This window comes from Aliiglaciecola sp. CAU 1673 (genome assembly GCF_029223185.1).
GTDB lineage: Bacteria > Pseudomonadota > Gammaproteobacteria > Enterobacterales > Alteromonadaceae > Bowmanella.
This window is the reverse complement of the sequence record NZ_JARHUG010000016.1, coordinates 1-55918: the sequence shown is the minus strand read 5'-3', so window position 1 is coordinate 55918 and position 55918 is coordinate 1. Positions and strand designations below refer to the sequence as shown.

Annotated in this window: 59 protein-coding genes, 1 other RNA gene and 1 other annotated feature (1 of these 61 cut by a window edge); of the genes, 37 read left to right on the top strand and 23 right to left on the bottom strand. The window is 49.7% G+C overall.

Annotation, left to right across the window (positions count from 1 at the left end):
- Positions 1-914 carry the final stretch of a SurA N-terminal domain-containing protein gene (locus P2G88_RS15165; protein WP_275797410.1) on the top strand. 985 nt of this gene lie to the left of the window's left edge, so 914 of the gene's 1899 nt are visible here — the last part of the coding sequence; the start codon falls outside the window, past its left edge; it ends in the stop codon at positions 912-914.
- Between the two features lie 73 nt (positions 915-987).
- Here the strand turns inward: P2G88_RS15165 and P2G88_RS15160 are convergent, their stop codons facing one another.
- From P2G88_RS15160 to pspF, 6 genes are read right to left on the bottom strand one after another with little or no spacing between them, the layout of a single operon-like run.
- Positions 988-1764 (bottom strand): ATP-binding cassette domain-containing protein, encoded by a 777-nt coding sequence (locus tag P2G88_RS15160; RefSeq protein WP_275797408.1) that lies wholly within the window; start codon positions 1762-1764, stop codon positions 988-990.
- Complete coding sequence (locus P2G88_RS15155; protein ID WP_275797407.1) at positions 1761-2756, bottom strand: oligopeptide/dipeptide ABC transporter ATP-binding protein; 996 nt, start codon at positions 2754-2756, stop codon at positions 1761-1763. The genes P2G88_RS15160 and P2G88_RS15155 overlap by 4 nt, the downstream gene beginning before the upstream one ends.
- Positions 2756-3649, bottom strand: coding sequence for an ABC transporter permease subunit (locus tag P2G88_RS15150; protein WP_275797404.1), 894 nt, complete (start codon positions 3647-3649; stop codon positions 2756-2758). Before P2G88_RS15150 ends, P2G88_RS15155 begins: the two co-directional genes overlap by 1 nt.
- On the bottom strand, positions 3636-4667 hold the full coding sequence (locus tag P2G88_RS15145; protein ID WP_275797401.1) for an ABC transporter permease: 1032 nt from the start codon (positions 4665-4667) through the stop codon (positions 3636-3638). The genes P2G88_RS15150 and P2G88_RS15145 overlap by 14 nt, the downstream gene beginning before the upstream one ends.
- A gap of 1 nt (position 4668) precedes the next feature.
- On the bottom strand, positions 4669-6252 hold the full coding sequence (gene sapA, locus P2G88_RS15140; protein WP_275797527.1) for an ABC transporter substrate-binding protein SapA: 1584 nt from the start codon (positions 6250-6252) through the stop codon (positions 4669-4671).
- A gap of 43 nt (positions 6253-6295) precedes the next feature.
- Positions 6296-7387, bottom strand: coding sequence for a phage shock protein operon transcriptional activator (gene pspF / locus P2G88_RS15135; RefSeq protein ID WP_275797399.1), 1092 nt, complete (start codon positions 7385-7387; stop codon positions 6296-6298).
- A gap of 204 nt (positions 7388-7591) precedes the next feature.
- On the opposite strand from pspF, the gene pspA reads away from it, so the two are divergent.
- From pspA to maiA, 10 genes are all read left to right on the top strand, one after another.
- Complete coding sequence (gene pspA / locus P2G88_RS15130) at positions 7592-8281, top strand: phage shock protein PspA (RefSeq protein WP_275797397.1); 690 nt, start codon at positions 7592-7594, stop codon at positions 8279-8281.
- A gap of 18 nt (positions 8282-8299) precedes the next feature.
- Positions 8300-8536 carry an envelope stress response membrane protein PspB gene (pspB, locus tag P2G88_RS15125; RefSeq protein ID WP_275797395.1) on the top strand — a complete coding sequence of 79 codons (237 nt, stop codon included), beginning with the start codon at positions 8300-8302 and terminating at the stop codon, positions 8534-8536.
- Positions 8533-8970 carry an envelope stress response membrane protein PspC gene (gene pspC, locus P2G88_RS15120; protein WP_275797393.1) on the top strand — a complete coding sequence of 146 codons (438 nt, stop codon included), beginning with the start codon at positions 8533-8535 and terminating at the stop codon, positions 8968-8970. Before pspB ends, pspC begins: the two co-directional genes overlap by 4 nt.
- A gap of 97 nt (positions 8971-9067) precedes the next feature.
- Complete coding sequence (locus P2G88_RS15115) at positions 9068-10486, top strand: YcjX family protein (RefSeq protein WP_275797391.1); 1419 nt, start codon at positions 9068-9070, stop codon at positions 10484-10486.
- On the top strand, positions 10483-11508 hold the full coding sequence (locus P2G88_RS15110; protein WP_275797389.1) for a TIGR01620 family protein: 1026 nt from the start codon (positions 10483-10485) through the stop codon (positions 11506-11508). Before P2G88_RS15115 ends, P2G88_RS15110 begins: the two co-directional genes overlap by 4 nt.
- A gap of 178 nt (positions 11509-11686) precedes the next feature.
- The gene (gene phhA, locus P2G88_RS15105) at positions 11687-12490 is read left to right on the top strand and encodes a phenylalanine 4-monooxygenase (RefSeq protein ID WP_275797387.1); all 804 of its coding nucleotides are present in this window, start codon (positions 11687-11689) and stop codon (positions 12488-12490) included.
- Between the two features lie 47 nt (positions 12491-12537).
- Positions 12538-12879 (top strand): 4a-hydroxytetrahydrobiopterin dehydratase, encoded by a 342-nt coding sequence (locus tag P2G88_RS15100; protein WP_275797385.1) that lies wholly within the window; start codon positions 12538-12540, stop codon positions 12877-12879.
- Positions 12880-12984: 105 nt separating this feature from the next.
- Positions 12985-14541, top strand: coding sequence for a transcriptional regulator TyrR (gene tyrR / locus P2G88_RS15095; RefSeq protein WP_275797383.1), 1557 nt, complete (start codon positions 12985-12987; stop codon positions 14539-14541).
- A gap of 145 nt (positions 14542-14686) precedes the next feature.
- A complete protein-coding gene (locus tag P2G88_RS15090; RefSeq protein ID WP_275797381.1) occupies positions 14687-15703 on the top strand; it encodes a fumarylacetoacetate hydrolase family protein in 1017 nt (338 codons plus the stop codon).
- On the top strand, positions 15700-16353 hold the full coding sequence (gene maiA, locus P2G88_RS15085; RefSeq protein WP_275797379.1) for a maleylacetoacetate isomerase: 654 nt from the start codon (positions 15700-15702) through the stop codon (positions 16351-16353). Before P2G88_RS15090 ends, maiA begins: the two co-directional genes overlap by 4 nt.
- Before the next feature lie 311 nt (positions 16354-16664).
- Here the strand turns inward: maiA and P2G88_RS15080 are convergent, their stop codons facing one another.
- Positions 16665-17132, bottom strand: a complete 468-nt coding sequence (locus P2G88_RS15080; protein ID WP_275797378.1) for an Lrp/AsnC family transcriptional regulator — start codon at positions 17130-17132, stop codon at positions 16665-16667.
- 211 nt (positions 17133-17343) lie between these two features.
- Between P2G88_RS15080 and P2G88_RS15075 the strand changes: the two genes are divergently transcribed.
- Both P2G88_RS15075 and ffs read left to right on the top strand, forming a co-directional pair.
- Positions 17344-18396 carry a Glu/Leu/Phe/Val dehydrogenase gene (locus P2G88_RS15075; RefSeq protein WP_275797377.1) on the top strand — a complete coding sequence of 351 codons (1053 nt, stop codon included), beginning with the start codon at positions 17344-17346 and terminating at the stop codon, positions 18394-18396.
- A 104-nt stretch (positions 18397-18500) separates the two neighbouring features.
- Positions 18501-18597: signal recognition particle sRNA small type (ffs, locus tag P2G88_RS15070), an RNA gene on the top strand.
- A 10-nt stretch (positions 18598-18607) separates the two neighbouring features.
- Here the strand turns inward: ffs and P2G88_RS15065 are convergent.
- A complete protein-coding gene (locus P2G88_RS15065) occupies positions 18608-18883 on the bottom strand; it encodes a late competence development ComFB family protein (RefSeq protein ID WP_275797376.1) in 276 nt (91 codons plus the stop codon).
- A gap of 130 nt (positions 18884-19013) precedes the next feature.
- Between P2G88_RS15065 and P2G88_RS15060 the strand changes: the two genes are divergently transcribed.
- The 20 genes from P2G88_RS15060 (at position 19014) to P2G88_RS14965 (ending at position 39578) form a co-directional block, all read left to right on the top strand.
- Positions 19014-20105, top strand: a complete 1092-nt coding sequence (locus P2G88_RS15060; protein WP_275797375.1) for a tryptophan 2,3-dioxygenase family protein — start codon at positions 19014-19016, stop codon at positions 20103-20105.
- 493 nt (positions 20106-20598) lie between these two features.
- Complete coding sequence (locus P2G88_RS15055) at positions 20599-23412, top strand: TonB-dependent receptor (RefSeq protein WP_275797374.1); 2814 nt, start codon at positions 20599-20601, stop codon at positions 23410-23412.
- A gap of 769 nt (positions 23413-24181) precedes the next feature.
- On the top strand, positions 24182-24946 hold the full coding sequence (locus P2G88_RS15050) for a DUF3450 domain-containing protein (RefSeq protein WP_275797372.1): 765 nt from the start codon (positions 24182-24184) through the stop codon (positions 24944-24946).
- Between the two features lie 5 nt (positions 24947-24951).
- Positions 24952-26304, top strand: coding sequence for a MotA/TolQ/ExbB proton channel family protein (locus P2G88_RS15045; RefSeq protein WP_275797370.1), 1353 nt, complete (start codon positions 24952-24954; stop codon positions 26302-26304).
- Between the two features lies 1 nt (position 26305).
- Positions 26306-26830, top strand: coding sequence for a MotA/TolQ/ExbB proton channel family protein (locus P2G88_RS15040; protein WP_275797369.1), 525 nt, complete (start codon positions 26306-26308; stop codon positions 26828-26830).
- A 12-nt stretch (positions 26831-26842) separates the two neighbouring features.
- Positions 26843-27244: a biopolymer transporter ExbD gene (locus P2G88_RS15035; protein ID WP_206573023.1), complete on the top strand. Its 402-nt coding sequence runs from the start codon at positions 26843-26845 to the stop codon at positions 27242-27244.
- Between the two features lies 1 nt (position 27245).
- Positions 27246-27863 carry an energy transducer TonB gene (locus P2G88_RS15030; RefSeq protein ID WP_275797367.1) on the top strand — a complete coding sequence of 206 codons (618 nt, stop codon included), beginning with the start codon at positions 27246-27248 and terminating at the stop codon, positions 27861-27863.
- Positions 27860-29128 carry a hypothetical protein gene (locus tag P2G88_RS15025; protein ID WP_275797365.1) on the top strand — a complete coding sequence of 423 codons (1269 nt, stop codon included), beginning with the start codon at positions 27860-27862 and terminating at the stop codon, positions 29126-29128. The genes P2G88_RS15030 and P2G88_RS15025 overlap by 4 nt, the downstream gene beginning before the upstream one ends.
- Before the next feature lie 179 nt (positions 29129-29307).
- Entirely contained in the window at positions 29308-29706 is a 399-nt protein-coding gene (locus P2G88_RS15020) for a hypothetical protein (RefSeq protein WP_275797363.1), read from the top strand.
- A gap of 57 nt (positions 29707-29763) precedes the next feature.
- Entirely contained in the window at positions 29764-30606 is an 843-nt protein-coding gene (locus P2G88_RS15015) for a DUF692 domain-containing protein (RefSeq protein WP_275797361.1), read from the top strand.
- On the top strand, positions 30606-31343 hold the full coding sequence (locus P2G88_RS15010) for a putative DNA-binding domain-containing protein (RefSeq protein WP_275797359.1): 738 nt from the start codon (positions 30606-30608) through the stop codon (positions 31341-31343). The genes P2G88_RS15015 and P2G88_RS15010 overlap by 1 nt, the downstream gene beginning before the upstream one ends.
- A gap of 93 nt (positions 31344-31436) precedes the next feature.
- The gene (locus tag P2G88_RS15005; protein ID WP_275797357.1) at positions 31437-31562 is read left to right on the top strand and encodes a hypothetical protein; all 126 of its coding nucleotides are present in this window, start codon (positions 31437-31439) and stop codon (positions 31560-31562) included.
- 27 nt (positions 31563-31589) lie between these two features.
- Positions 31590-32126, top strand: coding sequence for an adenine phosphoribosyltransferase (gene apt / locus P2G88_RS15000; RefSeq protein ID WP_275797355.1), 537 nt, complete (start codon positions 31590-31592; stop codon positions 32124-32126).
- A gap of 8 nt (positions 32127-32134) precedes the next feature.
- A complete protein-coding gene (dnaX, locus tag P2G88_RS14995; protein WP_275797353.1) occupies positions 32135-34441 on the top strand; it encodes a DNA polymerase III subunit gamma/tau in 2307 nt (768 codons plus the stop codon).
- Between the two features lie 37 nt (positions 34442-34478).
- Positions 34479-34805 (top strand): YbaB/EbfC family nucleoid-associated protein, encoded by a 327-nt coding sequence (locus P2G88_RS14990; protein WP_275797351.1) that lies wholly within the window; start codon positions 34479-34481, stop codon positions 34803-34805.
- A 53-nt stretch (positions 34806-34858) separates the two neighbouring features.
- On the top strand, positions 34859-35458 hold the full coding sequence (gene recR / locus P2G88_RS14985; RefSeq protein ID WP_275797349.1) for a recombination mediator RecR: 600 nt from the start codon (positions 34859-34861) through the stop codon (positions 35456-35458).
- A gap of 111 nt (positions 35459-35569) precedes the next feature.
- Positions 35570-37492: a molecular chaperone HtpG gene (gene htpG, locus P2G88_RS14980; RefSeq protein ID WP_275797348.1), complete on the top strand. Its 1923-nt coding sequence runs from the start codon at positions 35570-35572 to the stop codon at positions 37490-37492.
- Between the two features lie 187 nt (positions 37493-37679).
- Positions 37680-38327 carry an adenylate kinase gene (adk, locus tag P2G88_RS14975; RefSeq protein WP_275797346.1) on the top strand — a complete coding sequence of 216 codons (648 nt, stop codon included), beginning with the start codon at positions 37680-37682 and terminating at the stop codon, positions 38325-38327.
- Between the two features lie 63 nt (positions 38328-38390).
- Positions 38391-38780 carry an MAPEG family protein gene (locus P2G88_RS14970; protein ID WP_275797344.1) on the top strand — a complete coding sequence of 130 codons (390 nt, stop codon included), beginning with the start codon at positions 38391-38393 and terminating at the stop codon, positions 38778-38780.
- A 6-nt stretch (positions 38781-38786) separates the two neighbouring features.
- Positions 38787-39578 (top strand): alpha/beta hydrolase, encoded by a 792-nt coding sequence (locus P2G88_RS14965; protein WP_275797341.1) that lies wholly within the window; start codon positions 38787-38789, stop codon positions 39576-39578.
- A 50-nt stretch (positions 39579-39628) separates the two neighbouring features.
- Here P2G88_RS14965 and P2G88_RS14960 read toward each other — a convergent pair whose 3' ends face one another.
- On the bottom strand, positions 39629-40063 hold the full coding sequence (locus tag P2G88_RS14960; RefSeq protein ID WP_275797339.1) for an Hsp20 family protein: 435 nt from the start codon (positions 40061-40063) through the stop codon (positions 39629-39631).
- 178 nt (positions 40064-40241) lie between these two features.
- On the opposite strand from P2G88_RS14960, the gene P2G88_RS14955 reads away from it, so the two are divergent.
- Together P2G88_RS14955 and P2G88_RS14950 are read left to right on the top strand one after the other, a co-directional pair.
- Positions 40242-40862 carry a DUF924 family protein gene (locus tag P2G88_RS14955; protein WP_275797337.1) on the top strand — a complete coding sequence of 207 codons (621 nt, stop codon included), beginning with the start codon at positions 40242-40244 and terminating at the stop codon, positions 40860-40862.
- 63 nt (positions 40863-40925) lie between these two features.
- On the top strand, positions 40926-41141 hold the full coding sequence (locus P2G88_RS14950) for a hypothetical protein (RefSeq protein WP_275797335.1): 216 nt from the start codon (positions 40926-40928) through the stop codon (positions 41139-41141).
- 3 nt (positions 41142-41144) lie between these two features.
- On the opposite strand, the gene gdhA is transcribed toward P2G88_RS14950, so the two are convergent.
- The 12 genes from gdhA to hisG form a co-directional block, all read right to left on the bottom strand.
- Positions 41145-42485: an NADP-specific glutamate dehydrogenase gene (gdhA, locus tag P2G88_RS14945; protein WP_275797333.1), complete on the bottom strand. Its 1341-nt coding sequence runs from the start codon at positions 42483-42485 to the stop codon at positions 41145-41147.
- A gap of 110 nt (positions 42486-42595) precedes the next feature.
- On the bottom strand, positions 42596-43231 hold the full coding sequence (locus P2G88_RS14940) for a 2OG-Fe(II) oxygenase (protein WP_275797331.1): 636 nt from the start codon (positions 43229-43231) through the stop codon (positions 42596-42598).
- Between the two features lie 129 nt (positions 43232-43360).
- Positions 43361-43930, bottom strand: coding sequence for a YceI family protein (locus P2G88_RS14935; protein ID WP_275797329.1), 570 nt, complete (start codon positions 43928-43930; stop codon positions 43361-43363).
- The gene (locus P2G88_RS14930; protein WP_275797327.1) at positions 43927-44484 is read right to left on the bottom strand and encodes a cytochrome b; all 558 of its coding nucleotides are present in this window, start codon (positions 44482-44484) and stop codon (positions 43927-43929) included. Before P2G88_RS14930 ends, P2G88_RS14935 begins: the two co-directional genes overlap by 4 nt.
- A 113-nt stretch (positions 44485-44597) precedes the next feature.
- Positions 44598-45227, bottom strand: a complete 630-nt coding sequence (gene hisIE / locus P2G88_RS14925) for a bifunctional phosphoribosyl-AMP cyclohydrolase/phosphoribosyl-ATP diphosphatase HisIE (protein WP_275797325.1) — start codon at positions 45225-45227, stop codon at positions 44598-44600.
- A 249-nt stretch (positions 45228-45476) separates the two neighbouring features.
- The gene (gene hisF / locus P2G88_RS14920) at positions 45477-46250 is read right to left on the bottom strand and encodes an imidazole glycerol phosphate synthase subunit HisF (protein WP_275797323.1); all 774 of its coding nucleotides are present in this window, start codon (positions 46248-46250) and stop codon (positions 45477-45479) included.
- On the bottom strand, positions 46250-46999 hold the full coding sequence (gene hisA / locus P2G88_RS14915) for a 1-(5-phosphoribosyl)-5-[(5-phosphoribosylamino)methylideneamino]imidazole-4-carboxamide isomerase (RefSeq protein ID WP_275797321.1): 750 nt from the start codon (positions 46997-46999) through the stop codon (positions 46250-46252). The genes hisF and hisA overlap by 1 nt, the downstream gene beginning before the upstream one ends.
- Positions 47000-47008: 9 nt before the next feature.
- A complete protein-coding gene (hisH, locus tag P2G88_RS14910; RefSeq protein ID WP_275797319.1) occupies positions 47009-47599 on the bottom strand; it encodes an imidazole glycerol phosphate synthase subunit HisH in 591 nt (196 codons plus the stop codon).
- On the bottom strand, positions 47599-48669 hold the full coding sequence (gene hisB / locus P2G88_RS14905; RefSeq protein ID WP_275797317.1) for a bifunctional histidinol-phosphatase/imidazoleglycerol-phosphate dehydratase HisB: 1071 nt from the start codon (positions 48667-48669) through the stop codon (positions 47599-47601). Before hisB ends, hisH begins: the two co-directional genes overlap by 1 nt.
- Positions 48666-49748: a histidinol-phosphate transaminase gene (gene hisC, locus P2G88_RS14900; RefSeq protein ID WP_275797315.1), complete on the bottom strand. Its 1083-nt coding sequence runs from the start codon at positions 49746-49748 to the stop codon at positions 48666-48668. The genes hisB and hisC overlap by 4 nt, the downstream gene beginning before the upstream one ends.
- Positions 49738-51036, bottom strand: coding sequence for a histidinol dehydrogenase (gene hisD, locus P2G88_RS14895; RefSeq protein WP_275797314.1), 1299 nt, complete (start codon positions 51034-51036; stop codon positions 49738-49740). Before hisD ends, hisC begins: the two co-directional genes overlap by 11 nt.
- A gap of 2 nt (positions 51037-51038) precedes the next feature.
- Positions 51039-51938, bottom strand: a complete 900-nt coding sequence (gene hisG, locus P2G88_RS14890) for an ATP phosphoribosyltransferase (protein WP_275797313.1) — start codon at positions 51936-51938, stop codon at positions 51039-51041.
- 28 nt (positions 51939-51966) lie between these two features.
- Positions 51967-52087 (bottom strand) — a sequence feature (His leader region).
- A 236-nt stretch (positions 52088-52323) separates the two neighbouring features.
- Between hisG and P2G88_RS14885 the strand changes: the two genes are divergently transcribed.
- On the top strand, positions 52324-52608 hold the full coding sequence (locus P2G88_RS14885; protein WP_275797312.1) for a hypothetical protein: 285 nt from the start codon (positions 52324-52326) through the stop codon (positions 52606-52608).
- A 32-nt stretch (positions 52609-52640) separates the two neighbouring features.
- Here the strand turns inward: P2G88_RS14885 and dsbB are convergent, their stop codons facing one another.
- Together dsbB and nhaB are read right to left on the bottom strand one after the other, a co-directional pair.
- Positions 52641-53168: a disulfide bond formation protein DsbB gene (gene dsbB, locus P2G88_RS14880; RefSeq protein ID WP_275797311.1), complete on the bottom strand. Its 528-nt coding sequence runs from the start codon at positions 53166-53168 to the stop codon at positions 52641-52643.
- Positions 53169-53231: 63 nt separating this feature from the next.
- Entirely contained in the window at positions 53232-54809 is a 1578-nt protein-coding gene (gene nhaB, locus P2G88_RS14875) for a sodium/proton antiporter NhaB (RefSeq protein WP_275797310.1), read from the bottom strand.
- A gap of 241 nt (positions 54810-55050) precedes the next feature.
- On the opposite strand from nhaB, the gene fadR reads away from it, so the two are divergent.
- Positions 55051-55761 carry a fatty acid metabolism transcriptional regulator FadR gene (gene fadR / locus P2G88_RS14870; RefSeq protein ID WP_275797309.1) on the top strand — a complete coding sequence of 237 codons (711 nt, stop codon included), beginning with the start codon at positions 55051-55053 and terminating at the stop codon, positions 55759-55761.
- The last annotated feature ends 157 nt before the right edge of the window (positions 55762-55918 follow it).

The window sequence follows — 55918 nt, the reverse complement described above, 5'->3', positions numbered from 1 at the left end:
GTGATGTGATGGATCCTGCCTTTGAGGAGGCATCATTTGCGTTGCAAAATATCGGTGATCTTAGTGACGTAGTGGAAAGTGAGTTTGGCTTGCACATCATCAAACTGACCGATGTGCGTCCAGAACAAGTCCAATCTCTGGCCGATGTGCGTGATCAGATCCTCGAAGAAGTTAAAGGTGAGAAGGCCCAAGCGGCATTCTACGAACTGCAACAGCAAATTGCTGAGGTGGCCTTTGAGATGCCAGACAACCTCGAGGAAGTGGCTGCTCGCGCCAGCAAGTCTATCGAACATACTGAATTGTTCAGCCGTAGCGATGCACCTGAGCTGTTCTCCAGCACCCGTATCCTGAATACTGCATTCTCCCCTGAACTTGTTGAGCAGGGCGTTAACAGTGAAGTGCTGGAAGTGTCACCTGACCATATCGTGGTGATCCGTGTGGCCGAGCATGAGCCTCAGCGCACCAAGTCACTGGATGAGGTTAAGCAAGGAATCGAAGACCTGTTGGTTGCTGAGAAAGCCCAGCAAGCCGCGAAAGCCTGGGCGTCAGACCTGGTTGCCAAGCAACAAGCCGGAGAAGATATTGAAGCCTTGTTGGCAGAAAAGTCACTAAGCTGGACAACGTCAGAGGGAGTGAAGCGTTTTGGTGGTGCATTAATGCCTTCCGTTACCGAGAAAGCCTTCCAGCTTTCCGCTGAGGATAACAATCTGGCTGTGGTAGAGACCGCAGACGGTAATGTCTCTCTGGTACAGGTAACGGCCATTCATGACGCCCCTGCAGCAGAGCCTGCCATGCTGGATGGTATGCAGCAGCGCCTCGCATCAGGTCGCGGACAGCAGCTATATATGGACTTTATTGAAAGCCTGAAAGCACAGGCTGATGTGAAGATCCTGGCGATGAAAGCGCCTGAATAAGGATTCCGTTCTGAAGAAAAGCACTGCAATCGCAGTGCTTTTTTTATGCCATTTATTCAAAGAGGCCTTGGCTTTAACGGGATACCAGAGCCTGATGGGCATAGACTAAACGCTGTGTGTATTCAGATTTTGGCCAGTTGAAAATAACATCGGTTTTTCCCGATTCCACCACATTGCCGTCGGCCAATACCAGAATGCGATCGCTGATATGACGCACTATCCCCAGATTATGGGAAATAAAGATAAAGCCTAATCCCAAATCCCGTTGTAGTCCCATCAGCAGATTAACAGTTTGCGATCGTACTGAAGGATCCAGGGCTGCAAAAGGCTCATCAGCAACCAACACCTGGGGATTGAGGATCAGGGCGCGGGCAACGGTGGCACGCTGACGTTGTCCTTCTGAGAGCATATGGCGATAGAAGTACTGATGCTCTGGCAACATACCTACCTGAACCAGGGTTTGGGCAATTTTCTGCTTGCGCTCGCTCTCGCTGAGTGTGGTGTTCAGTTGCAGGGTTTCATCCAAAATACTGCCCAGTGGACGGGCAGGATTGAGAGATTCTTTACTGTGCTGAAAAATCATTCTTATGGCGCGATAACGTTGTTTGCGCTGGCGGCTCTCCAACGGCTCACCATTCAGCTGCATGCTGCCAGAGGTAGGTCTTTCTACACCAACCAGCAATTTCGCCAGTAGTGATTTACCTGAGCCGTTTTCGCCAATAATGGCCATGGTCTCTCCCGAGCGCAGCTCAAAACTGACCGGGGCCAGGCGGAAAATCTCTTTCTTACCAAACCAGGGTTTGTGTTTTTTACAGTAGGTCAGATTATTGACAGACAAAAGTGGTGTCATGCTTTGTCCCTGTGCAGCGGGAAGTGGCAGGCATAGTGATGGTCATGAATCCGCCTGACATCTGGCATCTTCACGCATTCCTTTTGCGCCCTGGGACAGCGCGGCCCCAGCCGGCAGCCAATAGGTAAATGCTGTAACGTAGGGATGGTGCCTTCCAGACAATGTAAAGCGGCCTTGGGCGGAAGATCTCGGCGAAAGCTTGGTGCACTGTCGAGCAGGGCTTTGGTGTAGGGGTGCAACGGGCGCTTACGGATCTGCGTCATTTTGCCACTTTCCACCGACTGGCCGCAGTACAAGACGGTCATGCTGTCAGCCATGGCTGAAATAGCGAGCAGGTCATGGCTAACAAAAAGAATACTCAGTTCGCGGGTTTTGTTCAGCTTCGACAACAGTCTCAGGATTTGGATTTTCGTGGTGATCTCCATGCCCATGGTAGGATTATCGGCGATAAGTAACCTCGGGTTTGAAGCCAATGCCATGGCGATAGTAAATTTCTGGCACACGTCCTCTGGTAGCTGATGGGGATAGCTTTTTAAGCACAATTCGTGGTCCCGGATCCCTACCTTATGCAGCTGAGCCACGGCAATGCTGTGACGCTGTGCCCGTCGTTGCCAGAACCAGCCTTTGTCCAACAGGTTGTCAGGAATGGTCTCAGCAATCTGCTCTTCCAGTGTCGCAGAAGGGTCTAGGGCAGATAGCGGATTCTGGAATACCACCGACATCTCGCTGCGAGTAATGGCGCGGCGCTGATTGTCTGACATGGACAGCAGATCTTTGCCTTTCCAGTTCATCCTGTCGGCGGTAACTTTCCAGCGTTCTGGCAAGGCGCCGATGATGGATTTCACAATCAGGCTTTTACCCGAGCCAGACTCACCCACCAGTGCCCTGACTTCCTTTGTATCGACGCTGAGATTGACCTTATCCAGGGCTTTTACCCAGCCAAACGAAGTATCGATTTCCAGGGTCAGGTTTTTGATATCCAAAAGTGGCATTATTGCGTCAACCTGTTGCGAAGGGCGGTACGAAGTCCATCACCGACCAGGTTGATAGACAACACCATCAGAAAAATCGCGGCCCCGGGTAGTGCAATACTCCATGGAGCAATGTAGGCGGTTTCTAATGCGTCCGACAGCATGGCGCCTAGCTCCGGAGAGGGCGATTGGGCGCCTAAGTTCAAAAAGCCCAAGGCGGTGATATCCAATATGGCGATAGACAATGCCATGGTAGCTTGCACGACCAGCATTTCAATCATGTTAGGCAAAATGCTGAAGAAGAAAATCCGCGTATTGCCGGCACCGTCGAGGCGCACCGCCGTCACATATTCTTTTTGAAATTCCCGGCGTGTGACATCCCGGGTCTGATGCACAAATTGCGGCACTAAGGCCAGTGCAATAGCCCACATACTGTTAACCAGACCGGTTCCTAAAATGGCGACCACGATAATAGCCAGCAGCAGGGTAGGGATTGCCATGATGGCATCTAACAGGTGATTGATCACACTGGCGCGAATGCCGCGGCTCATGCCAGCAAAGGCGCCAATGGCACAGCCAATCAACATGGCAACCAATACCAATATCAGGCTGGCGCCAAAGGTGATCCGGCAGCCGTTGACCACCCGTGTCAACAAATCGCGTCCCAAGCTGTCTGTACCAAAAAGGAATGGCGTACTGCCATTAGGCTCCCAGGCGGGGGGCAGCAATATGGCATCGGTGTTCTGTTCAAGAGCACTGTAAGGCGAGAGTATGGGCCCGAAAATCGACAGTAATACAAAAAACGCCAAACACCACAAACCCAGCAGCGCAATATGGTTGCGCCTGAATTCGTTCCAAGTCTGTCTTACCGGGGAGGGGAACGGCTCTTCTTCGTAAAAACTAGACTTGGGCATGTAATTGCCTCTTACTTAAGGGATAGAGCAACTTGAGCAGCACATCCATGGAGATGGTAAAGCTGACCACCACCACCGACACTGCCAGCATCCCTCCTCGAATCGAAGGGAAATCACGTTGATAAATAGCCTGGATCATCCATTCACCAATGCCCGGCCAGGAGAAGATGACCTCTACTATCATGGCGTTTGTCATCAGCAGCGTAAACTGCATCACCAACTGTGGCATGATGGGGATAAGTGCATTTTTAAGGCCGTGTTGCCAGACTACTTCAGAACGGCTCATACCCTTGGCGTACGCTGCTTTGATATAGTCACTGTCCATCACGTTGATCACCGAGCGACGGGTCAGACGGACGATCAAGGAGCAGGTGAACACGGTCAAAGACAGAGTGGGTAAAATAAGGTGTGCAAAGGCATTTTGTAACGCTGCCTCCCTATGCTCCATATCCGATTGCAGAATATCCAATAGCACAAATCCGGTGTTAAGCGGCACATCATAAAGCAGGCTGACCCGATCAGACATGGGCAATACACCCAACTTCAGCGCAAATACCAAGATCATCAGAAGTGCCAGCCAAAATACCGGTACCGAGTAGCCAATCAGGCTAAATGACAGAATTCCCCGATCTAAGGCTTTACGGTGCGAAAGCCCCGAAAAGATACCCAGTGGCAGACCGATAAAGAGTGAAAGCACCATGGCATAGACACTGAGCTCAATACTGGCTGGCAGAGTGCGTGTTACTTCCTCAAACACTGAAGAGCCGGAGCGCATACTGATGCCCCAGTCGCCAGCAAAGATCAGTTGGAAGTATTGCCACAAACTGGCGAAAAAGCCTTGGTCCAAGGCGTATTTATGCATTAGCTGCTGGCGTAACTGCTCATCTGGATTAGCCAGACCAGAAAGATTAGTCAGCGGATCCCCAGGGAACAAAAATGCCAGCGCAAATGAGCCTGCACACAGGATAAACAAGGTAATCACTAACAGGTTAAGGCGCCGACCCAGATACACCAGCATATTAGCGGCTCTCCTTAACAACACCGGCAAATTGAATGCCGCCAAAAGGATTAATAGTCAGGCCTTTAATCTCCTTTCGATAAGCCTGAAAGCGATATGCATGGGCGATGGGGAACAATGGCATTTGCTCTTCCAAGATATCATTAGCTTGGCGATAAATAGTCAAGCGCATGTTTTCGTCGGTGTGGGCAAGCGCCTGGTCAATCAGATCGTCATATTCTTCAGAGCACCAGTTGGCCCTGTTGGTGCCAGAAGCAATGGCCGAGCAACTCAGTAAAGGGCGGTAAAAGTTATCTGGATCACCACTGTCTGCGGTCCAGCCGATGAGCACGGAGTCATGTTGTCCTTGCGCCAGAAGCCGTCGGAAAGTGCCCCATTCATAGCTGACGATGCGCGCCTTCACGCCAACCTGTTGCAGATAGTTTTGCATGATTTCTGCCATTTTGGTGGCATTGGGGTTGTATGCACGTTCCACCGGCATGGCCCAGATGTCCATGGTAAAACCGGTTCCGATACCCGCTTCGTCCAATAGCTGTCTGGCCATCACCGGGTTGTAGTGGGTTTCCTTGCGGGTATCGTCGAAGGCCCAGGAAGTGGGGGGCAGTAACCCCTTTGCGGCAATAGCACTGTCAAAATACACGGCATCGATCAAGGTCCGTTTATCCACTGCCATGGTCAGCGCCTTTCTCACTCTGGCATCATTGAAAGGAGGTTTTGCAGTGTTAAAGGCCCAAAATCCGATATTCAGTCCCGGCTTTTCATCGAGGATCAGATCGCCACGCTCTTCCACAATACGCAGTTCCGTTTGCGCCGGAAAGGCAATCACATCACATTCACCGGTGATCAATTTAGCCAAGCGCATGGAGCTTGAGGGGGTTATATCGTAAATCAGCTGCTGCTGAGTCTGCTGCTCACCCCAATAATCAGGGTTTCGGTGATAGCGAACATGGTTATCTTCGCGGAAACTGACAAACTGAAAAGGACCTGTGCCAACAGGTTGTGTATCTAATAACTCAGGTGTGCCCGCTGCCAGCAATTGTTCCGCATACTCCTGAGACAGAATAACGGAGAAATCTGTGGCGAGTGTGGCCAGAAAAGAGCTGTCGGGACGGCTGAGCTTTATTTCGACACGGTAACCATTGATTTTATTCACCTCCACAACCACTTTGTTCAGACCCAGGCTGTCAAAGTAAGGGTAGCTTCCACCTGAAACATGATGGAAAGGGTGATCCTTGAGTCGCCAGCGGTTGATGCTAAATAGCACGTCATCGGCATTAAATGGCCTGCTTGGTTTAAAAAAAGCAGTGCTGTGAAAGGCCACATCTTTTCGAAGTTGAAAGGTATAGGTCAGGCCATCTTCGCTGACCAACCAACTGGTAGCGAGGTTTGGCACCACTTTGCCGGTTTCAGAGTCGAAATCCAGCAACCGGTTATAGACTTGGTGTGAGGTGGCATCCACCGTCGTGCCCGAGATGTCTAGCTGCGGGTTAAAAGACAGAGGATTGCCTTCAGAGCAATAGATCAATCCCTGCTCTGCCAGCTCCCGCGTCCTGTTGTCCTGACATGCTCCCAACGCGAAGACCATTGGCAGGACGCCCAGCAGGAGAGCAATATTTTTTTTCACCTTGTTAGTCCTGTGCCTCTGATTCAAGCAGATTATACTTTTTCAGATAGCCGCGCAGTTGGTGGTATGTGAGGCCCAGCTTTTCTGCTGTTTTTTTCTGATTAAACTGACTGTCAGCCAAGGCCCGCTTGATAAGGTCAATCTCAAAGTCCTGGGACAGTTCTTTCAGATCCACTGGAAAGGTGATGGATTGAGCTCGTATCGGTTCAGGCTGTGTTGTTACGGAACTGTTTTCTTCTTTGGTTGCTGGCGCTAAGGTCGTGTGGGCAGGAGCTACAATACGATCCCGGGTTTTACTGCGTCTTGTGGGGCGGTAGGGGGACTCAAAAGGATCCATTACAATATGGTGTACCGGCAGATGTGGGTTGTTGCAGCGATAGACCGCTCGTTCCACTACGTTTTTCAGCTCACGCACATTGCCCGGCCAGTCATATTCCAACAAGATGCGCTTGGCTTTCTCGGTAAAGCCACTAAACAGCTCCATCTCCAGTTCGCGGGCCATATTAATGGCGAAATGCTCTGCCAACAGCAGAATATCTTCACGACGCTCACGCAGTGGCGGCAGGGTGATAACATCAAAGGCCAAACGGTCTAATAAATCGGCTCGAAACTCGCCAGAGTCGGCCAGGGCGGGTAAGTCTTCGTTGGTGGCCGCAACTAAGCGCACATCTACTTTGATGCTCTTGGAGCCACCGACCCGTTCGAATTCACCATATTCAATCACCCGCAGCAGTTTTTCCTGGATAAGGCCCGAGGTATTTGCCAATTCATCCAAAAACAGAGTGCCGTTGTTAGCCGCTTCAAAACGGCCTTCATGGCGCTTTGAAGCGCCGGTGAAGGAGCCTGCTTCATGACCGAACAACTCACTTTCCAGCAGGCTTTCACTTAGCGCAGCACAATTAAGCTTGTGGTAGGCTTGATCCCAGCGACTGGACAGGTAGTGCAATCTCGCCGCGACCAACTCCTTGCCCGTGCCGCGTTCACCGATTATCAGTACCGGCTTGTTAAGCGGGGCGATTTGGGATATCTGTTCCAAAACCTCCAGGAAACTATTGGATTGACCCAGGAGATTGTCTTGTTGGCGAAAGCGACTCACAGTGATCCTTAAAAAGTGGTCTAATAGGCTAATAAATGGTGTAGAACAATAATATTCTAGTCAGCCCTAAAAAGGTAGTAAATAAATACCCTTTTTAAAACAAAGAGATAGGGATGATACTGAGTTGGCCTGGTATTTGAATATACACAGTAGTCCGCCATCACAACGGGTGATGACGCAAGTGTGTTAACAAGAGGTGAGATTATGGGTATCTTCTCCCGTTTTTCAGACATAGTGAATTCCAATATCAATGCTTTGCTCGACAAGGCGGAAGATCCAGAAAAGATGGTCAGACTGATCATCCAGGAAATGGAAGACACTTTGGTGGAAGTGCGCTCCACATCGGCCAAGACTTTGGCTAATAAGAAAGAAATTGCTTCGCAAATCAATAAGTTGGAATTGCAATCCAGTGATTGGGAAGCCAAAGCCGAGTTGGCGCTCAGTAAGGATCGTGAAGATCTGGCCCGCGCAGCCTTGGTAGAAAAGAAAAAGGCGCAAGATCACGCTGAGATCCTCAAGCGTGAACTGGGCTTGGTGGAAGATCAAATCGCCAAGTTGCAAAGTGAAGTGGCTCAATTGCAGGAAAAGCTGGCCGATGCCAAAGCCAGACAGAAAACCATTTTGTTGCGCCAGAAAACAGCAAGTTCTCGTTTGGAAGTGAAGCGTAGCCTCGACAGCAGTAAAGTTGACGATGCAATGAATCGCTTCGAGCAATATGAGCGCAAGATTGACGATTTGGAAAGTCAGATCGAAGCTTATGATTTAGGTAAACACAGTCTTGCCGACGAATTTGCCGCCCTGGAAGCCGGTGATAAAGTTGATGACGAGTTGGCTGCATTGAAATCTAAGCTCAAGGGTAAAGAGAGCAAAAGCAGCAAGGCCGGCAAGCAGTAATAGCACGAGGAGAAGACCGTGGAAGACGTCATAGGCATTTTGGTTGCGCCCATTATTCTGTTCATGATTTTTGTGGCGCCCATCTGGCTGATACTGCATTACCGCAGTAAGAAACAGGTTAGCCAAGGCTTGTCTCAGGAAGAGTTTGCGTCGCTGACCGAGTTAGCCAATAAGGCTGAAGTCATGGCCGAGCGTATCCAGACATTGGAAGCCATTCTGGACGCGGAGGCCCCTCAATGGAGGAACCGGGCATGAAAACCAAGCGTGAACTCTATCGTGACACCCAAAAAGGCAAGATTGCCGGGGTCTGCGCCGGAATTGCGGACTACTTTGGCTGGGAAGTCTGGTTAGTCAGGATCCTGTTTGTGTCAGCGGTGCTGCTGGCGGGAGGCCCCTTCTTTGTGGTCGCCTATATCGCCGCCTGGTTTATCCTGGACAAGAAACCCAATGCCGTGGACCATCGTCATCAGTACTTCAACTTTAAAAGTAAGAACTGGCAAGAAGGCGCCGATGAGGACGACAAAACCGTGGAAGTAAAAGCCAAGGTATGGCAGGCCGGAGAGCCACCAAAGCAGGCTTTCCACGATATTAAAAGACGGTTTGAACATTTAGAAGGCAGGTTACGCCGCATGGAAACTTATGTAACCTCTCCGGAATATCAACTGAATCGCGAAATCAGTCGCCTGTAGGCAAACTAATTCCATTAGCGTGGAGGCAGCGGGTCCCATAACGAAGGGGCTCGCTGTTCACATTCAATGTCCGGTTCACTGACGGAAAAGGGGCAAGATGTCTTCCTCTTCATTGCAAAAGCACCTCTTAAATATCCAGAGCAAAGCCCAGCTGGCCGCGGCCAGGGTTACCGACCAGCATATTCGCCTGGCCGTCACCGGTTTAAGTGGCGCAGGTAAAACCGCTTTTATCACCTCATTGGTCAATCAATTACTGGAGGCCAATAACAGCGCCCATTTACCCTTTTTTAGCCTGTGTCGTGATAATCGTTTTGTTGGTGCCAAGCGCGAAGTGCAACCGGACTTACGTCTTGCCCGTTTTGAATATGAGCAAGGCATGACAAGACTGGATGCTGATCCACCCACTTGGCCCAAACCCACCAATGGGATCAGCCAGATCCGCCTGAAAATTAAATATGAACATCGCCATCCTATTCGACGGCTGATCACCGAGCAAGGCGTCCTGGTACTGGACATTGTGGATTATCCGGGGGAATGGCTGCTGGACCTTCCCATGCTCAATATGGACTTTGGTCAATGGAGCCAATTTGTAGCCAGCCAGTGGCTATCGGGCGAGCGCCAAGAGTTGGCTGCGCCTTTTTTATCAGAGCTCGGCAAGCTCGACTGGTTGGCCCAGGGCGATGAAATGGCGCTCAAAGCCCTGGCCGAGCAATTCAGTGAGTATCTGCATGCCTGCAAGGCCAAGGGATTGGAGTTGGTTCAGCCCGGACGTTTTTTATTGCCTGGAGAACTGCAAGGCGCGCCGATTTTACAGTTTATTCCCATGCCTGAGATGCCAGAGGACATGGACTGGGACACAGTGCCCGAGGGCTCGAACCTGGCGATAGTGAAACACCGCTATCAGCAATACCTGGAACAGGTGGTCAAGCCATTCTACAAAGCCTACTTCAAAGATGTAGATCGTCAGGTGGTGCTGGTGGATTGCTTGTCTGCCCTTAACAGCGGTCAGCAAAGCCTGGAGGAGTTACAACAAGCCATCAACTGGCTGCTGAAAAGCTTTGATTATGGTAGTAACAGCATATTGCACCGGTTGTTTTCACCGAAAATCGACAAATTGGTATTTGCCGCCAGTAAGGCCGACCATATTACTCCCGATCAGCATCATAATCTGGTGCGATTACTGGAATCGATGGTGCACCAGGCACGTCAGGAAATCAGTTATCAGGGGATCCAGATTCAGACTACTGCTATGGCGGCCATTCGTGCCTCTGTGCCGGGGAGCGTCCAGCATGATGGTGAAGCATTGAATGTCCTTAAAGGCAGGGGAGAGGACGGCCAACCATTGACCCTTTATCCTGGCGATGTCCCCGCCAGTAAACCGCCAAGCCGTTTTTGGCAACAGCAGGGATTCGAATTTCCACGCTTTGCGCCCCCCATACGCTCACCACTGTCGGCCTTGCCGCATATCCGTATGGATCAGATGTTGGAGTTTTTGCTGGGAGACAAGATGCTATGAGCGAAACGGGTGACAACAGGGCGCTCAGAAGAGCCATCAAGTTAGAAAGCGTTGAGCCGGAAAAATCACCACAGCCCAAGAAGTTAAAGCCTAGGGCTGTGCTTACGGAAGCAGAATTTGTTGAAACGGCTGAAAATCAATCAACTGAACCCTCTGCAGAACAACAACTGATTCAACGAGGAAAAGGCTGGGTCTGGGGCTTTTGGTTGGGTGTGTCGCTGTTTGTGCTCGGTGGCATTGAGGTTGGCTTATCCTGGTATGAGGCCTGGCAACAGATGGATTTGCTGGCATTAGCGTGGTTGGCGCTACTGTGCGTTGTACTTGTTTTGTGCGGTGTAGGCCTGTACAGGGAATGGCGGTTGGTTGCGTCCCTGGACAGGGCGGAAGTGTTTCGTCAGACTGCCCTTGGCCTGTCGCAGAGTCCGGCGATTGGAGAAGGACGGGCCTTTTGTCAGCAAGTGGCTGACCAACTGCCGAAAAAGGCACTACCTGTAAACTGGTCGCTAGCCCTTCAGGAACACCATAGCGATAAGGAAGTGCTGGTGCTTTTTGAACAGCAGGTGCTGTCGGCTATCGATAAAGAGGCGCTAAAGGAGATCCGCAAGGAGTCCGGCGCCTGCGCCATGATGATTGCTGTCAGTCCCTTTGTGTTGGTGGATATGGCCTTGGTGATGTGGCGAAACTTGCGGCTTATTCGAAAAATCAGCCAATGCTATGGCCTTTCCATGGGCTACTGGTCTCGGGTGGTACTGCTTAAACGCATGTGCCGCATTATGCTCTATGCCGGGGCCACGGAGCTTATGGCGGATGGTACCGGTTGGCTGCTCGGCAACAGCCTGACCAGCAAATTTTCCGGCCAACTGGCTCAGGGGCTGGGTGCCGGCGTGTTGACCGCAAGGCTCGGATTGCAGGCCATGAGTTTGTGCCGTCCGATGCCGTTTTTAGCCAATCCAAAACCTACGCTGGGTAAGCTTGCCAGTGAAATTGGCACCCGCCTGCAGGCGGTCGAAGAAAAGAAATAACTGCCCCCAACTAACTTCTCTATCACAAGAAGCGTTGTAAAATTAATGTTACGCTTTGCGCATCCGGCTTACGAACCAGATGCTTTTTCTTTGGCACTAAATCAGTAGACTCACCGGCAAAATAAAGGGCAGCGGCATGACCGATGTCTTTGAAATGATTAACGAGTGTTGAAGAATTATGAGCAAATCGACCCAATATATGTCTCGTCAGCCCGATGAACAGGGGATTATTCATTGGAGCGCTGAAGAGAACGCCGTATGGCATGATTTGGTCGCCAGGCAGATGGATATCATCCGCGGTCGGGCCTGCGATGAATTTATGCATGGGCTGGACCTGTTAAACTTGCCCAACGACAGAATTCCGCAATTGCACGAAGTGAACGAAGTGCTGGCCAAAACAACGGGCTGGCAAGTGGCGCAAGTACCGGCTCTGATCAATTTTGATGAGTTTTTCCGTCTGCTTGCCAATAAACAATTCCCTGTGGCTACTTTTATTCGTACCCGCGAAGAATTCGACTATCTGCAGGAGCCGGATATTTTCCATGAGATTTTCGGCCATTGCCCGCTCCTGACCAATCCCGCCTTCGCCCACTTTACCCATACCTATGGCAAACTGGGTTACGCAGCGAGTAAACAGGACAGGGTATTTTTAGCCCGATTGTACTGGTTCACCGTAGAATTCGGCTTGCTGCGCCAGGGCGATGACTTGCGTATCTATGGTGGGGGCATTCTCTCCTCTCCGGGGGAAACTTTGTACGCGATGGAAAGTGACAAGCCAGAGCGCCATGAGCTGGATCCTCTGGAAGTGCTTAGAACACCGTACCGGATTGATATCATGCAGCCGGTGTATTTTATCCTTAATGGTTTAGACGGGTTATTCGATTTGACTAAGTTGGATATGATGGCCTTGGTAGAGAAAGCCAAGGAATTGGGTTTGCATGCCCCCAAGTTTCCGCCTAAGCCACAGAAAATGGCGAGTTAATTGCTAACTTGCACAGATAACATGAAATAAAAAGGTAAAGATTGTCTATGACGGATTTAACCCAACAAAAATGTGAAGCTTGCCGCGCCGATGCTCCGAAGGTCTCAGATGATGAACTGAAAACGCTGATCCGCGAGATCCCGGATTGGGTTCCACAAGTGCGTGACGGTGTGATGCAACTGGAGCGGGAATACAAGTTTAAAAACTTCAAACAAGCCATGGCCTTCGCCATCAAGGTGGGTGAGATGGCCGAAGCTGAGTTCCATCATCCTTCTATTCTGCTTGAGTGGGGAAAGGTCACTGTGACCTGGTGGACCCATGCCATAAACGGTCTACACCGTAACGACTTTATCTGCGCAGCTAAAACCGACGCGCTGTTGGCAGACTAATTCGGGGACGGCGCCCACCGTCCTCTCTCTCCCGATTCATTCTTCTGTTCTTGCATCCTGACATGTAATAATATGTTTACATTCCTGTTTGGCTAGAGTCGTTCTATGCGTTTGGAGATCAGTTGTAAGGACAGATTGGGCATTACCCAGGATGTGCTGGATATCCTGGTGGACTATGAGATTGATCTCAGAGGCATCGAAATAGACAAAGTCGGCAAAATCTTCCTGCTTTTTCCCAATATCGAATTTGCCGAATTCCAGCACCTGATGCCCAAGATCCGTCGTATTGAAGGTATCGAGGACGTCAAAACCACGCCCTTTATGCCTATCGAGCGCGAGCAGAATCAACTTCGCGCCCTGTTACGCACCTTACCCGACCCGGTGTTTTCCCTGGATACCAAAGGGCAGATCCTGCTAGTCAATGAAGCCGTGGCATCGACTCTTGAGATGGATTATGCCGATATTGTTGGCAAGGACATCTCGGAATGGGTCAAAGGCTTTAATTTTCATCGCTGGCTGGAAGGCAAGCAGGTGCTGGCACAGACCCACAAGGTCAAATTTATCGAGCAGGATTTTCTGGCCGATATTTTGCCGGTGATGGTGCCGGAAACAGACAACGAATCCATCCTGGCCGGTGCCGTGGTATTGCTTAAATCCGAGTTACGACTGGGACAACAATTAAATGTGTTCCATCAAAGTTCGGCCGACAGTTTTGGCCAAATTCACTGCCAAAGCACGCAAATGCGTCAGCTTATCAAAGAGGCCAAGAAGATGGCCGAACTGGAAGCGCCTATTCTGTTTTTCGGTGAAACCGGCGTCGGTAAAGAACTGATGGCCCGAGCCTGTCATGAGGCCGGTCGGCGCGCAACACAACCTTTTGTAGTGCTGAATTGCGCCGCCATTCCGGATGATATGGCCGAGCAGGAGCTATTCGGCTATGCCGATGGTGCTTATGGTCTGGAGAAGGGCAAAGCCGGATTGCTGGAGCAGGTGCAACAGGGCACCTTGTTGCTGGATGAAGTGGGAGATATGTCTGCCACTTTGCAGGCGAAACTGCTGCGGGTATTGCAGGACGGTACCTTTCGGCGGGTCGGAGATAGCACCGAGCAGAAATTACAGGCCAGGATCATCGGCACCACTCAAAAAGACCTGGGGTTGATGGTGCAAGAAGGGAGTTTCAGAGAGGATTTATATTACCGCCTCAATGTCTTAAGTTTGGTTATCCCGCCCCTTCGCGAACGAAAGGCCGACATTATCACCCTGGCTGAGCATTTTCTGAAAACACAAAGTGCCAAACTGGGACGCCGTCCGCCAAAGTTGAATAAATCCTGTGTGGAGTTTTTGCAGCATTATCCCTGGCCAGGTAATGTGCGCCAATTAGAGAATTGCCTGTATCGTGCATTGAGCCTGCTGGAAAAAGAAGAGCTGAGTAAGGAAGATATCAACCTGCCCAGCAATGATGGTGCGGTAGGTTATTTCCCCGCCGAGATAAAGGGTACCCTGGATCAGGAAGTCAAACGCTTTGAGCGGGAATTGTTACGCAGACTCTACCCGGCCTATCCCAGTACCCGGCAGTTGGCACGCAAATTGGGGCTTAGTCATACGGCCATTGCCAATAAACTGCGCGAGTATGGGATCAATAAGAAAACCGTAAAAATTTAGTGACAGGCCCAATGCTGCTTCGGCAAGACCGAGGGCGGTCCGTAGGATATTCTGATACCTAGTCATGTTTATCTGTTCGCTGAAGCACTTCTTTATGTTTTAACGCTCAGGTGCGGTAACAATAAGAAAAGGAACTAGACCACCAATGAAATTAGCAACGTTAAAAAATGGCACCCGAGACGGCCAGTTGGTTGTGGTTAGTCGAGATTTGAAAAAGGCCGTGGCGGTCACTCATATTGCGCCGACCATGCAAGCGGCGATGGATAATTGGGATACCGTATCCATGCATTTGCAGGCCACTTATCATGCGTTGAATATCGGCCAGTTGGACGATGTGCTCAGCTTCAATCCCAAAGCCTGTGAAGCCCCTCTGCCAAGGGCTTATCAATGGGCAGATGGCAGTGCTTACGTGAATCACGTGGAGCTTGTTCGTAAGGCCAGGGGCGCACAGATGCCTGAAAGCTTTTGGACCGATCCATTGATGTATCAGGGCGGCTCTGATGATTTTATCGGCCCCATGGATGATATTCCCGTGGCCTGTGAGGATTGGGGCATCGATTTCGAAGCCGAAGTGGCCGTGGTCACTGGTGATGTCGCCATGGGCGTCAGCGCCGAAGAGGCCGGTAATCATGTGCGCTTGTTGATACTGGTTAATGATGTGTCTCTGCGTGGATTGATCCCAGATGAGCTTGCCAAAGGTTTTGGCTTCTTCCAGTCCAAACCTGCTTCGTCTTTCTCTCCTGTAGCCATCACCCCGGATGAGCTGGGGGGCGCCTGGCAGGATTTTAAAGTTCACCTTCCTTTGCTTTCGGCACTTAACGGTAAGCCTTTTGGTAAACCGGACGCAGGTGTGGATATGACCTTTAATTTTGGTCAACTGATTGCCCATGCCGCCAAGACCCGTAACCTGAAGGCGGGTGCTATTATCGGCTCCGGTACAGTTTCTAACAAGCAAGGTACTGATCATGGTACCTCGATTGAAGACGGGGGCGTGGGCTATTCCTGTATTGCCGAGGTACGCATGATTGAAACCATTCGCGATGGCAAACCCAATACCTCTTTTATGAAATTTGGTGATCATATCCGTATCGAAATGCTGGATGAGAGAGGCGAAAGCCTGTTTGGCGCCATCGATCAAAATGTTGTTGAGTATCGCCCATGAGTATCAAGTTATATGGTTATTGGCGCTCGTCTGCCAGCTATCGCGCCAGGATTGCCCTCAATCTGAAACAAGTTGATTATGAATATGTGCCGGTTCATTTGGTGAAAAATGGCGGTGAGCAGCATATGGAGGCATACCGAAGCCTCAATCCTGCCGAATTGCTGCCAACATTGGTGGATGAAGATGAGGATATAATCCTCACTCAATCTCTGGCCATCATCGAATATTTGGACGAGCGTTTCGATACAGGCATTCAGTTGCTGCCAGAGCATAAGTTGCAGCGTGCCAGAGTCAGGGCGGTTGCCTATGATTTGGCCGCTGATATACAGCCCTTGGGAAACCTAAGGGTGTTGCAATACCTTGAAGCTAACTTTGGTGCCGATGCACAAACCAAGGCGGCCTGGGCCAGACATTGGATAGAGAAAGGTTTTGGCGCTATTGAAAAACGCATACAGAATACTGCAGGTCAGTATTGTTTTGGCTTCGATGTATCGCTGGCAGACGTTTGCTTAGTGCCACAGGTATATAATGCCAAACGCTTTAATGTAGATATGGAGGCCTATCCGCTGATTTCCCGCATTGCAGATAACTGCAATAAGCTGGAGGCCTTTATTCAGGCACAACCGGAAAACCAGCCGGACGCTGAATAATACCAAGTCCATTAATGATGTGATCACTCAGCGAGGAGCAAAATGCTCCGTGGCAAGACAGGGGCCTGCAGGTTTGGTGGGGCTAAATCAAAGGTCCCTAACACCGCCAGGGGGCATTTTGACCTCGCCCGCGGGGAGCGGCCAGAAGGGCTTATCTCTGCGTTCCCGCTTTTTGACATAGACTCCACTATGCCTGCAAAGCAGCGCCTTGACCTAAGCCCTTCTGACCTGCTCTGAGTTGACCAGATCATTAATAGACTTGGTATAACAAAAAAGCCCCGAACATTCGGGGCTTTTTTATATGACCAGTGCTATTGGCTCTTGATCGGCAGTTCAGTGGTGTTTTTGACCTGTTTCAAGGCAAAGGTTGAACTTAAATGATCGACACAGGGCAGGTGAGTGAGCTTACTTTTCAATAAATGCTCATACTCTTCTATGCTTTCCACCACGACTTTCAATAAGTAGTCCTTTTCGCCGCTGGTGGTATGGCATTCCACAATTTCAACAATATGCTGCACGGCGGCTTCAAATTTGTTGAGAGATTCTTCGTCGTGATTTTTCAAGGTCACGTAAATGAAGACACTGACGCCCAGGTTCAGTTTTTTACCGTCCAGCAGGGTGACTTTGCGCTTAATGATGCCGTCACTTTCAAGGCGTTTAACCCGACGCCAGCAGGGCGTGTGTGAAAGGCCGACCCGTTGACTCAGTTCCGCCATGGATACGGTGGCGTCTTTTTGCAGTACCCGCAGGATCTCACGATCGAATTTGTCTAATTTCATGGTTAATGAAGCGTTAATAAGTTGGCCCAAGGATGCGGAAAAAATCTGTTTTTTTCAACGGAATTTTTTAGGACGTATATCCTACGATATATGAATGATGATGAAAAACTTTTTCCTGCGGCAATTTTCCACCGGCAAACTTCGCAAGGCATGTCCTCTGGGGCATGCGCTACCATGTGCAACAATTTACTAACATCAGGAAGCGTTTTCTATGTCCGTTTTCGATCACAAGGCCTACGATCAACATGAGCGTGTCGCCTTTTACCATGATGCAAAAAGTGGTTTAAAAGCGATTATTGCCGTTCACAATACCAATCTGGGGCCTGCGCTTGGCGGCTGCCGCATGTGGCCCTACGCCAGCAGTGAAGAAGCGCTGACTGATGTACTGCGTTTGTCCCGCGGCATGTCTTATAAATCGGCCATGGCCAACCTGAAATTGGGTGGCGGTAAATCAGTCATTATCGGCGATCCGCGCAAGCAAAAAACCGACGACATGATGCGCGCCATGGGCGACTTCGTGCAAAGCATGGGCGGTTGTTACATCACTGCTGAAGACTCCGGCATTGCCGTGCGTGACCTGAAACTGATGGAAGAAGGATGTGATTTTATTGCCGGTACCCAGGCTAAATTCCGCTATGACGGTGGTGAGGCAGACGGTAACCCCGCGCCCTCAACTGCTTACGGTGTTTTTGTAGGCCTGCGCAGATCGGTAAAACATGCATTGGGTAGTGATCTGAAAGGCATGAGAGTTGCCATTCAGGGGCTTGGCCATGTTGGCTGGCGTTTGGCAGAGCATCTGCATAAAGAAGGTGCCAAGCTTTATGTTGCTGACATCTATCCCGACAATCTGGATAAAGCTGCCGAGCTATTCGGCGCCACCGTAGTTGCGCCGCAAGACATCTATGGCCTGGATGTAGACGTATTCGCCCCTTGTGCCATGGGTGCCATTCTCAATGATCACAGTATTGAATCATTGCGCGCTAAAGTGATTGCCGGCGCGGCCAATAATCAGCTGGCCGAAGAGCGCCATGGCCAAATGCTCAAAGATAAAGGCGTACTCTATGCACCGGATTACGTGATCAATGCTGGCGGTGTCATTGATATCTTCCATCAGCGAATGGACAGCTCCGCTGATGCTATGCGCAAGCATATTGAGGGAATTGGCGACACCCTGCTGGAAATATACCGCAAGGCCAATGAGCAGGATCTGCCCACTAATATTGAAGCCAACAATATTGCTGAACAGCGTTTTCGCAAGAACTAGGCGTAGCGCCTTGCAACCACCTGTCTGTTAATGGATAATGCGCCGCCTCAACAGCGGCGCCTTTCTTTTGGCAAAGCATTGAGAGTGAGTTTCAATGGTGGTCCTGCCGGTCCTCCCGCAATGATACTCTGTGAACCCGGTCAGGCCCGGAAGGGAGCAGCCGTAGCGGAGGATTCATGTGCCGGGATGTGGCTGGTAGGACTACCACCCTCTAATCCCTTTCTCTGGGACCTCTCTCATCTAAAAACTTCAGCGCTTTGTCCATCGCATTGCTGACATTCATGCTCATCTGATCGCGCTCATTCTGTGAAATGTAAAAAGCCATATCCACTTCGTGGCGAATATATCTTGGCGGCACCTGGTTTAAAGTCAGGCAGCAAAGGTCTGCCAGATAATCTGAATCCTTTACTTCTGCGAGCTTGAGTTTTTCAATACGCTCCAGCACCAGATGCTCGTAGTAGTTATGAATATCATCATCCAGTTTCATGCTTTCCCCTTATTTTTCAGATGTCTGTGAAGACTAGTCTACAGTTTCACGGCTGGCAAAATCACCTCTGCACTGGTCCTGCCAAAGAGTGGTGGTAGAATTTCCGCATCTACGATTTTGGTATCAAACAATGAAGAAGAATATTGAACCTGTCTACTACGGCGAATACCTGCAATTGGATAAGTTGCTCAGCGCCCAAGCGCCCCACAGCACCAAGTATGGCGAAACCGCCCACGACGAAACCCTGTTTATTATTGTGCACCAGGTTTATGAACTGTGGTTTAAACAGATTCTGCATGAGCTATCCACGGTGCTTTCAGTGTTTGCCGAGGAGCAGGTAAAAGATCAGCAACTGACCACGGTGGTTCACCGGCTAAAGCGGGTGATCAGTATTCAGGAATTGTTAAATGACCAGATAGCGGTGATGGAAACCATGACACCGCAGGATTTTCTGGCCTTTCGCGACTATCTGGTGCCGGCATCAGGCTTTCAAAGCATTCAGTTTAAAATGCTGGAGATTGGACTGGGCCTGAAGCACCAATTCCGCATCGACTTTGATAAGCAGTCTTTCTATATGCGCCTGAATGAAGCGGACCGTAACTTCTTGCAGGATCTGGAAAACAAACCCAGCCTGTTTGAACTGGTGGATAAATGGCTGGCACGTATGCCGCTGTTGGAATTCGGTGACTTTAAGTTCTGGTCAGTCTACGAGGCTGCTACCAATAAGATGCTGGATAATGACGCGCAGATTATCAGCGACAATCCCACTCTGACGGAAAAGGACAAGGAGTTGGAGCTAAAAGAGCTTAGCGCCACCCGGCAGCTATTCGCGGCATTGTTGGATGAAAAAGAATATCTGAAATGGCAGGAGCAGGGACAATTCCGTTTGTCACAGAAGGCGTTGCTTTCAGCGCTGTTCATTCACCAATACAGGGAAGAGCCACTGTTCAACTTGCCTTATCAGTTCATCACTTGCCTGACTGAAATCGATGAAAAGCTGACTATCTGGCGCTATCGGCACGCTATGATGGTGCAGCGTATGCTCGGCAGCAAAATTGGTACCGGTGGCTCCTCCGGCCATGACTACTTAAAGCGCACCACCGAGTCCAATCGTATCTTCAAGGACTTCTTCAGCATGGCAACCTTTTTACTGCCAAAGACTGCCTTGCCTGATCTGCCTGAAGCAGTGCGGCGCCAACTGGGCTTTTATTTAACGTTGTAGCGAAACTGATTGATAAGCGCGTATCGTAAGGTCGCGCTTACAGACATGAACCCGGTTGCCCTTTTTCGAAATAAAGAAAAACGAATTTGGATTGTCACAATTAGTTTACAAAATGGCCTGTAGATTGTCCCATTGCCGTGAGCACATATACTCCTTTGTACATTTTCCTCGCTGCTCCTAAGATGGCATGGGGCATTGCACGGATGCTGGCCACCCAATTACTACATATATAGTGAGGAGTTATTCATCACTTTTTCGAAGAAATAACCCGAAGGGGTATAAAGGAAGAAACTACTTCTATTTTCCCAAAAAAATGGCGCGAGCTCTGTCCCGTAAAAGCGATGGATGGCAGAAATGGGATCGGAAACCTGGTTGACCCGAACGTAAGCCTGTGTATATTATCGGTGCAGAGGTTCACTACCTCTCAAGAAAAAGCCGCTTAAGCGGTAAACAATAATCACTAAAAACATTTAGTGGTCCAGGGAGACAATACATGTATACACAATCCAGACTTTCTGGAGCAGTGCGTTTGGCACTTGCTCTAGGTGTTTCATCAGCGTTGGCATCAACAGCTTTCGCTCAGGACGCTACTCCACAACAAGAAGAAAAAGTTTTCGAGCGTATCTCGGTAACTGGTTCTAGTATCAAGCGCACAGATGTTGAAGGGTCCTTACCTATCACCAACATTACTAGTGAGGATATCGTTCGTTCAGGCGTTACCTCTGTGCCTGAATTGATTTCTCAACTTCCCAGCATGCAAGGCTTTATTGCTGCATCCCAAAGTGTGGGCGGCGGTGGCGCAGGTATCTCTGAAGCTTCTCTGCGTGGTATCGGTGGCGAATACACTCTGGTATTGCTGAACGGTCGCCGTTTGGCTGCATCAGGTTCAGGCAGTGCGGTAGACGTAAACTCTATTCCAATTGCCGCCATTGAGCGCGTTGAAATTCTGAATGACGGTGCATCTTCTCTGTACGGTTCAGACGCCATTGCCGGTGTTATCAACTTTATTCTGAAAAAAGACGTTCAGGAAACTACCGTAAGTGCTCGTTACGATGCTCCACAAGAGTCCGGTGGCGATAACTACAGCTTTAGCATCACTTCTGGTTTTGGTGATTTGTCTAAAGATGGTTTCAACGTTTTTGCATCATTCAGCCGTGAAACTCAGGAAATCCTGAGGAGTGTGGACCGCGATTTCTCTAAGACAGGTTTTATTCCGTTTAACTACAACGGTAATGACCTAATGTTTGTAGCGGATTCGTCTAACGCTATCCCTGGAAACGCTCGTGTGCGCTTCACAGATGGTACACAGTTGCTGATAAACCCATACAGAGAATCTAACGGTTCATGTGCAGCAAACAACGTACCTAGCGACGCCACTGGTGCTGTAGTAACACAGCGAATCTGTCGCTTTGACTTTACCTCTACTTTGGAAATTATTCCTGAGTATACTCGAGATAACTTCCTACTTGGTGGTGTTCTTGAGTTGAGCGATGATGCTGAATTGTATGGTACCGCTTCATACAGCATCTTTGAACAAATTGCTCGTATTGCACCGTACCCAACTGGTAACTTTATTCTTCCTACCAACTCTGCATTGGTTCAAAGTGAGGTTATACCTCACCTGACAGCTGACCAAGTTGCAAAAATTCGTGATGTCGCAGCAGCATGGCGAGTATTGCCTGGTGGTAACCGTACTAATGAATTCGCCACAGATAGTTTGTTCCTAGATTTTGGTGTCCGTGGTGAATTTAATGAAATCTCTTACGATTTCAACGTGGGTTATTCTAAAGGTGAGCGCGAAGATACTATCCTGACGGGTTATCCTATCACTGACTTGTTCCTGCCTTTGGTGGCATCTGGACAAGTGAACGTGTTTGCTCATCCTGATGACCTGTCTGATCAAGAAAGACAGTTGGTTAAAGATACTATGTACAGCGGCTTGGACACTGTGACAACCACAGACCTGTTCAGCGTTGGTGCCAACTTCTCTGCCCCAGTATTTGAATTGCCAGCGGGTGAAGTCTATTTGGGTGGTGGTTTCGACTACCGTGAAAGCAGCTATGAAATACTTGGTTCCGAAGCCAACCAAGAAGCCATTATTCTGTTCTCCGATCCAAATCCTCAGTTTGACTTGTCAAGAAACAGCTATGGTGCGTTCTTAGAAACCATCGTACCTGTAATCGAAGGTTTGGAAGTAACGGGCTCTGTTCGTTATGACGAGATTTCCGGAATTGATAACGTTGATGTGGATACCGGTGTTGAGAGTAAGATTGGTGTTGATATGGACGACACTACTTACAAGATTAGCTTAGCTTACAGGCCTAATGACAACTGGTTGTTCAGGGCGTCTACTGGTACCGGTTTTAAAGCGCCTACCATGCGTCAAATTGCTGAGCCCCGTATCAACTTCGGTGTGACCGGTAACGTTTATAACTGTCCATTTGGGGCTGGCGATCCTCTGACCCAGTTCTGCCGCGTTCCTAACTCGCAGTATGACGTATTCCGTGAGGGTAACGCTAACCTGTCTCCAGAACAGTCTAAACAGAAGTCCCTTGGCGTTGTTTTCTCTCCCAACAACGAGTTCAGCTTCACGTTGGATTGGTGGCAAGTTAACCTGACTGATGAAGTAGAGCGCCCAACTGAAGGTAATATCTTTGGTGATCCCGTTACTTTCCGTGAGTTGTTCACTACCCGTACCGACCTAGGTACTGGTGAGCAGGTACTGGCAATTATCCAAGGTCCTGTTAACGTTGGTGAGTCTAATAATGAAGGTATCGACTGGTCACTTGATCTGACCAACGAGCTTGGCTTTGCTACGTTGAAGACTCGTCTCTCTGGTACATATATCATTGAAAGCGAGAGCCTGCGTACAGGTACAACAGACGTGTACGATACCAGCCTTGGTCGTAAAGGACCTGATGATAACGTCGTCTTCCGCAACAGAGTACGTATAGCAAACACCTTAACCCATGGTGATTTCAGTCATGCGCTGAACATCAACTACCAAGGTGGTTATGTTGACGAATACTTCCCTGCCAACGACTTCAGTATTCGTTATGCTGATGACCTAGGTAGGTTGTACGATGGCGGTGTTCAGTTGTCTATCCCGTCATATACCACAGTTGATTACTTAACTCAGTATCACTATGACAAGAGCCTGAAGGTTAGCTTCGGTATCAACAACCTGCTCGACGCCACTCCGCCTCTGGCTTTCGGTGAGAACGGTGGACACCAAGAAGGTTTCGACCCCAGGTACTTTGATTCCTACGGCCGTACCTTCTACTTGTCAGCAGATTACACTTTCTAATAGTGTGTCTACTTTAGAGTTAACTTGAACTGAGTTCGGTACTCTTACCTGATCTAAACCCCACCTTAAGGTGGGGTTTTTTTTAGGGCGGAAGTACGTCGGTTAGAGCAACGCCATTACCGGCATCAACTGTTTCATTTTATGAAAAAGATGCATGCGTTAAGCAACGGCCGCTGCAGTTAGCTTGCTTCCTTTGCTTGATATGCTCTCGAACAACGTCAAATAAAATTCAGATAAGCGTTATTTATTATTCCTTAAAATTGATACTGCAAGATTGGGTGAGATTTCGGCGGTTAGTACTTGATCAAAGTGCCACGAATAAACAACATTGTTAGCACAATGTATTGCTTGATACAGGTAAGAGCAGTTGAAACTTTCCAAGTTGATTGTCAATCTGATGAAGCAAAAATCACACTTTCAGTTTATTCAGTACATGCCATCAAATGCACTCAAAATGCTAACTCTTCGAAGTGCATTGCCAAATGTCGATTCCCCATGGCCATAACTTTCATGGTCGATATATCGTGCTAAATTAGTTTTTTGGTTGGATCATGAGTATGTTTTCTGAGCCGACTAATCCTAGTAACCGATGGCTAACCTTGACTTTTTTCAAGATTCCATGGGATTATTCGGCGTTCGAACGTTCTGGCTTGTGTCAGAATTGTTTCATTATGTTAACAGAACCGTTTTTAGAGAGCCCCGCGTAAAGGCAAAACCAGGCCGTTTACGCGGATTTAAGACAAAAAATTGGTTGGGAACTATGTCCAAGATGAGCAAGAGAAATCAAATTGCTTCAGTTGTCGTCGGCGCCCTCGCGCTGGCCGGCAGCCAAGCTGTCTCTGCAGACCTTTTGAATGATTTGCACAACGAAGAAGCAAAGATTCATGCGGCTGCAGCGCAATCCCAGAAGAAAATTAACAGCATCTATGAACAGACTCAGGAATTATTGGCTGAGTATCGTCAAGTCATCGATGAAACTGAAAACCTCAAGGTATACAACGACCACGTTGCTCGTCTGGTCGCCGACCAGGAAGCAGGCATTGCCTCACTACAGCGCCAGATCGACGGTATCGAAGGCGTTAAGCGTGGCGTAGTACCTTTGATGTATCGCATGATTGAATCGTTGGATCAGTTCATTGAACTGGATGTGCCGATTAACTATGACGAGCGTAAAGCGCGTGTAGCTCACCTGCGTGACCTGATGAGTCGCTCTAATGTGACCACCTCTGAACAGTTCCGTCAGGTGCTGGAAGCTTACCAGGTAGAACTGGAATATGGCTCACGTATCCGTGCCTATCAGGGACAGTTGGATTTTGGTGGTCAAACGATTTCTGCTGACTTCTTCAACCTGGGCCGTACTGCCCTGTTGGCATTGTCACTGGATCAGAAGAACGCCTGGGTATGGAACAACGATACCCGCGCTTGGGAACAACTGGGTGATGAGTATATCAGCTCTGTGACAACCGCTGTGCGTATGGCACGTAAGCTGGTTCCTGTTGATCTTATCAAACTGCCAATCAAAGCTGCGGAGTAATCAGAATGAAAGCAATATTCAAATCTGTACTGCTGACAGCAGCCATGGCTGTGAGCGTTGCACCAGCAATGGCTGCCACTTCGCTGGATCAGCTGCTGGAAGAAGTTAAAAAGAACCGCGTATCTGAAGCGCGTATCAATGCTCAGCGTGAAGCCGAATTCAACTCTGCTCGTGCTGACAAGCAAGCGCTTCTGCGTAAAGCTCAGGCAGAACTGAAAGCCGAGCAGGACCGCGGTGACCGTCTGTCAAAAGCATACTCTGACAACGAAGTTAGGTTGGCTGAAAAAGAGCAAGAACTGAAAAATGCTACCGGTACTTTGGGTGAGATGTTCGGTGTGGTTCGTCAGGCCTCTGGTGAAGCCTACGGCCGAATCTCTGCCTCTATCGTAAGTGCCCAGTATCCTGGTCGCGCTGACTTCCTGGAAGGTATGGCCTCTGAATCTAAAGGTCTGCCTAACATTCAGGAATTGGAAGAACTGTGGTTTGCTCTGCAAACAGAGATGACGGAGTCTGGTAAAGTTGCCCGTTTTGAGACCGACGTAATCAGCTTGGATGGCGGTAGCAGCCGTCAGGAAGTTGTGCGTGTGGGTACTTTCAACCTGATCGGTGAGCAGGGTTACCTGTTATACAACGCTGAAAACAAGCAGGTACAACCCCTGGGTCGTCAGCCTGATTCTTACATGACTGATGCGGCGGCATCTTTCCAGGACACCAAGTCTGGCGTTGCTGCTTTCTACGTGGATCCTTCTCAGGGTGCCATTCTGAGTCTGTTGACTGCAAAAGCAACCATGATGGAACGTTACCATGCTGGTGGTTTGCCTGGTTATGTCATTACCGGTTTGTTCTTCTTGGGTGTACTAATTGCTCTGTACAAGATCATCACCCTGACTGCCATGAACGGTAAAATTCGTGCTCAGTTGGCTAATACTGCCAACCCCAACACGTCTAACCCTCTGGGCCGTATCCTGAAGGTGTATCACGAAAATAAATCTTCTGATGCTGAAAATCTTGAGTTGAAATTGGATGAAGCCATCCTGCGCGAACTGCCAAGCATTGAGAGTGGCGTAAACATCATCAAGATTATCGCCGCTATTGCACCTTTGCTGGGTCTGCTGGGTACCGTTATCGGTATGATTGCCACCTTCCAAACCATCACGTTGTTCGGTACCGGCGATCCTAAGATGATGGCGGGAAGTATCTCTATGGCCCTGGTAACTACTGCTCAGGGTATTATTGCCGCACTGCCTCTGATTCTTCTGCACAGCATCGTGGCAGGTCGCAGTAAGTCGATCGTCCATATCCTGGATGAGCAAGCAGCTGGCATCGTAGCGGCTCACGCCGAGGTGGAGAAAGCCTAACATGCTATACCTGATAGAACTTTGGGAATCTGTCAGGGATTTTATCGCTACCGGTGGCGACGTGCTTTATGTCGTTGCTGCCGCGCTCTTCCTCATGTGGATATTGATGATTGAGCGCTATTGGTACCTGACTTCGGTCTTTCCTAAGGTGATGAATAAAATCATCACCGACTGGGATGCCCGCAAGGACACTACCTCTTGGTACGCGCATAGAATCCGTGACGCATGGATTTCGCAAGCATCAGACAAACTCAGTGAGAGATTGCTGTTAATAAAAACCTTGGTTGCCATGTGTCCGTTAATCGGTCTGCTAGGCACTGTAACGGGCATGATTGCAGTATTTGAAATCATGGCGGTACAGGGAACTGGTAACCCTCGTCTAATGGCGGGCGGGATCTCTATGGCCACTATTCCCACCATGGCGGGGATGGTTGCGGCACTGTCAGGCGTGTTTTTTAGCTCACGTCTGGAAGCCAAGGTCAAGATCTCGAAAGAGAAACTCGTTGACAGCTTGCCTCATCATTAAAGAGAGAATTATATGGCTCGTAAACATCGTGCAGAAGAAGAAGAAGCAACAATTGACATGACGCCGATGCTCGACATCGTATTCATCATGTTGATCTTCTTTATTGTGACTACGTCCTTCGTGAAAGAAGCGGGGATAGAGGTCAACAAGCCCAAAGCAGAACAAGCGACTAAGCAGAAGTCTGCCAACATCTTTATCGCCATCAATGAGAACGGTGATATTTGGATGGATAAGCGCCAGGTTGACGTCGAGCGTGTCCGTGCCAACATTGAGCGTCTACTTGCTGAACAGCCCACAGATGTGGTCATCGTTCAGGCTGATGTAGAAGCGAAACACGGCGTCGTGGTTGAAGTAATGGATCAAATCAAAGCTGCAGGCATTGATAAGATATCGGTAGCAGCAAAGGATAATTAATATGCTTCGTCTAATAGTATCAGTACTAATAGGTGCGGCCATTACCTTTGCGTTGTTTGTGTTGATGGCTAAGCTCATCAGCAATTCGGCCCGGCCCGCCGATGAGGCGCGCCCATCACCGGTGATTGACATCGTGATGAATGAGCCGGATTCCTCTACGCAAACACGCTCCAGGGTGCCTCCACCACCACCGCCTCCACCGCAACAGCCGCCAAAGCTGGAGCCACAGGAGCCGGATACTGCTGACGCCAATGCAGATGGTATCAACTTCAATTTACCATCAGTTGATGTTGGTGGTGCTTCGGTGGATATCGGGGCCCCCGGTGCCATGATGCGAGACGGTGAAGCTACACCTATCGTTCGAATCGAACCTAAGTACCCCATCGAGGCTGCTCGTGACGGTAAAGAAGGTTGGGTGAGATTATCATTCACCATTAACGAGGTAGGTGGCGTAGACGACATCGAAGTAATCGATGCCGATCCTAAACGTATTTTCGATCGTGAAGCCCGCCGTGCACTCAGCCGCTGGAAGTATAAGCCGAAGGTGGTTGATGGTAAGCCGGTTAAGCAGTTCAACATGAAGGTGCAGTTAGACTTTAAATTGGAGCAATCGTCATGAAGATAACGAAGAATCCAATCCAGAAGTTGCTGGCTGTTACATCATTGGTTGTGTGCAGCTATTCCTCTACTGTGATGGCGCAGTCTACTGCTCCAGTAGTTTGTCCGGGGTACCAGCCAGGTCCCTCCAGCATTCCCAGTGAGCGGGTAGGTAAGAAGATCCAAAAGGCCTTCGAAGCATACAGTAATGAGCAGGTCAATGAGGCATTAAGTATCCTCTATGACATAGACACGAGCGACAAGTTTGATCGTGCCTATACCGACAGGTTTATTGGTAACTTATTGGCAGCCAAAGAAGGCCAAGCCAAAAAGGCCATTGACTATCTGACGCGTGCTGCCAATGCCAAGCAGTTGAACGATACCGAACAAGCCAGTACTTTGAAGTTGGTCGGCGACCTGAACATGCAGGAGCAGGACTTCAAAACGGCCTTGACTTGGTACCAGAAGTGGCTGGACTTCACTTGTAAAGGTGACCCAGACATTTATGTGCGTATGGCCCAGGCATATTACGAAACCAAGCAATTGGACAAAATCGTAGCACCTGCAGATAAAGCCATTGCCTTGTATGAAAAGCCGAACAAGAACCCTTATGTATTGAAGATGACATCATTCTTCGAGCGTAAAATGTACCCAGAAACCATTAAGGTTGCAGAGGAGCTGGTTCGCCTGTTCCCTGACAATGGTCAATGGTGGACACAGTTAGGCTTCTTTTACATGGTGGTAGAAAATTATCCAAAAGCCCTTTCTACCTTCGAATTGGCTTATAACCAAGGATTCCTGAAGAAAGCGTCGGAAATAAAGGCACTGGCTCAGTTGTATGCAACTCAAGACATGCCCTATAAATCTGCCCTTCTTCAAGAGAAGTACTTGAAGTCAGGTTTGATCGAGCGTGATGAGAAGTCTCTCGCCAGCTTGGCTAATACCTGGCATCAGGCTAAAGGCATTAAAAAGGCTGCCGCTTACTACGGTGAAGCGGCAGACCTGAGTAACGATGCTGATCATTATCGTCGTCAAGGCACCTTATTGTTGGCGGCAGAGGACTACAACAATGCGTTGAAAGCGTTGGAGAAGGCCCTGTCATTGACCAACAAAGATAAAGGTCGCTTGCACATGGCGATTATGGAAGCCAACTTCTATCAGGGTAAGTTCAGAGAAGCTTACGAGCATGTTAAGCTTGCTATGAACGACAGTAGCACAGCGCGCAGCGCTAAGAGCTGGGAACCCTATATCAAGGAAAAAGCCAAGAACCGTGGCGTCAAGATATAACGAAAAGCCCCCTCGGGGGCTTTTTTATTGGGTCCAACTTGGTGTTAGTCGCAAAAAATTAGCCGTCTGAAGGTTTTTTGCCACTGCTGAAATATTTCATCCCTTTTCATGGTCTATCCTGTTGTAAGTGCCTATCTGGCCTACTAAAGAGTGTTGGACTATCAATCAGGAAAGTTAAAATGAAACAGATTAAGAAAACCACTATCGCTTCAGCCCTAGGCGCCGTTGTCATCGGTTCATTGTCTGGTGTAGCAGTCGCAGCAGACAGCAATCCATTCACTATGCAAACACTTGATTCAGGTTATATGCAGCAAGCCGCGGAAGGTAGCTGTGGTGCTGAAAAGGGAAAAGAAGGCAAGTGTGGCGAAGGTAAATGCGGCGAAGGGAAAAAAGCCGAGAAAGAAGGTAAGTGTGGCGAAGGTAAGTGCGGCGAAGGGAAAAAAGCCGAAAAAGAAGGTAAATGTGGCGAAGGTAAATGCGGCGAAGGGAAAAAAGCCGAGAAAGAAGGTAAATGTGGCGAAGGTAAATGTGGTGAAGGCAAGGCCGACAAAGAAGGCAAGTGCGGCGGCGCCCACTAAGATTTTCTCGTCATCGCGGGCCGGCCTAGTCCGGCCCTACTTTTTGGAGGGAAGACGTTGGTAAAAGGCAGTGGTGGTGATGTCGGTCTCGGTTTACGCAGAGACATGTTTCCGGAGGTTTTAAACCGGGAATATTCGACTGTCCAGTTTTGGGAAGTCGCCCCGGAAAACTGGATGACGCTTGGTGGTAAGTACGAAAAACAATTTCGGGAAATGACTGCCCGCTATCCCTTTAAGCTACATGGTCTTTCTCTATCCATCGGTAGTCCGGATCCGCTGGATGTGGAGTTCATCAAGGGCGTGAAAGCCTTTATGAATATGCATCATATAGAACAGTACAGCGAACATCTTAGTTATTGCTCAGGCAACGGTCATATGTACGATTTGATGCCGATCCCTTTTACCGAAGAAGCTATTGCCTATGTAAGTGGCAGGGTTAGGCAAGTACAAGACATCCTTGAACGTCCGCTTATTTTAGAAAATGTTTCCTATTATGCAGCGCCCGGTCAGAAATTGAGCGAACAGGAATTTACGCTTGCCATCCTTGAAGAATCTGACTGTGAGTTGCTGCTCGATGTGAACAATGTTTATGTCAATTCCATCAACCATGGCTATGACCCCATTGCTTTCATTCAGGCCATGCCAACGAAGCGAATTGCCTATGGGCATATTGCCGGACACTATAATGAAGCCGATGATTTGATTGTTGATACCCATGGCAGTGACGTCATTGACAAAGTGTGGGCTCTGCTCGAAGCTGCCTATCAAGCTCATGGTATTTTTCCAACGCTGCTGGAACGGGATTTCAATATTCCGCCTTTGAATGAGTTGATAAAAGAAGTTGAAAAAATCCATGACATTCAACAACGGCACCAGCTACTCCAAGGTCGGAGGGCTTGATGTCGGATTTGCGTGCTACTCAGTTGGTATTTGTTGAGCACTTGCGTGACCCTTTACGCAATGCTGCACCCAAAGACATTGAAGATCGGCGACTTGCCATTTATCGGGAGCTCTTCTTCAACAATATCATGGGATTTATCAGTAGTGGATTTCCGGTACTCAAATCCCTTTACAGCAAGGAAGAGTGGGAAGCATTATGCCGGGAATTTTTCGCTGAGCATGCCTGTCGCTCCCCTTACTTTGTCGAAATCAGTAAAGAGTTTGTTGAGTACCTCAGTAATGAGTACCGACCTAAAGACCATGACCCTGTTTTTATGGCAGAGCTGGCCCATTATGAGTGGATTGAACTGGCGGTGAGTATTGCCAAAGAAGCCGATCCGCAGCAGTTTTGGCAGGGGCAAGCTTATCAAAAGCTGGCAGTATCGCAGTTGGCTTGTGCAGTGAGTTATCAATATCCGGTTCATCAGATCTCCAGCACGTTCAAACCTGAACAACCAACCGGCCCTTATTTTTTTGTGGTGCATCGCAATAACGAGGACAAGGTCGAATTTACACAGATAAATCAAATCAATGCGTACCTACTAAATCTCATCGACCAGCATGGTGTAATTGATGAAGAGGTGTTGTTGCAGAGTCTGGTTTCAGAATTGCCCCAGTTGCCCGAAGACCAAGTAAGAAAAGGGGCAAGGGAAGCCATAGAGAACTTTCTTAGAAAACAAGTGCTGGTAGTGGAATAATTGTGCTGTTAGCCATTATCTGATTCGCCAGGCTATGAATCAGATGGGCTTTGCTTTAAGATTTGCGGCTTATTTTAATGTGAGATCCTGTTCATGCATCACGACGATCAGCAAGTTAAAGATCCTTTCAACGGTACATATTTCTTGATTGGCGCATTGACCATGGTGGCATTGCCTTTACTGCATGTGCTGCTGGCTTGGACGAAGTATTTCGGTTAACGAAACGCTCAGGAAGTAGGAAGCAGCGTGACAATCAGTTATATCAAATCCGCCATCACAACCATCCCGGACTATCCGAAGCCAGGGATACAGTTCCGTGATGTCACCTCATTAATGCAAGACAAGAAAGCCTTCAGTGCTTGTATCAACCTGTTGGCTGAACATTATCAGCACATGGGGTTTGATAAGATAGCCGGCACTGAGGCCAGAGGCTTCATTTTTGGTGCGCCATTAGCAAAAGAGCTTGGATTGGGCTTTATTCCGGTACGTAAATCCAACAAGTTGCCAAGAGCCGTCATACGACAGAGTTATGAGCTCGAATACGGCCAGGATGTATTGGAGCTGCATCAAGATGCCGTTCATCCGGGTGAAAGAGTATTGTTGCTGGATGATCTCTTGGCCACTGGCGGTACCATCCTGGCCACGGCATCTCTTGTCAGGCAGTTAGGGGGCGTGGTTGAACATGCCGGATTTGTAGTGAGTCTGCCCTCCCTTGGCGGTGCGGTGAAACTGTCCAACTCTGGTATTACTACTCACGCGCTCTGTGAATTCGAGGGAGATTGAATTCGCCGATGACTTACCAGGTATTGGCTCGTAAATGGCGACCAGCCAATTTTGCTCAGTTAGTGGGGCAAGAGCATGTGGTGGCCGCCATTTCCAATGGTCTGGAAAACGACAGATTGCATCACGCCTATCTGTTCACCGGTACGCGCGGCGTGGGCAAAACCACCATCGCCAGAATATTTTCCAAAAGTCTGAACTGCGAGCAGGGGCAGGGTGCCAACCCTTGCGGACAATGCGGTACTTGTCTTGAAATAGATAAAGGCAGCTATGTTGATTTACTGGAAATCGATGCAGCCTCCCGTACTAAGGTAGAAGATACCCGCGAATTATTGGACAACGTCCAATACAAACCTACCCGGGGACGTTACAAAGTCTATTTGATAGACGAAGTGCACATGCTCTCCAAGCACAGTTTTAACGCGCTGCTAAAAACACTGGAAGAGCCACCCCCGCATGTGAAGTTTTTGCTGGCTACCACCGATCCGCAGAAATTGCCGGTAACCATTCTTTCCCGCTGCTTGCAGTTTAATCTCAAAGCGCTTTCTCGTGAGCAAATCGGTGGTCAGCTTCGGCATATTCTTGCGCAGGAAGGGATCAACTTCCAGCCCGAAGCTTTGACACAGCTAGCCCGGGCAGCCCAAGGCAGTATGCGTGACGCCTTGAGCCTGACCGATCAGGCCATCGCCCAGGGCAATGGCGAAGTAACTGTCCCTGTTGTCGTCAATATGCTTGGCCTGATGGATAAAAATCAGGTGCTTAAGCTACTTGGCTCGCTGTTAAAGGGCGATGCCGATGGCGTGATGTCGCAGGTTGATAGTCTTTCTGCCCAGGCACCTGATTACAGTCAGTTATTGAGTGAATTACTGAGCATGCTGCATCAAGTGGCCTTAACGCAACTGGTGCCACAAAGCTGCAAGTTAGAAACGGTTACTGCCAAAGCCATTTATCAATTGGCACAGTCCAGTGATCCTGAGCATATTCAGTTGCTCTATCAAATTGCTATTCAGGGCCGCAAAGATTTGCCCCATGCACCAGATGGTCGCTCTGGCCTTGAGATGACACTGCTAAGAATGCTGGCATTCAGACCGGCAACACAAAAAAAAAGCCCTGAATTCCTGACCCCGTCTTTGCAAAGCGCTGCCACCCAAGAGCAAGACGTGGCCGTTGAAGAGGGAGAGCAGTCCGAAATACACACCCAACGGTTACAGGATGAACAAGCGCTGATTTGGCAACAGGCAGCATCGCTGCAGCCAAATGCCAACGAAACTCTGCCACAAGTTCCAGACATCGAGGCTACGCCGGAGGCACCAGCTAGCCCAGTGTTGAGTCAGACTGAAACCCTGCTGGCCCTTCGTAATAAGTTACGTTCCGCTGCCAATGCCAGCGCGGCTTCGTCAGCCACCCAAAAAAGTGCTGAGGTAAAACCTGTTCCCCCGGTGAGAGCTCAGTCAGAGTCCAAAGAGAAGCCGGCTGAGATAAAAGCTGAAAGTGATGTAGTGTCGCCCGACGAAGCAGCACCAGCAAAAGCCAATTACCCATCGCTGATTGAGGATACCTCGGAGCAGGATATACCGCCTTGGAACGATGATGATCTGCAAAGCGCTCAGGTTTTGTTCGATCAGGAACTTGTAGAGGATGACAAGCTTCAGATTGAAACAGAGACCATGGTACTGCATATAGAATCTGTTACCGAGGTCTCTGCCGAAGAGGAGCCTGGGGCGCTCCTCTCAGAGAGTGAATTCACGGCTGAGACAGACAATGACGACACACAGGTCTTTGAGCAGCCTGACATAGCATCCTCATCTTCTGTGGGGGACGGGCACGAATTCATTGAAGATGAACTTGAGTTGCCGCACTATCAGGAAGAAGATCCTTCTGTATTCGCAGTAGAATGGGCTATTCCGGTATTTTTGGATAGTGGTGATAAGGTATTGGTACCTGCACAGTTGGACGATTGGAGTCTGATGATTGAGCAGTTGGGGATAAACGGTTTAGTAAAGCAACTGGCTTTGCACTCAGTCAGTCAAATCGCCGATGACAAGGCGACATTGACCTTACACCGCAGTAAAGAGCACTTGGTCTCTGATTCGGCTGTCGCACAGTTACAAGCAGCCTTAGGTCGTCATTTGAATCGCGCGCTAACCCTGGAAATGGTTTTGGGCGACCCGGTAAATACGCCCTATGCGCTGGCAATGGCTATCAAGGCTGAACGTCAGAAGTATGCGCACCATGTGGTGGATACCGACGAGAGTCTGGCGTTGTTAAAAGACACATTCGCTGCGTCCGTGATGACGCAAAGTATTAAACCCAGGTAGCCGCATTGCGGCACTTATTAAAAATATCGAGGTGGTTATGTTTAAAGGTGGCATGGGAAATCTCATGAAGCAGGCTCAGCAGATGCAGGACCGTATGCAGAAAATGCAGCAAGAGCTGGCCGAGATGGAAGTGACCGGTGAAGCCGGCGCCGGTATGGTTAAAGTGACGATGACCGGTAACCACAACGTGCGTCGGGTCAGTATCGATGAAAGCCTGATGGAAGATGACAAGGACATGATTGAAGATCTGGTGGCTGCAGCAATCAACGATGCCGTGCGTCGTGTGCAGGAGACCAGTAAAGAGAAAATGGCCTCTGTGACCGGTGGTATGCCCTTACCTCCTGGTTTTAAAATGCCGTTCTGATACTCCGGTCCCCGTGTTCGGGGACCTTCATCTTTCTTCCAAGAATACAAGCCATGAAGTTCAGCCCACTGTTAAGCGATCTGATCAAAACCCTGAAGTATTTGCCTGGCGTCGGGCAAAAGACCGCACAGCGTATGGCGTTTCAGTTGCTTGAGCGAAATCGTGGGGGCGCGTTGGAGCTGTCAACTGCGCTGCGTAATGCCATGGAGCATATTCAGCATTGCCAACAATGCCGTACCTTCACCGAAGACAAACTTTGCGATATTTGCGCCAATCCGGCACGGCAAAGCAGCGGTATGCTCTGTGTGGTGGAATCACCGCAAGATGTGATGGCCATTGAGCAGACCAGTCAGTTCAATGGACTGTATTTTGTGTTGATGGGGCATTTGTCACCCATTGACGGCATCGGACCTAGTGACATTGGCCTCGATAAGCTTGGGGAAATATTGGACGGTGAAGAGATTAAGGAAGTGATCCTGGCTACAAATCCCACAGTGGAAGGTGAAGCGACCGCCCATTATATCGGTCAGCTGTGCCGCGCCAGACAGATTAAAGCCAGCCGAATTGCCCATGGCGTTCCGGTGGGGGGCGAGCTGGAATATCTTGACGGCTCAACCTTAAGCCATGCCTTCAGCGGTCGGCGTGAACTTTAAATCACCATAATTGCACATAAACTGCGCAGCAAAATCCAAACAGGCTTGAAATTCTCCTAAGCGCCCCTATCTCCTGTAGGCAACCTTGAATCAACCAGGAGATTTCTGAAGATGGCGCAAGCAGCCCATGTAGAAACCCACGGCTTCCAGACCGAAGTCAAAAAGCTTCTTAAGCTGATGATCCACTCCCTTTACTCCAACAAGGAGATTTTCCTTCGGGAGCTGGTGTCCAATGCCGCCGATGCGGCAGACAAGCTGCGTTTCAAAGCCCTTTCCAATGACAGCCTGTATGAAGATGATGGCGAGCTTCGTGTTCGTCTGTCGGTGAACAAAGAGGCCGGTACCCTGACCATCTCCGACAACGGTATCGGTATGACCCGTGATGAAGTGGTGGAAAACTTAGGCACTATCGCCAAGTCTGGTACCGCAGAATTTTTTAGCAAGCTGTCTGGGGATCAGGCCCGTGATTCGCAGCTGATTGGTCAGTTTGGTGTGGGCTTCTATTCCGCTTTTATCGTTGCCGATAAGGTCACAGTACGCACCCGTGCCGCAGGTGAAGAGCCAAATCGTGGCGTCGAGTGGCAGAGCGAAGGAGAGGGTGAGTTTACGGTTGCCGATATCGAAAAGAGCGGTCGGGGCACCGATATCATCCTGCATCTTAAAGAAGACGAGAAAGAATTCCTCGATGACTGGCGTCTTCGCTCCATTATCGGTAAGTATTCAGACCATATCAGCGTTGCGGTGCAGATGTATAAAGCTGAAGTGCCTGAGCGTGACGGTCCCGATGGCGAGAAGATCCCGGCCGAGCCAGCCAAGTGGGAAACCATCAACAAAGCCACTGCACTGTGGACCCGTGACAAGTCAGAAGTATCCGATGAGGAATATCAGGAGTTTTACAAACATGTCTCCCATGATTTTGGCGAGCCGTTGTTATGGTCACACAACAAAGTAGAAGGTAAGACCGAGTACACCAGTCTGCTTTATGTGCCTGCCAAGGCCCCCTTTGACTTGTGGAATCGTGAGCAGAAGCATGGTCTTAAGCTATACGTGCAGCGCGTCTTTATCATGGATGATGCCGAGCAATTTATGCCGGTTTACCTGCGCTTTGTTAAAGGGGTGCTCGACTCCAATGACCTGCCACTGAACGTTTCCCGTGAAATCCTGCAGGACAATAAGATCACCCAGGCTATGCGCCAGGGCTGCACTAAGAAAGTGTTGCAGATGCTGGAAAAACTGGCCTCCAACGATGCCGAGAAATACCAAAGCTTCTGGGAAGAATTTGGTAATGTGCTCAAAGAAGGTCCTGCAGAAGATTATGCCAACCGTGAGAAAATTGCCGGTTTGCTGCGCTTTGCCTCAACCCATAACGACAGCAGCGCACAAAACGTCTCTTTGGATGACTATATCGGACGCATGAAAGAAGGTCAGGACAAGATCTACTACATCACTGCTGACAGTTACCAGGCTGCGAAAACCAGCCCACATCTGGAGATCTTCCGTAAGAAAGGCATCGAAGTGCTGTTGATGTCCGATCGCATCGACGAATGGTTGATGTCTCATCTGAATGAATACAACGAGAAGCACTTCCAGTCCATTACCCGTGGTGAATTGGACTTAAGCGACATGGATGACGAAGAGACCAAGAAAGCTCAGGAAGAAGCGGAAAAGCAAGTCGAAGGACTAACGGAGCGGGTTAAAAAGGTCCTTGGAGACAAGGTCAAAGAAGTGAAACTCAGCCACCGCCTGACCGACTCACCGGCTTGTGTGGTAGCCGATGAAATGGGCATGAGCACGCAGATGGTTAAGCTGATGCAAGCGGCCGGTCAGCCAGTGCCGGAGATGACTTATCATTTCGAGCTTAACCCGGAGCATGGCCTGATCAAAGTGTTAGCAAAGCTGCAGGATGAAGCACGATTTGCCAAGCTTTGTGACATCCTGTTCGATCAAGCCGCATTAACTGAACAGGGCAGCCTTAAAGATCCAGCGACCTATGTACAGAAACTCAATGGTTTGTTGCTGGAGTTGGTGAAATAAATCAAGCAAAGCAAACAAGTAAAAACGGGCCTTAGTGCCCGTTTTTATTTTGAACAGGCTGAAAAAGCATAAACAATAGTCGTAGGGCCGCTCCTCAGGCCAGTAATCAACTTGTATCCGCAAGGGTTAATGTGTAAAGTTCGGTCTGTTTTTATTTCACTGACTCAGACTATCGAAGGGGATAGGCATGCGCATTATTCTGCTTGGGGCTCCCGGTGCAGGCAAAGGCACACAGGCTCAGTTTCTGATGGGCAAATTCGGCATTCCACAGATTTCAACCGGGGACATGCTTCGTGCAGCGATCAAAGCTGGTACAGAGCTTGGCCTGGCAGCTAAGCGCGTAATGGATGAGGGTAAGCTGGTGTCCGATGACATCATTATCGGTCTGGTTAAAGAGCGCATTGCCCAGCCTGATTGCGCCAAAGGCTTTCTGCTCGATGGTTTCCCGCGCACAATTCCCCAGGCCGACGCCATGAAAGAAAATGGTGTGGTTGTCGATCATGTAATCGAATTTGATGTAGGTGATGAGGTTATTGTTGAACGAATGAGCGGCCGACGTGTACACCCTGCTTCAGGTCGTGTTTATCATACCGCTTACAATCCACCGAAGGTCGAAGGTAAGGATGATCAAACAGGTGAAGAACTGGTTATCCGCCCTGATGATCAGGAAGAAACCGTGCGTAAACGCCTGGCTGTTTACCATGAGCAAACCAAGCCGCTGGTAGATTACTACCGCAATGAAGCGGCCGCTGGTCATTGTGCTTACCATAAGGTGGACGGCACCAAACCGGTGGACCAGGTCAGCGCCGAACTCTCCAGACTCCTGGTAAAATAAATCGCTCCGAAAAGCCCAACTTGATTGGGCTTTTTTAATGGCATCACAGGGAAGCTAAATGAAATGGTAACTCCTATTACTGCATTCTATGCGGGCCTGTTGGCGGTGATCATGCTGTATCTGGCGTTTCTGGTCAGTATGATGCGCAAAAAGACCGGAATCGGCCTGGGAAGCGCAAGAGACAAGGCATTGCTGCAATTGTCCCGGGCGCATGCAAATTTTACCGAATATGTACCCATGGCCCTTATCCTGATGCTGATTGGTGAGCTAAACGGCGTGCGTGAATTGTGGTTGCATCTGGCCGGTACTATCTTGCTGTTCTCCCGGCTTATTCATGCGTACGGCGTGCGTCACCATTCAGGTTATAGCTGGCAGCGCTTCTATGGCACCCTGGGAACCTTTTTGGTGATTGCTGGACTGATTTGGCTGGATATTAATCTGGTCTATCGATAGTTAAAAATGCAGTTGTCAGACATACTTAAAGGCGTTCATCTGAGCGGAACCCAGCAAGCTCCAGCATTGGTATTACTGCATAGCTCCATGAGCAGTGCCAGGCAATGGCGTCCCTTATGCGCATCCCTGGCATCTCACTTTCGGCTGATCAATATCGACCTGTTCGGTTATGGCGATGCGCCGCAAGCCTCAGGCTGTAAGGGCTTCTCCCTTTCGCACGAAACCGATCGCATTCAGTTGATATTGGAAGAACTCGCCGTGACAGAGTTTTCCTTACTGGGCCACTCCTACGGTGGTGCCGTGGCATTAAAAATGGCTTATGACCATTCATCGCGGGTCAACAGCCTGCAACTCTTCGAGCCGGTTGCTTTTCATCTATTGAAAAAAGGCTGTCCCGCGCGTTTAGAGGTGGAGACATTAGCCTCCAATATGGACAGCCTGTCAAAAGAGCAAGCCGCTGCAAGTTTTGTGGACTATTGGAATGGCGAAGGCTTTTTCGCCCGCTGCCCATCCTCCATGCAACAACTCTTTTGTTCTCAGGTAGCCAAAGTGGGGTTGGATTTTCAGGCCTTGATTAATGAGCCTAACGGCCTTGAGCAATATGCTACCTTACCTATGCCAACACAGCTGTTAAGCGGCCGTCAAACTCGTCAATCGGCAAAAAACGTAGCTCAAAGCCTGCTGTCTGTGCAGCCCTCCTGGCAGTATCATGAAGTGGAAGGTGGGCATATGGCGCCCATCAGTCATGCTCAGTTAGTGAATTCAGCGCTTATTGGTTTTCTGCAGTCGCCAGAATAATAAAGGCGGCCATTGGCCGCCTTGTCTAATCCAGGGAGAACGTCAGGCTGTTAGCCTTCCAGCAGGTTACTGCCGATTTCAATCTTTCTGGGCTTCTTGGCCTCAGGGATGACACGCTCAAGCTCGATATGCAGCAGGCCATTTTTCAGGTCAGCACTGAGAACTTTTACATGATCGCCGAGTTGGAACTTACGTTCGAAATTACGCTCGGAAATGCCCTTGTGCAGGAACTTTCGCTCCTCGTCCTTCTCTATTTTGTTGCCAGTGACCTGTAGGGTGTTTTCCTCTACATGGATTTCGAGCTCAGATTGCTCAAAACCGGCTACAGCCATGGTAATGCGGTATTTGTCTTCGCCCAACAGTTCGATGTTGTATGGCGGGTATCCCGGTTGCTTTTCGTTACGGGAGGCTGCGTCAATCATGGACGCTAAATGGTCAAAACCAATAAAAGAACGGTAAAGTGGAGAGAGATCTAGATTACGCATAGTCATATCCTCAAAATAAGCAATATGTTGATTAGTTGCCCCGACTTGCGGCGGCTGTTTGTCCCTACTTGGGAATCGACCCTTTCGGCGTCGACAATTCCTATATGTAGTCAGGCAAGATGATTTCAACGTTGGGGAATAAAAAATCTTTTAAATAACCTTTAACTGATTGATTAATATGAATAAAAAACTTGATGAAAAAGCACAGGAAATCCTGACCTTCTGGTTTGGTGAGCTAACCGACGGCTTGGCAAATAAACAAAAGCAACGCCTATGGTATGGCGCATCTGAACAAGTAGACGCGGACATCCGCGAACGCTTCGGCGATACCCTGCTGGCGGTGGCGAAAGGGAATTATCAGCACTGGGCTCAATCACCTCAGGGGCGGCTGGCCTTAATTTTGTTGTTTGATCAATTTAGTCGCAATATCTATCGCGGCCAGGCTGAGGCTTTTGCATTCGATCATCTTGGCTTAAGGCTGTGTCAGGAAGGGCTGTCCTTAGGTCATGACCAGCTGCTGCAACACACAGAAAAGCTGTTTTTTTATCATCCACTGGAGCATGCTGAAGATCTCGGTTGCCAGCAGCAAGCCGTAGAGTTGTTCAAGGCGTTAGCTGCAGAAGCTCCCGACGAACCGCGCAGGCAAAGCGCTGAAAGCGCTTTGAAATTTGTCGAAGAGCACCGGGATATTATTGCCCAGTTTGGACGCTTTCCCCATCGTAATGCGGTATTGGGGCGAGCCAGCAATGAAGCAGAACTGCGTTACCTGGAAAGTGGAGGTAAGCGCTTCGGGCAATAAAGGCAGGCGTTTTTCCGTTTATTGATGTTATGCTGGATCGCCATATCACACAGAAGGATCCTAATGCTGTTGAACGTATTTGGTAGAGAAGTCGAGGTGGTTCGCCGGGAGCGCGCCTGGAAAGCCTTTTACAAGGGCAATGAAGGAAAAAAGCGCTTGGCACAGGATATCTTTATCCCTGGTGAGTTGGCCGAAAATGAGATTGTCGGTTACGTCTCTGACCTTTGTCATGAATGGGCCTGTGCCCGCTATCCCGTTGTGCAAGTGCTGAAGAGTTAACCACTAAATCCCTTGTGCTAACATGGCATCTGCCAACCGTTTGAAGGCCGCAATATCAGCCCCCTTGGCGTAGTTTATCCTGTTTTTTTCCTCACCTTCTGTTTTGCATAGCTGGTGAATACTGCCCATGATTTGTCGAAGGTTAGCATCCAGGTCTTCGAATTCGTGAGATTGGAAGTTGGCATTTTGCGACATTTCCAATCCCGACAAGGCAACGCCACCGGCGTTAGATGCTTTACCCGGTACAAAGGTAATACCCGCTTTTTCAAAGACCGTCAGCGCATCCTTGCTGCAAGGCATATTGGCACCCTCGATAACGATCTTGCAGCTATTTTCTGCCAACCTCTTGGCATCTTCCTCGAGCAATTCGTTTTCTGTAGCGCAAGGAGCTGCAATATCACATGCAATGCGCCAGGGTTTCTCATCCTTCAGCCACTTCCCGTGACCATTTTGAGCCAGTTCCTGCAATGGATTTTCTTTGTTTTGGCGATGATTGATCAGGTCATTGATGACGCCGATCTCAAAACCATTTTCACAATACAGCGTGCCTTTGCTGTTTGACAAACTGACTACTTTAGCTCCCTCTGATATGGCTTTTTTGGCCGCATGACAGGCCACATTACCAGCGCCGGAAATGGCAACGACCTTACCATCGATACTCTCATCTTCATCTTTTAGCAGGGCTTTCAGGAAATACACCAAACCATAACCTGTGGCTTCGAGTCTGACGTGGGAGCCTCCAAATTCCAATTCCTTGCCGGTAAGTACGCCGCCAAATTCGTTGTGCAGCCGGCGATACTGACCGTAGAGGAAACCAATTTCCCTGCTACCGACATTGATATCGCCGGCCGGCACATCGGTACAGGGGCCAATATGACGCTGCAGTTCATTCATAAAAGCCTGGCAGAAACGCATGATCTCATGCTCTGAGCGACCCTTAGGATCGAAATCACTACCGCCTTTGCCGCCACCGATGGGCAAGCCGGTCAGGGCATTCTTAAAGCACTGTTCGAAGGCGAGGAACTTCAGTACCGACTCGTTGACCTTGGGATGAAAACGAAGGCCGCCTTTGTAGGGACCGATTAAGTTGGAATGTTGGACTCGCCAGCCTCTGTTAATGTGAACATTGTTGTTATCATCCTGCCAGGTAACCCGGAAACTGATAGTGCGATCAGGCTCAGTGAGTCGCTCGAAAATTCTGGCCTTGTTGTATATTGGGTGTGCTTCGAGCAAAGGCGACACATGACGGCAAACTTCATCAACCGCCTGCAAAAATTCAGGCTGATGAGGATAACGCTCCTTGAGCGTCTGAATTACTTGTTCCTGGCTTGCAGTATCGTTCATGAGGCTCTCTAAACTTTGACAGCAGTTACCAATAGTTAAGTGTACCTGCCAAGAAGTCGCCAAGATCAACTAGAACCGTGATTCTGGCTCATAGAAAGGTGAAGAAGATCTTATCTTGCCGGATCGATAGCACCACCAATACTGCCATTCACGCGAAACCAGCCGGCAATACTGTACCTGTCCCGTTGTGCGGGAAGCACCTCATGCGGGAAGCGCTCGCTGAGGAAAATAACCAACTTTCCAAATTCGGGTACCAGGCGTAAGAAAGGTTTCTCTTGTTTCTTCTCGTACATTAATAGCTCACCGCCATCGGCAGGTTGCCAGTCAGGATTCAGATAGAGCACAGTGCTTAACACGCGATTGGTGCGCCCTTTAAAGGCATCCAGATGGCGCTTGTAGAAATCTCCGGGACGGTAATGGGCAAAATGACATTCATAGTCAAACAGTCCCATAAACAGACGACGATTGAGCTCTACTCTCAGTGTTGCCATACCATTTAAGAATTGCTTCTGAGCACTGGTGTGGCCATCCAGCCAGCGGATAGCATCAGTACGTACCTGACTATTCTGTTGCAGTAAGTTTTCCCGGCCAATGCCAGCTTGTTGAAAATGAGCTTCTTTATAGCTATTCAGTTCACTTAGCAGACCATCGGCAAGGGCCAGGGTTTGAGGGTCCTGAAGCAGGGCATAACCTTGCTCTGCAATAGCATCGGCCAAGTTGTCAAAATCCAGAAAAGACAGCGGCATGGGAGCTCAAAACGGTGCGGTTAAGCAAAAGGTAGCGCGTTTTACGTGAAAGCGATGGGAAAGTCACCCATTTTTCAGGGACACTTAGGAAATGGCCCCGAAAAGGGGCCAGCATATTGGTGTATAAAACTACTTCTTTTTGCCTTCTACATGCAGATCCAGCTCAACATGTGTTGAGGCTGGACCCAGGTCATAGTCGATGCCGAAATCTTTAAGTGCGATGGTGGTGGTGCCGGCAAAGCCCGCGCGATAGCCACCCCAAGGATCTTTGCCTTCACCAAGCTTGTAGGCATCAATAACGACAGGCTTGGTTACACCGTGCAAGGTCAGATCCCCATGCACGGCCAGTTTACCGTCGCCCTTATCTTCAACCTTAGTGCTGACAAACTTAGCGGTTTTGAATTTTTCTACATTCAAGAAGTCATCGCTGCGCAGATGCTTGTCGCGCTCGGCGTGATTGGAGTCGATACTGGCCGGATCGATGTTAACAGTGATTTTGGCCGAAGTGGGATTGGCCGCATCGTAGCTGAATTCGCCGTCAAACTGATTGAAGCGGCCGGTCAGCCAGGAATAGCCCAAGTGCTGGATCTTGAAGTTTATGGATGCGTGGGCACCTTTGGTATCAATCACATAGTCGGCTGCTTGTGCAAAACCAGTGCTTAGGGCCAGAAAACTGGCAGCAATTAACGTCTTTTTCATTGAATATCCTTACTTTTAGTGTTGCGTAACATTCTGACCAGGGTCTGGTCCTTATCGAAAATATGGTGCTTCAATGCTGCCACTGCATGCAGCACTGCAAGGCCTATCAAGCAGTAAGCCAGCCAGCGATGGACATCGCCGGCAGTGTCTTCCTGGTTTTGAAACAACTCACCCATAGACGGCAGAGTAAACCAATCGAATATCTCTATACCCCGACCATCGGCTGTTGAGATCAAATAGCCACTGAAAAAAATGGCGAGCATCAGCAGGTAGAGCAGGCAATGGATAAGATGAGCGGCGGCAATTTCCCAAGACTTACCCAGTGCTTTCGGAGTGGGTTGCGCCAGGCGCCAAAGCACTCTTGCCAGAGTGAAAAGCGCTAGCAGTATGCCGATGCTTTTATGCCAGTGGGGAGCGGTCTTGTACCAGTCACTGTAGTAATTGAGATCCACCATCCACCAACCGAGAGCAAAAAGCCCAAACACAACAACGGCTGATAGCCAATGCAGGCTTCGGCTGATCCGGCCCCAGCTAACCGTGGTGTTTTTAAGCATAAAAGAACAGACCTTTGATTTTGTTATGAAAATCTCAAAGTCGTATGCTAATGGTTCACGAAGCGATTTAAAATCACGAAATTACGCAGTAATGCTTCGAAAAAATCGAAGTATCAAGTCGTTGGTTGTCCGTGGCGCTGCTGTAAGATGCCCAGCACATCCGCCAGGCTCAGATCACTGGCTTGCAATAGCACCAGCAAGTGATAGAGCAAATCCGCTGCTTCGTTTTTCAGCTCTTCCTTGTCACCCACAGTGGCGGCTAAGGCCGTCTCCACTCCTTCTTCTCCTACCTTCTGAGCGATACGTTTAATCCCACTGGCATAGAGCTTGGCGGTGTAGCTGCTTTGTGGTGAGGCGGCTTTTCGCTCGGCCAAGAGACTCTCCAACTGGCCTAAAAAGGTCAGGGAAGGCAAGCCGCCTTCGTGCCAGCAGGTGGGAGCACCGGTATGGCAGGTAGGGCCTTTGGGATAAGCCAGGGCCAGCAGGCAGTCCTGGTCGCAGTCAGCAGAAAGCTCCACCAGTTGCAGGGTATGACCTGAGCTTTCCCCTTTGGTCCACAGGCGCTGCTTGGAACGACTGAAGAAGGTTACCAGGCCACTTTGCAGGGACTTATCGACCGCGGCTTTGTCCATATAGCCTTGCATTAACACCTTGCCGCTAAAGGCATCCTGTACGACAGCGGGTAGCAACCCGTCCATCTTGTCCCAGGCCAGCTGTTCAATATTGTCTTTGTTGATAATCATTTTAGGACTCCTTTTTCACCACAGAGACACAGAGATTTTAAATGTGCTATCAATTACTCCGTGTCCTCTGTGTCTCTGTGGTTAGTCTTTGTATCTTGTTCCCACTGCATCAATCTTGGATTTGGTCAGTGACAGCTGCGATACTTTTTTGCAGCAAATACCAAAATTTTCTTATCACCACGGAGACACAGAGAGCACAGAGGTTTTATATCTGCAATCAATTACTCCGTGTTCTCTGTGTCTCTGTGGTTAATCTCTTATCGCTACATTCAGTGAACGTAAATAGGCCTTTAACTCAGGGATGGCGATCAGGCCCTTATGAAATACCGAGGCCGCCAGGGCGCCGTCCACATCGGCCTGCTCGAATACGTCCTTAAAGTGGTGCATTTCTCCGGCACCACCGGAGGCAATCAGCGGTACCTGACAGCGTGCCCGGATCTTTGCCAACTGTTCGATATCATAGCCCTGGCGCACGCCATCCTGATTCATGCAATTCAGCACGATCTCGCCGGCGCCCAGGCGCTGCACTTCTGCTACCCAGTCACCGGTTTGCCAGTCGGTAAGCTTGGTACGGGCCTCATCGCCGGTAAATTGTTTCACCTGATAGGTGCCGCTGTCTGCGTCAAAATAGCTGTCGATCCCAACCACCACACATTGTTGTCCAAAGCGATCATGTAGTTTGGTGATAAGGCTGGGATCGGCCAACGCGGGGGAGTTGATGGAGATCTTGTCCGCACCCATGGCCAGGATTTGCGCGGCATCGTCAACGCTTTTGATTCCCCCGGCCACACAAAATGGAATATCGATCACCTGGGCGATACGACTGACCCAGGATTTGTCTACTACCCGCGCATCGCTTGAGGCGGTGATATCATAAAACACCAACTCATCGGCGCCCTGGGCGGCGTAATGTTGAGCCAGGGGCACGATATCACCGACAATTTCATGGTTTCGAAACTGCACCCCTTTGACCACCTTGCCATCTTTAACATCCAGGCAGGGAATAATGCGTCTGGCCAGCATCAGTTACCCTCCCAAAGGTTTTTCGCCTCTTCCAGGCTAAATCTGCCCTCCAGCAGAGCACGACCAAGGATAAGATGGTCCACCGAAGAGGCGGCCAGATGGCGAATATGGTCAAGGTTGCCGATGCCGCCAGAGGCCTGCCACTGTATGCTGGGGAAGGTGGCTTTCATTTCTTCATAAAGCTTCTGATTGGGGCCGGCCAGGGTGCCGTCACAGGCAATATCTGTGCAAAGTACATGCTTCACCCCGGCGCTTACATAGCTTTCCAGAAGGGCAGTTATTTCAACGCCACTGTCTTGTTGCCAGCCATGGGTGGCAACCAGCTTGCGACCATCAGCAGTGATGTTTACATCCAGTGCCAGCACAATGGCCTCTGCGCCAAAGTATTCAAGCCACTCACGCACCAACTCTGGCTGCTTGACGGCCACCGAGCCGAGTACCACTCGCTTAACGCCTGCATCCAACAGCGCCTGGATATCTTCTTTGCTGCGTACACCGCCACCGGCCTGGCAGTTGATAACACCGAGGGCGGCAATCTGACCAATCAACTCAACCTGGCGTTTTTCAGGGGTCTTGGCCCCAGAGAGATCGACAATATGCAGCCAGGCGGCACCGGCTTGTGCATAACGTTTTGCCAAATCCAGCGGCGATAACGAATATTGTGTCTGTTTGGCGTAGTCACCCTGATACAGGCGCACCACCTGACCGTCAATCAGGTCAATGGCAGGAATTATTTGTCTTGCTGTCATGGCCGTGCCTTAAAGATTATGAATAAAGTTGTGTAGCAGCCGTGCTCCCGCCGCGCCTGAACGCTCCGGGTGGAATTGCACCCCATAGAAGTTATCTTTGCCAATGGCAGCGCTAAAAGGTTGACCATAGTCGCAACTGGCCAGGGTATAGTCCCCTAAAGCCATGGCAAAGCCATGCACAAAGTAAAAGTAGGTACCAGCGTCGATGCCCTCGAATAGAGCGCTTTGCCGGGGAAACTGCACGGTATTCCAGCCCATATGGGGTAAGCGCAATCCCTCTGCACGCATACGCTTGGTATCTGCTTCAATCATGCCCAGGCAATTGGCATTACCTTCTTCGGAATGACGTCCCATGAGTTGCATGCCCAGACAAATGCCCAGCACCGGCTGGGTAAGGCCGGGTAACAGGGTATCCAAGCCTTTCTCGCGGATGGACTGCATGGCAGAGGCCGCGGCACCCACACCGGGCAAAAACAGCTTGTCGGCAGATTCGATCTCATTTGGCTGATCCGAGACCCTGACTTTCATGCCCAAACGTTCGATGGCAAAGGCCACCGAAGCGATATTGGCGCAGCCGGTATTGATAATAACCAGCTCCATCAGAGCGCCCCTTTGGAGCTGGGTAACACATCGCCTTGTTTAGCAATGGCCTGTCGCAGAGCTCGCCCAAATACCTTAAACAAGCTTTCTACCTGGTGATGGGCATTGCCCTCGCTGGTGGAAAGATGCAGGGAAATGCCCATGGCATCGGAAAGGGAGCGGAAGAAGTGAGATACCATTTGTGTCGACATGCCGCCGACCTTTTCCTGCGTAAAGCTGGCGTCGAACTTAAGGTAAGGGCGGGCACTGATATCCAGCACGCATTCTGCTCTGCACTCATCCATGGGTAAGGCAAAACCAAAGCGACCGATACCACGTTTATTACCCAGCGCTTTTTTTAGGGCATCGCCCAAAGCCAATGCGGTGTCTTCAACCGAATGATGTTCATCAATATGTAAGTCGCCGGTGACTTTGACATCAAGTTGGAAGGCGCCGTGGGTGGCGATTTGATCGAGCATATGATCGAAAAAGCCGATACCGGTCTCAATGTTACCTTTGCTTTGGTTATCCAGATCGACCTTAATCTCGATGTCGGTTTCCGAGGTAGTGCGCCTGACACTCGCCGTGCGGCCCTGGCTTAACAGTTGGCGTTCAATCTGTGTCCAGGGATTGGTGGTGCGATCGTATTGAATGCCGCGAATTCCCATATTCTCGGCTAACTGTAGATCGGTTTGCCGATCGCCAATCACATAAGAGCGCTCAAAATCCACCTTACCTTGTTGCAGGTAATCTTTAACCAACCCCAACTTGGGCTTACGGCAACTGCAGTTGTCCTTGTCAAAGTGCGGGCAAATCAGCACATCGTCAAAGCGAACGCCCTGACTTGCAAAAAGCGCCATCATCTTATCGTGGGGCGCATCGAAATCGGCTTGTGGAAAGCTACTGGTACCAAGACCGTCCTGATTACTGACCATTACAAGGCGAAATCCGGCTTGTTGCAGGCGCAGCAGCACCGGAATCACTTGTGGTTCGAAGACCAGTTTTTCCAGACTGTCGAGCTGTTTATCGATGGCAGGCTCTTCCACCAGAGTACCGTCTCGATCGATAAATAGAATGGCTTGTCGTGTCATGCGTGCTCCATAAAAAAACTGTCCAGTGCGGCCAAAAGGCGCTGGTTTTGTTCCTGATTGCCAATACTAATGCGAAGGCAATCTTCAAGATTGCGCTGCTTGGATTGGTCGCGAATTAAAATGCCGCGCGCTATCAGATAGGTCATCAGTGCCTGGCGCTTATTGGTACGCACCAAGAGAAAATTGCCTTTATCGCTGCCCACGGGCACAAGCTGTGGATAGTGAGCCAAGGCCTGCGCCAATTGGCTGCGCAGGTTTTTCAGCGTACTGACTTGTTCTGTGGTGCGCTCAAGGCCGGCGGCGGAAAGCGCCTGCTCGGCAATTTGCGCTACCGGCTGCGGGAGGGGATAGGGGGCAATCACCTTTAAAAGCGCTTGAATAATATCTGTGTTTGCCAGGGCAAAGCCGCAGCGGATACCGGCCAATCCAAAGGCTTTTGACAGCGTACGCAGGATCACCAGATTGGGATAACGCCCCAACTGGCTGGCCCAATAATTTTCATCGGCAAATTCAATATAAGCTTCATCCAATACCACCAGGGCACTGTCGGCAAAATGCTCCAGCACGGCTTGCACCTGGGCCTTTGCCAGCACTGTGCCGGTGGGGTTATTAGGTGAGCACAGGAAGACCAGATTGACCTGACCTTTAACGCTTTGTACCGCATCCAGATCCAGGCTGAAATCCGAAAGCAGTGGCGCTTCTACCACGCCCACATTAAAGGTCTTGGCGCTTATCGCATACATCCCGTAGGTGGGGGGACAAATCAGCACCTTGTCTTGCCCTGGCGTGCAAAATGCCCGGATTAAAAGCTCAATGGCCTCATCGGCGCCGCGACTGACCAACACCTTGTCACTGTCCACACCGGTATACTGGGCATAGGCGTTGATAAGTGTCTTTGGCTGGCAATCGGGATAGCGATTCAGGCGACTACAATCAAGCTCGAAGTCATTAGCATAGGGTGATTCATTGGCATTGAGCCAATCCTGCCCACCTGAAATCAAGCGCCTGGCCGACTGGTAGGGTTCCAGGCTTTGCAGGTGTGCACAAAGCAGCTTGTTAACTAGCTTGTTAGCAGACATCTTGTTGCTCCAATCGAACGGCCACGGCTTGGCGGTGGGCATCTAGTCCCTCGGCTTCTGCCAAACGCATAATGGCAGGGCCTAAGGCCTTCAATCCATCCTCACTGATGGTTTGCAAGGTATAGCGGCGCATAAAATCCAACAGACCTAAGCTCGAGGTATTGCGTGCATAGCCATAGGTAGGCAGTACATGGTTGGTGCCGCTGGCATAATCGCCGGCAGACTCGGGCGACCAGGGACCGACAAAAATAGAGCCGGCATTATCCAGGGTCTCCAACAGTGACTCTGGGAATGCGGTTTGCACTATCAGATGCTCCGGCCCGTAAGCATTAGATACCTGCACTGCCTCATCCATATCCTTAACCAGGATAAAACGGCTGTTAGCCATGGCCTTGGCGGCAATCGCTTTTCTGGAAAGGGAAGTGAGCTGGATCTCAACCTGGGCTTTAACAGCCTCGATAAGTGCCGCGCTGTCCGTCACCAGGACAGTCTGGGAATCGGCGCCATGTTCGGCCTGGGAGAGTAAATCGGCGGCCACAAAGACTGGATTCGCCAGGGAATCGGCAATTACCAGCACTTCCGAAGGACCGGCCGGCATATCGATGGCCGGGCCGCCCGGTAACTGGCTGACCAACTGTTTGGCCTGGGTCACAAAGCTATTGCCGGGACCGAAGATCTTATCCACCTTGGGAATACTTTGGGTACCTAAAGCCATGGCGGCGATGGCCTGGGCGCCGCCTACCAGGTAAATTTCCTTAATACCGCAAAGCTTGGCAGCATAGCGGATTTCAGCGGCAATTTGACCGTCTTTACCCGGCGGGGTGCATAAAATAGGGCGGCGACAACCGGCCACCTGTGCCGGAATGCCCAGCATTAACACGGTAGAGGGTAAGGGCGCACTGCCTCCTGGGATATATAAGCCAAGGGTATCCAGGGCCTTGTGCTTAAGCTCGCAAAGTACGCCGGGCATGGTTTCGATGCGCACGTCATTGGGTTTTTGCGCCTCATGAAAAGTGCAGATATTGGCATAGGCGCGGCCGATGGCGTCTTTTACACTCTGACTTAGCTCTGCTTCGGCATTGTCGATATCGGCTATGGGTAAGCGCAGTGCGTCGAGTGCTACCTTGTCGAAGCGCTCGGTCAGTTCAAGAAGTGCCGCATCTCCGCTTTGTTGCACGGCCTTTAAAATATTTTCTACCGCAGTTTTTAATTCGGTTCCCTGCGCCAGGGCGGGGCGAGCCAACAGGGCTGCCTGTTCCTCGTTGTTGAGCTGTGACCAGATTTGCATACTTACCCCAGCATCTTTTCAATGGGCATGACCAGAATGCTACTGCAACCCAGGGCTTTGAGTTTTTCCATGGTTTCCCAAAACAGGGTTTCGGTGCTGACTACATGCACCGCCACCTGGCTTTCATTGCCGGCCAAGGGCAATAGCGTGGGGTTTTCAGCACCGGGCAGCAGGGCTTTGACAGCATCCAACTTATCTTTGGGCGCATGCAGCATAATGTACTTACTTTCTTTGGCTTGCATCACACCATTGATGCGGGTTAACAGCTTGCTGATCAGTTGCTGTTTGGCACTGCTGATCTCGCCGCTGCGCTGAATCAGCACGGCTTTGGAGCGGAATATCACCTCTTTTTCTTCCAGGCCATTGGCTTCCAGGGTGGCACCGGTGCTGACCAGATCGCAGATGGCATCGGCTAAGCCCGCCCTGGGAGCTACTTCCACCGAGCCGTTAAGCATTAATGCCTTAGCATTGACACCTTGTTCGCGGAAAAAGCGCTCGAGCAGATAGGGATAGGTGGTGGCGATCTTCTTACCATTCAGGGACTCGATGCCTTGGTAATTCAGCTCGGCAGGGACCGCAATCGACAAGCGACAACCGCCAAAATCCAGACGTTCCAACACCTCGTACTGGGCTGGCTTATCAGCGGTTTTACGCTCCAGCATTTTTTCCTCCAGCTCGTTTTCACCGATAAAGCCCAGATCGACCACTCCGTCCATCACCAGCCCTGGTATATCGTCATCACGCACTCTTAACAGATCGATGGGCTGGTTGGTGGAGTGAGCAATCAGCAGTCTGTCGCGCAAGGAGAACTTAACGCCAATGGCCTTTAAGAGCTCCATACTGCCGTCGCACAAACGCCCGGACTTTTGCACTGCAATACGTAATCTGTTGCTGTCAGTCATGCTATTTGCCTTTTTTGTTGAGCCTGAAACACAAAACCCCCGGAAGTTGCCTTCCGGGGGTCTTTAAACAGCTAAGATTCCACTGGAAGGCTAGTTAATAACCTTCCAGCACGAACCTGAAAGGTTATGCTAGATGATGATGGTGGTGGATAGCGTTCAGGTTCTGGTTAAACATAATTCGGGAAACCGTTAAATATGTCATTAACTTACCGTACCCGCGCGGGACTGTGCAAGTGCCAATTCCAACACCCTCCGGCCTTTTCTTAAAACCAATTGGAATAAACAATGCCTTTTTGCGGATAAAAAGGCTGTGTAAGTTGTCCTAATCTAAAGTAAGCCCATAGATTTCCGATACTTAGATTGAGTCATTGTTTGGAGTGATGCCATGCCCAGCGATCTTATGTTTCCTATCCTACCCAAGGAGGGTAAAACCAGCCCGCTTGAAGAGGAATTTAAGGTTGAGCAGGTAGCAAAAGAGGCCAAAATCCGGTCTTTGATCGAAGAAGACGAAGGCTTAAGTGCACAAGAGCGTGAAGCCCGCGAAGAAATGCAAAAAAAAGACAAAGAAAAGCAGAAGAAGCAAAAGCAGGCCGGATCCACAAAAGCCGAAACGCCGGTGGCCGACGGTGAAAATAAGGCCGGTCCAGGCCACTTAGATGTGTATATCTGACACACCAAGCGGCAGGACCCAATTCAATATTTTTAAATTGAGCGATGGCGCGCTAATCTGGCAATCAACACCACTGCCAACAATGCGCTGTAAACGGCAAAGATCACCTGCATCCACGCCGGCATACTCATATCCATAAAGGACCAATCAATGTCGCCACAATCGCCGGTGGCGGCAAAGACTGCCGGGATCCACTCGTGCAATGGCAACCAACTGGGGAAATTGGGCACAATTTCACAGACAGTGAAGAAGGGGTTGGCCGCCGTTTGGATATCCAAATGTTCATTGGCAATCAATAAACCCCAAACCGCAGAAACTGCCCATAGGCTAAAAGCGATAAATCTGCCGACTCCATAGGCATGAAGAAACATGCCCACTAGGCCGGCAAGCAAGAGGCCAAATACTGCATTGCGCTGATAGATACACATAATGCATGGCTTCAGATTCATACCGTACTGAAAGTACAGCGCAGAGATCTCCAGAAACAGCGCACTTAACATCAACATTAGCCAAGGCCAGCGTTTAGTCGGCCAATCGGCCATATGGGAGAAGAAATTCATCGAATGTTTTTACCGCAAAAAAAGGTTTGTAAAAAAGAACGGGGCCTCACGCCCCGTAGCGAGTTAATGGCCTGATGGCACTTCTGTGACGCCGCTGTGATGGCCTATCAGATTCATCTGATATAGCCACTCCGTCATCTCATACAGGCTGAAGTAGGTTGCCGCTAGACCAACCAGAGTCAGTACCACGGTGTAAGGCAACGCCATATATACCATGCGGCCATAGGACAGACGCAGCAGTGGTGCCAGGGCAGATGTCAGCAGGAACAGGAAGGCAGCCTGACCATTAGGCGTGGCGATGCTTGGCAGATTGGTACCGGTGTTGATGGCAACCGCCAGCATGTCGTATTGATCACGGGTGATATGGCCTTGCTTAAGGGCGGTGGTGACTTCGGTGATATACACCGAGCCCACAAACACGTTGTCACTGATCATCGACAGTGCACCGTTAGCCAGGTAGAACAACACCATCTGTGTCTTACCTTCGTAGGTGAGTACCCAGTCAATCACAGGCATAAACAGGCCCTGATCGATAATTACCGCTACCACTGCGAAGAAAACACAGAGCAGGGCGGTAAAGGGCAGGGCCTCTTCGAAAGCCTTACCAATTTGATGTTCCTCGGTGATGCCGCTGAAGATAGTGGCTAACACAATCACTGATAAACCGATCATGCCGACGGCGGCTAAGTGCAGCGCCAGACCGACCACCAACCAAACTGCAATAAGGGCCTGCACCAACAGTTTGGCGCTGTCGCGCTTAGTGCGCTTCTCATCCACATAGCGGCTATATTCGGTGAGGATAGCTCTGACTGTCTCTGGCATGGTTTCGCCGTAGCTGAACAGTTTCATTTTCTCCACGACAACGGTGGTCAGTAAGCCAAAGATCAATACAGGCAGGGTGATGGGTGACATGCGCAGCAGAAACTCAATAAAACTCCAGCCAGCCTTTTCGGCAATGATCAGGTTTTGCGGTTCACCGACCATGGTGGTCACGCCGCCCAGGGCAGTACCAATGGCAGCGTGCATCATCAGATTACGTAAAAAGCCACGAAAACCTTCCAGATCGTCACGAGTTGGATGAGGCATGTTCTCATCCTGAGTATGATCGTGGTCATGGTGATAATCCTTACCGGAGGCCACTTTGTGATAGATAGAATAAAAACCTGTGGCTACGGCGATAATCACGGCGATCACCGTAAGAGCATCCAAAAAGGCGGACAAAAATGCAGAGGCAAAGGTAAAGGACAGCGCCAGTAGTGTTTTGCTACGCACCTTGATCAGCATTTTGGTAAAAAGGTGCAGCAGCAGATCTTTCATAAAGTAGATACCGGCCACCATAAAAATCAGCAGCAGCACCACCTCAATGTTGACGAAGATTTCATGCTTTACATGTTCGGGGCTGGTCATGCCGATGGCAACCGCCTCTAGCGCCAGCAAGCCGCCAGGCTGCAAGGGATAGCACTTTAAGGCTAAGGCCAGGGTAAAGATAAATTCCAGTACCAGCATCCAGCCGGCAAAATAAGGATTAATAACGAAGAGGACCGGATTGATTATCAGAAAGGCGATGATGGTTTTTTTATACCAATCCGGGGCATGCCCCATAAAGTTCTTAAATAATGCCGTGACCATTGATTCTTGCATATTGGTTGGTCCTTGGGTGAATAGGTTCAGCTACTCAAGTTTTAATGGTGAAGAGGCAAAAAAGCAAGGCAATTCTGGTGGTTAGCCCTAAAAGAGGAACGCTGTAATTGCCCATTTCTTTGGCATTTTAGCGTTTTTCCTAGACCCTAAGTAATAGGTTCCAATGGCCTTGACATCTGGTACAATCAGTTGCGTTAACAACTGAATAACTTTAGAAAATTCACCACAAAGTGAGTAATGCATGATTTACAAGGCTCAGAGTCCCGCCGGGTTTGCCGAAGAGTATATTGTGGAGTCCATCTGGAGTGGCAGATTTCCACCCGGGACCATTTTGCCGGCCGAGCGCGAACTGTCAGAACTGATTGGGGTGACCCGTACTACCTTGCGTGAAGTATTGCAGCGCCTGGCCCGGGATGGCTGGCTGACCATACAGCATGGTAAACCCACCAAGGTTAATAATTTTTGGGAAACCTGTGGCTTAAATATCCTGGAAACCCTGGCCAGATTGGATCAAGACGGTATTCCCGAATTGGTAGATCAGTTGTTGGCGGCCCGCACCAGTGTCAGTGCGGTGTTTATCCGTGGCGCCATAAAAAATGCCCCTGAGAAGGCAGCTGAAGTGCTAAAACAACATGCTGACTTCCCGGAAGATGGCCAAGCCTTTGCCGAAATGGATTACCGCATCAATCATGATCTGGCTTTTGCCTCCGGTAATCCGGTATATGTGTTGATGATGAATGGCTTTCGTGGCTTGTATGCCAGAATTGGTGGCTACTACTTCGCCAACGATAAATCCCGTAACCTGGCCAAGGATTATTATGCCCAACTGCTGCAGTTGGCACAGAACGGCTCCCATGAGCAGGTACCCACACTGATCCGCAAATATGGCATCGCCAGCGGGAAAATCTGGCATGAGATCCGTGGCGAAATGCCCAAGGATTTGGTGGACTGATTATTATCGCCAAAAAAAACGCCCCGATGGGGCGCAGACTGTTGAAAAAGGCCTGGACGCAGATCCAGGCCTTTGATCTAATGAGCATAGTGAACAACATGGATTCACCATGCTTAGAGACAAAACCCCCCAACAATATGAACTAGAAATGGTCGCC

Excerpts from the sequence above, each read along its gene's own strand:
- P2G88_RS15160 (WP_275797408.1), bottom strand. The coding sequence starts at position 1,764 with ATGACACCACTTTTGTCTGTCAATAATCTGACCTACTGTAAAAAACAC.
- P2G88_RS15155 (WP_275797407.1), bottom strand. The coding sequence starts at position 2,756 with ATGCCACTTTTGGATATCAAAAACCTGACCCTGGAAATCGATACTTCG.
- P2G88_RS15150 (WP_275797404.1), bottom strand. The coding sequence starts at position 3,649 with ATGCCCAAGTCTAGTTTTTACGAAGAAGAGCCGTTCCCCTCCCCGGTA.
- P2G88_RS15145 (WP_275797401.1), bottom strand. The coding sequence starts at position 4,667 with ATGCTGGTGTATCTGGGTCGGCGCCTTAACCTGTTAGTGATTACCTTG.
- sapA (WP_275797527.1), bottom strand. The coding sequence starts at position 6,252 with ATGGTCTTCGCGTTGGGAGCATGTCAGGACAACAGGACGCGGGAGCTG.
- pspA (WP_275797397.1), top strand. The coding sequence starts at position 7,592 with ATGGGTATCTTCTCCCGTTTTTCAGACATAGTGAATTCCAATATCAAT.
- pspC (WP_275797393.1), top strand. The coding sequence starts at position 8,533 with ATGAAAACCAAGCGTGAACTCTATCGTGACACCCAAAAAGGCAAGATT.
- P2G88_RS15115 (WP_275797391.1), top strand. The coding sequence starts at position 9,068 with ATGTCTTCCTCTTCATTGCAAAAGCACCTCTTAAATATCCAGAGCAAA.
- P2G88_RS15110 (WP_275797389.1), top strand. The coding sequence starts at position 10,483 with ATGAGCGAAACGGGTGACAACAGGGCGCTCAGAAGAGCCATCAAGTTA.
- phhA (WP_275797387.1), top strand. The coding sequence starts at position 11,687 with ATGAGCAAATCGACCCAATATATGTCTCGTCAGCCCGATGAACAGGGG.
- P2G88_RS15100 (WP_275797385.1), top strand. The coding sequence starts at position 12,538 with ATGACGGATTTAACCCAACAAAAATGTGAAGCTTGCCGCGCCGATGCT.
- tyrR (WP_275797383.1), top strand. The coding sequence starts at position 12,985 with ATGCGTTTGGAGATCAGTTGTAAGGACAGATTGGGCATTACCCAGGAT.
- P2G88_RS15090 (WP_275797381.1), top strand. The coding sequence starts at position 14,687 with ATGAAATTAGCAACGTTAAAAAATGGCACCCGAGACGGCCAGTTGGTT.
- maiA (WP_275797379.1), top strand. The coding sequence starts at position 15,700 with ATGAGTATCAAGTTATATGGTTATTGGCGCTCGTCTGCCAGCTATCGC.
- P2G88_RS15080 (WP_275797378.1), bottom strand. The coding sequence starts at position 17,132 with ATGAAATTAGACAAATTCGATCGTGAGATCCTGCGGGTACTGCAAAAA.
- P2G88_RS15075 (WP_275797377.1), top strand. The coding sequence starts at position 17,344 with ATGTCCGTTTTCGATCACAAGGCCTACGATCAACATGAGCGTGTCGCC.
- P2G88_RS15065 (WP_275797376.1), bottom strand. The coding sequence starts at position 18,883 with ATGAAACTGGATGATGATATTCATAACTACTACGAGCATCTGGTGCTG.
- P2G88_RS15060 (WP_275797375.1), top strand. The coding sequence starts at position 19,014 with ATGAAGAAGAATATTGAACCTGTCTACTACGGCGAATACCTGCAATTG.
- P2G88_RS15055 (WP_275797374.1), top strand. The coding sequence starts at position 20,599 with ATGTATACACAATCCAGACTTTCTGGAGCAGTGCGTTTGGCACTTGCT.
- P2G88_RS15050 (WP_275797372.1), top strand. The coding sequence starts at position 24,182 with ATGAGCAAGAGAAATCAAATTGCTTCAGTTGTCGTCGGCGCCCTCGCG.
- P2G88_RS15045 (WP_275797370.1), top strand. The coding sequence starts at position 24,952 with ATGAAAGCAATATTCAAATCTGTACTGCTGACAGCAGCCATGGCTGTG.
- P2G88_RS15040 (WP_275797369.1), top strand. The coding sequence starts at position 26,306 with ATGCTATACCTGATAGAACTTTGGGAATCTGTCAGGGATTTTATCGCT.
- P2G88_RS15035 (WP_206573023.1), top strand. The coding sequence starts at position 26,843 with ATGGCTCGTAAACATCGTGCAGAAGAAGAAGAAGCAACAATTGACATG.
- P2G88_RS15030 (WP_275797367.1), top strand. The coding sequence starts at position 27,246 with ATGCTTCGTCTAATAGTATCAGTACTAATAGGTGCGGCCATTACCTTT.
- P2G88_RS15025 (WP_275797365.1), top strand. The coding sequence starts at position 27,860 with ATGAAGATAACGAAGAATCCAATCCAGAAGTTGCTGGCTGTTACATCA.
- P2G88_RS15020 (WP_275797363.1), top strand. The coding sequence starts at position 29,308 with ATGAAACAGATTAAGAAAACCACTATCGCTTCAGCCCTAGGCGCCGTT.
- P2G88_RS15010 (WP_275797359.1), top strand. The coding sequence starts at position 30,606 with ATGTCGGATTTGCGTGCTACTCAGTTGGTATTTGTTGAGCACTTGCGT.
- P2G88_RS15005 (WP_275797357.1), top strand. The coding sequence starts at position 31,437 with ATGCATCACGACGATCAGCAAGTTAAAGATCCTTTCAACGGTACATAT.
- dnaX (WP_275797353.1), top strand. The coding sequence starts at position 32,135 with ATGACTTACCAGGTATTGGCTCGTAAATGGCGACCAGCCAATTTTGCT.
- P2G88_RS14990 (WP_275797351.1), top strand. The coding sequence starts at position 34,479 with ATGTTTAAAGGTGGCATGGGAAATCTCATGAAGCAGGCTCAGCAGATG.
- recR (WP_275797349.1), top strand. The coding sequence starts at position 34,859 with ATGAAGTTCAGCCCACTGTTAAGCGATCTGATCAAAACCCTGAAGTAT.
- htpG (WP_275797348.1), top strand. The coding sequence starts at position 35,570 with ATGGCGCAAGCAGCCCATGTAGAAACCCACGGCTTCCAGACCGAAGTC.
- adk (WP_275797346.1), top strand. The coding sequence starts at position 37,680 with ATGCGCATTATTCTGCTTGGGGCTCCCGGTGCAGGCAAAGGCACACAG.
- P2G88_RS14970 (WP_275797344.1), top strand. The coding sequence starts at position 38,391 with ATGGTAACTCCTATTACTGCATTCTATGCGGGCCTGTTGGCGGTGATC.
- P2G88_RS14965 (WP_275797341.1), top strand. The coding sequence starts at position 38,787 with ATGCAGTTGTCAGACATACTTAAAGGCGTTCATCTGAGCGGAACCCAG.
- P2G88_RS14960 (WP_275797339.1), bottom strand. The coding sequence starts at position 40,063 with ATGCGTAATCTAGATCTCTCTCCACTTTACCGTTCTTTTATTGGTTTT.
- P2G88_RS14955 (WP_275797337.1), top strand. The coding sequence starts at position 40,242 with ATGAATAAAAAACTTGATGAAAAAGCACAGGAAATCCTGACCTTCTGG.
- P2G88_RS14950 (WP_275797335.1), top strand. The coding sequence starts at position 40,926 with ATGCTGTTGAACGTATTTGGTAGAGAAGTCGAGGTGGTTCGCCGGGAG.
- gdhA (WP_275797333.1), bottom strand. The coding sequence starts at position 42,485 with ATGAACGATACTGCAAGCCAGGAACAAGTAATTCAGACGCTCAAGGAG.
- P2G88_RS14940 (WP_275797331.1), bottom strand. The coding sequence starts at position 43,231 with ATGCCGCTGTCTTTTCTGGATTTTGACAACTTGGCCGATGCTATTGCA.
- P2G88_RS14935 (WP_275797329.1), bottom strand. The coding sequence starts at position 43,930 with ATGAAAAAGACGTTAATTGCTGCCAGTTTTCTGGCCCTAAGCACTGGT.
- P2G88_RS14930 (WP_275797327.1), bottom strand. The coding sequence starts at position 44,484 with ATGCTTAAAAACACCACGGTTAGCTGGGGCCGGATCAGCCGAAGCCTG.
- hisIE (WP_275797325.1), bottom strand. The coding sequence starts at position 45,227 with ATGATTATCAACAAAGACAATATTGAACAGCTGGCCTGGGACAAGATG.
- hisF (WP_275797323.1), bottom strand. The coding sequence starts at position 46,250 with ATGCTGGCCAGACGCATTATTCCCTGCCTGGATGTTAAAGATGGCAAG.
- hisA (WP_275797321.1), bottom strand. The coding sequence starts at position 46,999 with ATGACAGCAAGACAAATAATTCCTGCCATTGACCTGATTGACGGTCAG.
- hisH (WP_275797319.1), bottom strand. The coding sequence starts at position 47,599 with ATGGAGCTGGTTATTATCAATACCGGCTGCGCCAATATCGCTTCGGTG.
- hisB (WP_275797317.1), bottom strand. The coding sequence starts at position 48,669 with ATGACACGACAAGCCATTCTATTTATCGATCGAGACGGTACTCTGGTG.
- hisC (WP_275797315.1), bottom strand. The coding sequence starts at position 49,748 with ATGTCTGCTAACAAGCTAGTTAACAAGCTGCTTTGTGCACACCTGCAA.
- hisD (WP_275797314.1), bottom strand. The coding sequence starts at position 51,036 with ATGCAAATCTGGTCACAGCTCAACAACGAGGAACAGGCAGCCCTGTTG.
- hisG (WP_275797313.1), bottom strand. The coding sequence starts at position 51,938 with ATGACTGACAGCAACAGATTACGTATTGCAGTGCAAAAGTCCGGGCGT.
- P2G88_RS14885 (WP_275797312.1), top strand. The coding sequence starts at position 52,324 with ATGCCCAGCGATCTTATGTTTCCTATCCTACCCAAGGAGGGTAAAACC.
- dsbB (WP_275797311.1), bottom strand. The coding sequence starts at position 53,168 with ATGAATTTCTTCTCCCATATGGCCGATTGGCCGACTAAACGCTGGCCT.
- nhaB (WP_275797310.1), bottom strand. The coding sequence starts at position 54,809 with ATGCAAGAATCAATGGTCACGGCATTATTTAAGAACTTTATGGGGCAT.
- fadR (WP_275797309.1), top strand. The coding sequence starts at position 55,051 with ATGATTTACAAGGCTCAGAGTCCCGCCGGGTTTGCCGAAGAGTATATT.